The organism is Acinetobacter sp. UBA6720 (genome assembly GCF_002454215.1).
Taxonomy (GTDB): Bacteria; Pseudomonadota; Gammaproteobacteria; order Pseudomonadales; family Moraxellaceae; genus Acinetobacter.
In genome coordinates this window covers 1-43,931 of the sequence record NZ_DKIK01000131.1, presented here as the reverse complement: position 1 = coordinate 43,931, position 43,931 = coordinate 1, and the positions used below count along the sequence as shown (strand labels likewise).

At 40.5% G+C, this 43,931-nt stretch carries 39 protein-coding genes, 4 tRNA genes and 1 pseudogene; 20 read left to right on the top strand and 24 right to left on the bottom strand.

Annotated elements, in window-relative coordinates; genetic code table 11:
* The first annotated feature begins 134 nt into the window (after nucleotides 1-134).
* The 5 genes from B4F08_RS11290 (at nucleotide 135) to B4F08_RS11270 (ending at nucleotide 3,758) form a co-directional block, all read left to right on the top strand.
* A complete protein-coding gene (locus B4F08_RS11290; RefSeq protein ID WP_291374412.1) occupies nucleotides 135-410 on the top strand; it encodes a hypothetical protein in 276 nt (91 codons plus the stop codon).
* A gap of 86 nt (nucleotides 411-496) precedes the next feature.
* Nucleotides 497-982 carry a chorismate--pyruvate lyase family protein gene (locus tag B4F08_RS11285; protein WP_291374411.1) on the top strand — a complete coding sequence of 162 codons (486 nt, stop codon included), beginning with the start codon at nucleotides 497-499 and terminating at the stop codon, nucleotides 980-982.
* Nucleotides 979-1,860, top strand: a complete 882-nt coding sequence (gene ubiA, locus B4F08_RS11280) for a 4-hydroxybenzoate octaprenyltransferase (RefSeq protein WP_086208004.1) — start codon at nucleotides 979-981, stop codon at nucleotides 1,858-1,860. Before B4F08_RS11285 ends, ubiA begins: the two co-directional genes overlap by 4 nt.
* 109 nt (nucleotides 1,861-1,969) lie before the next feature.
* Nucleotides 1,970-3,424 carry an alpha/beta hydrolase family protein gene (locus B4F08_RS11275; RefSeq protein ID WP_291374410.1) on the top strand — a complete coding sequence of 485 codons (1,455 nt, stop codon included), beginning with the start codon at nucleotides 1,970-1,972 and terminating at the stop codon, nucleotides 3,422-3,424.
* Between the two features lie 103 nt (nucleotides 3,425-3,527).
* Nucleotides 3,528-3,758 carry a hypothetical protein gene (locus B4F08_RS11270; RefSeq protein WP_291374409.1) on the top strand — a complete coding sequence of 77 codons (231 nt, stop codon included), beginning with the start codon at nucleotides 3,528-3,530 and terminating at the stop codon, nucleotides 3,756-3,758.
* Between the two features lies 1 nt (nucleotide 3,759).
* On the opposite strand, the gene B4F08_RS11265 is transcribed toward B4F08_RS11270, so the two are convergent.
* The 8 genes from B4F08_RS11265 to B4F08_RS11230 form a co-directional block, all read right to left on the bottom strand.
* Nucleotides 3,760-4,227, bottom strand: coding sequence for a DUF2726 domain-containing protein (locus B4F08_RS11265; protein WP_291374408.1), 468 nt, complete (start codon nucleotides 4,225-4,227; stop codon nucleotides 3,760-3,762).
* A 56-nt stretch (nucleotides 4,228-4,283) separates the two neighbouring features.
* Nucleotides 4,284-4,359, bottom strand: a tRNA-Asn gene (locus B4F08_RS11260).
* A 281-nt stretch (nucleotides 4,360-4,640) separates the two neighbouring features.
* A tRNA-Asn gene (locus B4F08_RS11255) sits at nucleotides 4,641-4,716 on the bottom strand.
* A gap of 200 nt (nucleotides 4,717-4,916) precedes the next feature.
* Nucleotides 4,917-4,992 (bottom strand) — tRNA-Asn (locus tag B4F08_RS11250).
* 4 nt (nucleotides 4,993-4,996) lie between these two features.
* A tRNA-Asn gene (locus B4F08_RS11245) sits at nucleotides 4,997-5,072 on the bottom strand.
* Between the two features lie 145 nt (nucleotides 5,073-5,217).
* Complete coding sequence (locus tag B4F08_RS11240) at nucleotides 5,218-5,844, bottom strand: superoxide dismutase (RefSeq protein ID WP_010327236.1); 627 nt, start codon at nucleotides 5,842-5,844, stop codon at nucleotides 5,218-5,220.
* 229 nt (nucleotides 5,845-6,073) lie between these two features.
* Complete coding sequence (locus B4F08_RS11235; protein ID WP_086207999.1) at nucleotides 6,074-6,694, bottom strand: superoxide dismutase; 621 nt, start codon at nucleotides 6,692-6,694, stop codon at nucleotides 6,074-6,076.
* Between the two features lie 330 nt (nucleotides 6,695-7,024).
* Complete coding sequence (locus tag B4F08_RS11230; RefSeq protein WP_291374407.1) at nucleotides 7,025-7,783, bottom strand: Nif3-like dinuclear metal center hexameric protein; 759 nt, start codon at nucleotides 7,781-7,783, stop codon at nucleotides 7,025-7,027.
* Nucleotides 7,784-7,951: 168 nt separating this feature from the next.
* On the opposite strand from B4F08_RS11230, the gene B4F08_RS11225 reads away from it, so the two are divergent.
* Entirely contained in the window at nucleotides 7,952-9,130 is a 1,179-nt protein-coding gene (locus B4F08_RS11225; protein ID WP_086207997.1) for a S1C family serine protease, read from the top strand.
* Nucleotides 9,131-9,863: 733 nt separating this feature from the next.
* Here B4F08_RS11225 and B4F08_RS11220 read toward each other — a convergent pair.
* The 3 genes from B4F08_RS11220 to B4F08_RS11210 form a co-directional block, all read right to left on the bottom strand.
* Nucleotides 9,864-10,826: a Tim44 domain-containing protein gene (locus B4F08_RS11220; protein ID WP_086207996.1), complete on the bottom strand. Its 963-nt coding sequence runs from the start codon at nucleotides 10,824-10,826 to the stop codon at nucleotides 9,864-9,866.
* 87 nt (nucleotides 10,827-10,913) lie between these two features.
* Nucleotides 10,914-12,305, bottom strand: coding sequence for a DNA repair protein RadA (gene radA, locus B4F08_RS11215; protein WP_291374406.1), 1,392 nt, complete (start codon nucleotides 12,303-12,305; stop codon nucleotides 10,914-10,916).
* Between the two features lie 139 nt (nucleotides 12,306-12,444).
* Complete coding sequence (locus tag B4F08_RS11210; RefSeq protein WP_086207994.1) at nucleotides 12,445-13,806, bottom strand: alanine/glycine:cation symporter family protein; 1,362 nt, start codon at nucleotides 13,804-13,806, stop codon at nucleotides 12,445-12,447.
* A 332-nt stretch (nucleotides 13,807-14,138) separates the two neighbouring features.
* Here B4F08_RS11210 and B4F08_RS11205 point away from each other — a divergent pair, with 332 nt between their 5' ends.
* From B4F08_RS11205 to B4F08_RS11180, 6 genes are all read left to right on the top strand, one after another.
* Entirely contained in the window at nucleotides 14,139-15,542 is a 1,404-nt protein-coding gene (locus B4F08_RS11205; RefSeq protein WP_119063109.1) for an amino acid permease, read from the top strand.
* A gap of 133 nt (nucleotides 15,543-15,675) precedes the next feature.
* A complete protein-coding gene (gene lptM / locus B4F08_RS11200; protein WP_086207992.1) occupies nucleotides 15,676-15,900 on the top strand; it encodes an LPS translocon maturation chaperone LptM in 225 nt (74 codons plus the stop codon).
* 32 nt (nucleotides 15,901-15,932) lie between these two features.
* Complete coding sequence (gene lysA, locus B4F08_RS11195) at nucleotides 15,933-17,183, top strand: diaminopimelate decarboxylase (protein ID WP_119063107.1); 1,251 nt, start codon at nucleotides 15,933-15,935, stop codon at nucleotides 17,181-17,183.
* A 5-nt stretch (nucleotides 17,184-17,188) separates the two neighbouring features.
* Entirely contained in the window at nucleotides 17,189-18,034 is an 846-nt protein-coding gene (gene dapF, locus B4F08_RS11190) for a diaminopimelate epimerase (protein WP_291374405.1), read from the top strand.
* Between the two features lie 150 nt (nucleotides 18,035-18,184).
* Nucleotides 18,185-19,096, top strand: a complete 912-nt coding sequence (locus B4F08_RS11185) for a tyrosine recombinase XerC (protein ID WP_086207990.1) — start codon at nucleotides 18,185-18,187, stop codon at nucleotides 19,094-19,096.
* Nucleotides 19,097-19,438: 342 nt separating this feature from the next.
* Nucleotides 19,439-19,810 carry a hypothetical protein gene (locus B4F08_RS11180; protein WP_291374404.1) on the top strand — a complete coding sequence of 124 codons (372 nt, stop codon included), beginning with the start codon at nucleotides 19,439-19,441 and terminating at the stop codon, nucleotides 19,808-19,810.
* Here the strand turns inward: B4F08_RS11180 and B4F08_RS17280 are convergent.
* Nucleotides 19,737-20,316, bottom strand: a pseudogene (locus tag B4F08_RS17280) (GNAT family N-acetyltransferase). The gene B4F08_RS11180 and the pseudogene B4F08_RS17280 overlap by 74 nt on opposite strands.
* Nucleotides 20,316-20,810 carry an Lrp/AsnC family transcriptional regulator gene (locus tag B4F08_RS11170; protein ID WP_086207988.1) on the bottom strand — a complete coding sequence of 165 codons (495 nt, stop codon included), beginning with the start codon at nucleotides 20,808-20,810 and terminating at the stop codon, nucleotides 20,316-20,318. The pseudogene B4F08_RS17280 and the gene B4F08_RS11170 overlap by 1 nt, the downstream one beginning before the upstream one ends.
* Nucleotides 20,811-20,924: 114 nt before the next feature.
* Between B4F08_RS11170 and B4F08_RS11165 the strand changes: the two genes are divergently transcribed.
* The 6 genes from B4F08_RS11165 to B4F08_RS11140 all read left to right on the top strand — a co-directional run bounded on the left by B4F08_RS11165 (nucleotide 20,925) and on the right by B4F08_RS11140 (nucleotide 28,420).
* Nucleotides 20,925-21,530: a LysE family translocator gene (locus B4F08_RS11165; protein ID WP_086207987.1), complete on the top strand. Its 606-nt coding sequence runs from the start codon at nucleotides 20,925-20,927 to the stop codon at nucleotides 21,528-21,530.
* Nucleotides 21,531-22,014: 484 nt separating this feature from the next.
* Nucleotides 22,015-22,767: an electron transfer flavoprotein subunit beta/FixA family protein gene (locus B4F08_RS11160; RefSeq protein ID WP_291374403.1), complete on the top strand. Its 753-nt coding sequence runs from the start codon at nucleotides 22,015-22,017 to the stop codon at nucleotides 22,765-22,767.
* 17 nt (nucleotides 22,768-22,784) lie between these two features.
* Nucleotides 22,785-23,717 carry an FAD-binding protein gene (locus B4F08_RS11155; RefSeq protein WP_291374402.1) on the top strand — a complete coding sequence of 311 codons (933 nt, stop codon included), beginning with the start codon at nucleotides 22,785-22,787 and terminating at the stop codon, nucleotides 23,715-23,717.
* 304 nt (nucleotides 23,718-24,021) lie between these two features.
* Nucleotides 24,022-24,627 carry a hypothetical protein gene (locus B4F08_RS11150; protein ID WP_291374401.1) on the top strand — a complete coding sequence of 202 codons (606 nt, stop codon included), beginning with the start codon at nucleotides 24,022-24,024 and terminating at the stop codon, nucleotides 24,625-24,627.
* 304 nt (nucleotides 24,628-24,931) lie between these two features.
* Nucleotides 24,932-27,904 (top strand): DNA gyrase subunit A, encoded by a 2,973-nt coding sequence (gyrA, locus tag B4F08_RS11145; protein ID WP_291374400.1) that lies wholly within the window; start codon nucleotides 24,932-24,934, stop codon nucleotides 27,902-27,904.
* Between the two features lie 72 nt (nucleotides 27,905-27,976).
* A complete protein-coding gene (locus tag B4F08_RS11140) occupies nucleotides 27,977-28,420 on the top strand; it encodes a DUF3887 domain-containing protein (protein WP_086207983.1) in 444 nt (147 codons plus the stop codon).
* A gap of 33 nt (nucleotides 28,421-28,453) precedes the next feature.
* Here the strand turns inward: B4F08_RS11140 and B4F08_RS11135 are convergent, their stop codons facing one another.
* Genes B4F08_RS11135 through B4F08_RS11120 form a run of 4 tightly spaced genes read right to left on the bottom strand, consistent with a single transcriptional unit; the run spans nucleotide 28,454 to nucleotide 33,272 of the window.
* Nucleotides 28,454-29,542, bottom strand: a complete 1,089-nt coding sequence (locus B4F08_RS11135; RefSeq protein ID WP_291374399.1) for an ABC transporter permease — start codon at nucleotides 29,540-29,542, stop codon at nucleotides 28,454-28,456.
* Entirely contained in the window at nucleotides 29,539-30,669 is a 1,131-nt protein-coding gene (locus tag B4F08_RS11130) for an ABC transporter permease (protein WP_291374398.1), read from the bottom strand. The genes B4F08_RS11135 and B4F08_RS11130 overlap by 4 nt, the downstream gene beginning before the upstream one ends.
* Nucleotides 30,669-31,820, bottom strand: a complete 1,152-nt coding sequence (locus B4F08_RS11125) for an HlyD family secretion protein (RefSeq protein ID WP_291374397.1) — start codon at nucleotides 31,818-31,820, stop codon at nucleotides 30,669-30,671. The genes B4F08_RS11130 and B4F08_RS11125 overlap by 1 nt, the downstream gene beginning before the upstream one ends.
* Nucleotides 31,821-31,841: 21 nt before the next feature.
* On the bottom strand, nucleotides 31,842-33,272 hold the full coding sequence (locus B4F08_RS11120) for a TolC family protein (protein WP_228267825.1): 1,431 nt from the start codon (nucleotides 33,270-33,272) through the stop codon (nucleotides 31,842-31,844).
* A 428-nt stretch (nucleotides 33,273-33,700) separates the two neighbouring features.
* Between B4F08_RS11120 and serC the strand changes: the two genes are divergently transcribed.
* Complete coding sequence (gene serC, locus B4F08_RS11115) at nucleotides 33,701-34,780, top strand: 3-phosphoserine/phosphohydroxythreonine transaminase (RefSeq protein ID WP_086207978.1); 1,080 nt, start codon at nucleotides 33,701-33,703, stop codon at nucleotides 34,778-34,780.
* 424 nt (nucleotides 34,781-35,204) lie between these two features.
* Here serC and B4F08_RS11110 read toward each other — a convergent pair whose 3' ends face one another.
* The 7 genes from B4F08_RS11110 to map form a co-directional block, all read right to left on the bottom strand.
* Nucleotides 35,205-36,161 carry a TauD/TfdA dioxygenase family protein gene (locus tag B4F08_RS11110; RefSeq protein WP_291374396.1) on the bottom strand — a complete coding sequence of 319 codons (957 nt, stop codon included), beginning with the start codon at nucleotides 36,159-36,161 and terminating at the stop codon, nucleotides 35,205-35,207.
* 159 nt (nucleotides 36,162-36,320) lie between these two features.
* Nucleotides 36,321-36,455: a hypothetical protein gene (locus B4F08_RS11105; protein ID WP_291374395.1), complete on the bottom strand. Its 135-nt coding sequence runs from the start codon at nucleotides 36,453-36,455 to the stop codon at nucleotides 36,321-36,323.
* Nucleotides 36,448-37,656 carry an MFS transporter gene (locus tag B4F08_RS11100; protein ID WP_291374394.1) on the bottom strand — a complete coding sequence of 403 codons (1,209 nt, stop codon included), beginning with the start codon at nucleotides 37,654-37,656 and terminating at the stop codon, nucleotides 36,448-36,450. The genes B4F08_RS11105 and B4F08_RS11100 overlap by 8 nt, the downstream gene beginning before the upstream one ends.
* 330 nt (nucleotides 37,657-37,986) lie before the next feature.
* On the bottom strand, nucleotides 37,987-39,201 hold the full coding sequence (locus tag B4F08_RS11095) for an alginate export family protein (RefSeq protein ID WP_291374393.1): 1,215 nt from the start codon (nucleotides 39,199-39,201) through the stop codon (nucleotides 37,987-37,989).
* Nucleotides 39,202-39,290: 89 nt separating this feature from the next.
* On the bottom strand, nucleotides 39,291-40,640 hold the full coding sequence (locus B4F08_RS11090; RefSeq protein WP_291374392.1) for an MFS transporter: 1,350 nt from the start codon (nucleotides 40,638-40,640) through the stop codon (nucleotides 39,291-39,293).
* 414 nt (nucleotides 40,641-41,054) lie between these two features.
* Nucleotides 41,055-42,113 (bottom strand): OmpW/AlkL family protein, encoded by a 1,059-nt coding sequence (locus tag B4F08_RS11085; RefSeq protein ID WP_110974517.1) that lies wholly within the window; start codon nucleotides 42,111-42,113, stop codon nucleotides 41,055-41,057.
* Nucleotides 42,114-42,440: 327 nt separating this feature from the next.
* Nucleotides 42,441-43,268, bottom strand: a complete 828-nt coding sequence (gene map / locus B4F08_RS11080; RefSeq protein WP_086207972.1) for a type I methionyl aminopeptidase — start codon at nucleotides 43,266-43,268, stop codon at nucleotides 42,441-42,443.
* A gap of 207 nt (nucleotides 43,269-43,475) precedes the next feature.
* On the opposite strand from map, the gene rpsB reads away from it, so the two are divergent.
* Nucleotides 43,476-43,931: 30S ribosomal protein S2 (rpsB, locus tag B4F08_RS11075; RefSeq protein WP_291374391.1), on the top strand; the 456-nt coding region annotated here is incomplete at its 3' end.

Sequence of the window (43,931 nt, the reverse complement as noted above, 5' to 3'; positions counted from 1 at the left end):
ACGACAACTCACCCAGTTGAATTTGATATGTACTACAGCTTGTAATTCTGAACTGAATTTCACTGTAAAAAACCCGCGCTAGTCGCGGGTTTTTTTGTATCATCTGTTTAACTTGAAAAAAAGTGATGAGAGTGATGGCACAACGTAAGAAGCACACCAGTTTTTATCCTTGGGTTGACCCTAAGAATCATGACAAAGGGTTTAAGTTAAATTTTTCGATGGTGACGTATATCGAAGTTGGTCGTACCTTTGAAGGTTATAAGCAGGCAGAGTTTGTTGCATTGAAAAGCCCTGAGTTGGCATTGGATTATGATTATCCTCAAAGTTTTTATTTGAGTGCTGAAGGTTTTATTTTAGTGAAAACACCACAAGGTACATTTGAAACCATTGCAAAGACAGATAATTGTTAGTGGCTGATCTTGGAATAGAATCAAAGGCATTTTCATAACTCAATAAGCGTGAAGTGCGCAGTAAAATCAATGGTACAGGTAGGCTTATGCAGCAGATTCCAACGGAACTAAAAACATGGTTATATGCTTCAGGTTCACTTACGCAACAACTAACGGATTTGGCAGATGGGGCGTTTAGGGTTCAACCCACTAAAGAGCATTTTCAGCGTCTTCAATTTATTGATGCTAAATGGATGGATATGCCGTATCAGCATATTTCATGGGTGCGAGAAAGTTTTTTATATGGCAGTGATGCAGAGCCTTGGGTTAAAGCTAAAAGTATTTTTCCGATTTTAAGTTTACAAGGTCGTGCTCGACTATTTAAACATATTGGAAAAAAACCTATAGGTTGGTTTTTATTTCAGCGTACCAATCCAGCATGTGAACGCCGTGTTATTTGGTTGGATGATGGCTGGACAAGACAGAGCTGTTATACTTGGCATGGCTGTAAGTTTATTGTTCAAGAAACATTTTTAGCGAGCTTTGAACAGTTCTTGCAGAAGCAAAATTCAGCAAGTGAAGGACAGTCATGACCGCTGCACATCAGATTACTTGGCGTGAACGTTTAGAAGCCTATTATTATTTATGTCGTTTTGACAAGCCAATTGGTACGGAGTTGGTATTTTGGCCCACCATGTGGGCATTATGGATTGCTAACCGGGGTATGCCGACTCTAAACATCTTAATTCCGATGATTTTAGGCACAATTTTTATGCGTGCAGCAGGCTGTGCCATCAATGATTTTGCTGACCGTAAAGTTGATGCACATGTAGAACGCACCAAGACACGTCCATTAGCAACAGGGATTATTAGCGCTAAAGAAGCGATTTATGTGTTTTTAGCTTTGGTTTTCGCTAGTGCTTGTATGCTGTTGTTTTTACCAATTGAAACGTTCTATTGCTCCTTTGGCGCGTTGTTCCTTGCCTTTATTTATCCTTTTATGAAGCGCTATACCCATTTGCCACAGGTGTTTTTGGGTGCAGCATTTTCATGGTCAATTCCTATGGCCTATACCGCTGTTGGAGAGCCTTTAGGCCTTACATGTTGGTTGTTGTATTTTGGCAATCTTGCTTGGACAGTTGCTTACGATACTCAGTATGCAATCACTGACCGTGAATATGATTTAAAAATTGGGGTGAAATCAACAGCCATTCTATTTGGTCGTTTTGATATTCAAATTATTGCGCTATTACAAGTTGCGAGTGTTGTCTTAATTGGGACGGCACTTTACTTAGAAAGTTTATTGATACCGTTTGGTTTAATAGCATTATTTATGGTTATGCTGGATTTTCTTTACCAATGGACTAAAACCAGAGACAAAAATCCACAGCGTTGTTTTTGGGCATTTCGTCATAATCGTTGGGTAGGTTTGATTATTTTTGTTGGAATCTTTTTAGAATTAAATATTTAAAATAAACTTTTGTTCAAAAAGCATCCTATACAGGGTGCTTTTTTTATGCCTTAATAAAATGGCATGTAGTTTCATGCTTAAAAAAACAATGATTAAAAAAGGATATTTTATGAAACATTCGAAAATAGCTTTAGCCCTGACAGTTGCTGTTTCAACACTGTCTTTAACCGCTTGTAATGACGATGACAATTCGTCTAGTTCACATCAACAATCAAGCTATGTGTCTGAAGGGAACTATGCTTTAGATACCGTGGAAAATAGTTCATCTATTAAAGTCATGACTTATAACCTGACGAATGTGCAGGGGAAGACAGCGACCGCAACGGCAATGGTTTTATTTCCACAGGTAACTCAACCTAAAGATGGTTATCGTGTGGTGGTCTGGGAGCATGGAACGGTCGGAGGTGCAGATGATTGTGCCCCAAGTAAAAATGTCATTCATCCGCGCTTCAAAATTTTAGCAAATAGCTTATTGGCTGCAGGTTATGTCATTGTTGCCCCTGATTATGAGGGGTTGGGTGCACCAGGTGTACATCCTTATTTGAACTTATCTAGTCAGGCTAATTCCGCAATTGCAGCGGTAAAAGCAGTAAAAGAGCATTATGGTACCCAGTTAAATGGCGCTTGGATGTCGATTGGTCAATCACAAGGTGGGCATGCTTCTTTGGGTACAGCAGAATTTGCCAATACAGATACAACTTATAAGGGGGCAGTAGCAGGTGCACCTGCATCTAGTCTAGGGCGAATTATTCAAATTTATCTTGATCCACAGTTTAATCTGGATACGAATGGCGTGCCCAAAGCACATGGTCTTAATAGGTTAGATGAGCAATTACAACAGGTTCGCTATGCAGTTGCAAACAAGATCATTACAGCAGAAGAAGGACAAGCGACAATTGATCAAATTGCAGATGGTTATGCTGAACTTTTGGCTTATGCAGCACTGGCAAGCTCAGGTATTAAAGCGTATCAACCTGATTATGATTTAAAAAATATCTTTACCGCTGATGCTGCTGATATTGCAGAAAGTGCGTATGGTCGTAATGGTGATGATGGTGCCTGTTTGAGTTATCCAGAACCGAATAGTGCTAATGGATTACAAGAACAATTTAAAGCTGGCGTTGTAGAGTTTTTGGCAGATCCAACCCATTGGACTTCACAGTATGGTATTGATTTAAATAAAATGAAATCAGATCCAGTGGTTCAGAAATTCTTGGTTGATAATCAGCCTGCAACTAATGCGACTGCTGCGAAAGTGATTAAAACTCCTGTATTTATTATTCAAGGTGCAAATGATCAAGCCGTACTGCCTGTGGTAACACAAGCCTTATATGCAAACATGAAAGCGAACGCGACCAGCTACTTCCCGCAACAGGCTTATGCTGATGGTTATAAATTAACGATTGTACCGAATGCGAGTCACACCCAAGCTATTGTTTGTCAAAATGCAAATGCGGTTGATTTTATACAGACTTATATGTCTGCGGGGACAGGTATAGTGTTAACTGATGCAGAAAAAGATGCGAGTAGCAACCAACATTGCACAGGTATCGTGCCATCATAGTATAGATGGAATGATTTGATTGTAGAAAGAGCCTCATGATTAAGGCTCTTTTTGTTATAGTGTTGGTCCATTGAAATTTTAATATGTGAAAAATAGGCTTATTATGGTGAAATCAGCAAATAAATTAAGCCCAAAAGTCATACTGGTGGCAAGTCTAGGAATTGTGATCCCGCTTTTTATTTTGACGATGGCCTATTTAGCAGTAAAAAGTGATGCGAAAAACCAGGCTGAATATCAACGGATTAAAGAGAAGCAGCAGCAACTCATTCAAGAAAAAATGGCGGCTGAAAAGCGATTAGCAGAACAAAAGGCGAGTGGAGCAGTAGAGCGCTAGCTCATGCGCTTTTTGCAGAAGCAAAATAATCCAGTTGTTTGTGTAATTGTCGTATGCTGGGAATTTCAGTAAAACGTAGAACCATATAACCTGCTTCATTCAACATCGCATCACGCTCAGCATCTTCTTGTTCTTTGCCTAGGTGGGAAGGGTCATCCAACTCAATAATGACCACCACATCCAATTGCTCATTCAATAAAACAAAATCGGTAACTTTACGGTTAAATTTGGCCCGTATTTTATAGTGATCACTGGTAATCAACGAACTAAATGAAACTTGAGCAAGAATATGATAGCGCGGAAAGGCTTCTTTTAAGCGAATAAACATTTTACGTTCAAACGGCGTAATGACGTGTTTGGCATAAAATTTTTGTTTAGAGCGAAACAGGTCAGGGTAGACCATCATCACTAAGATAATAGTGGCGAAGCAGCCGATGATAAAAAAGGTGATTTGACTCAGATTGAACACAATATTTTCTAGCGCAAAGAAAAAACCCACTCAAATGGAGTGGGTTTTTAGAATTTTGGCTCTCCAACCTGGGCTCGAACCAGGGACCTGCGGATTAACAGTCCGTCGCTCTACCGACTGAGCTATTGGAGAATCTGCACGCATTCTATGTGCCAAAGCACGCAGGGTCAAGTCTTTGCGCTGATATTTTTATGAAATTTACGTTAAATGATTTAAAAATAAACGGTTTAGCTTTTGTTGAAGTTATGCTGAATGCTATATCTTTAGCGTCATCAACTTAGCTTAGTATTTAATGGTATTGGTCAGTTCTATGAAAACAAGGATTGAGAAGGAGTAGATGTGGGTTTCTTGATTGCACACTGATGATATAAAAGAAAAAAGCCCAAGGCATTGTGCTTGGGCTTTTTAAAATTTGGCTCTCCAACCTGGGCTCGAACCAGGGACCTGCGGATTAACAGTCCGTCGCTCTACCGACTGAGCTATTGGAGAATCTGAAATGCAGTATAGAGAAATTTATACATGGGTCAAGTTACAAAGCCAAAAAAAGCTAAATTTTAGATTAATTGTTTTTTTTCTAAGCAGATTGATAGGCTTATCTGCATTTTTAGGCAAAAGAGAAGGCGCTGATGTTTGAAAAAGTTGATCTATAAAAAAAGCCCAAGTCATTATGCTTGGGCTTTTTAGAATCTTGGCTCTTCCACCTGGGCTCGAACCAGGGACCTGCGGATTAACAGTCCGTCGCTCTACCGACTGAGCTATGGAAGAATAGTGGCTCTCCAACCTGGGCTCGAACCAGGGACCTGCGGATTAACAGTCCGTCGCTCTACCGACTGAGCTATTGGAGAATCTGATGCGCATTTTAGGGAGGAAAGGGAAATGGGTCAAGTAAATAATATAAAGAAATGAATTGTTTGCTTTATAAATATGCGTTTAGGCATCAAAAACAAAAAACCGCTCAAAAAGAGCGGTTTTTTTCAAATAAGACGAATCTTATTTTTCAACGCCAGCAGCTTGACCTGCATATTTCGCGTTTGCATAATCCCAGTTTACAAGGCTTTCAAGGAAAGTTTTGATGTAAACAGGACGTGCATTACGGAAGTCGATGTAGTAAGCATGTTCCCAAACGTCAATGGTTAACACTGCAACTTTACCGTGTGCAAGTGGAGTGTCTGCATTTGAAGTTTTAAGGATAGAAAGGTTGCCATTTACTTCGTCAGCAACTAACCAAGCCCAACCTGAACCAAATTGAGTTGTAGCAGCAGCAGCAAATTCTTCAGCGAATTTTTCGTAAGAACCGAATGCTTCATCAATTTTAGCAGCTAAAGCACCTGTTGCTTTACCACCACCGTTTTTAGCCATACAGTTCCAGTAGAATGTGTGGTTCCAAACTTGCGCTGCATTGTTGAAGATACCTGCTTTAGATGCATCGCCAGCAGAAGCTGTGATGATTTCTTCTAAAGTTTTACCTTCAAGGTCAGTACCCTTGATTAGGTTGTTTAGGTTAACAACGTAAGTATTGTGGTGTTTGTCGTGGTGGAATTCTAAAGTTTCTTTGCTGATGTGCGGAGCAAGATCTTCGTAGCCATATGGAAGTGCAGGTAAAGTAATGGTTGTCATGTTTCATTCCTTGCAAATTTGCTGGGTTTTACTTTAAGTGCATTTATTGTAAATGATTCTAGAGACAATAGGGCAGTCTTTTAATACACAAAATATGCAAAAATTTTCGCAAGGAGACATATCGGATACACAAGATGTAGTTAGAGCCTTTTGCACGAAATATGTGCATTTGAGCAGGCTCTAAGCTACTTTAATGGGTTTACTGATCTGAATAGACTGCGATCAATAACTAATCTTTAGATTGTAGAGCCATATCATAACGACGATTAACTTCATCCCAATCGACCACATTATAAAAGGCATTGATATATTCAGGACGACGGTTCTGATATTTCAGATAATAGGCATGTTCCCATACATCTAAACCGAGAATGGGGGTATGCCCCCACATAATCGGGGAGTCCTGATTTGCACTACTTTCAACAATGAGTTTGTTTGTAGGGGTCACGCTCAGCCATGCCCAGCCACTGCCAAAACGGCTAATCGCTGCTTTGGTAAATGCATCTTTAAACGCATCAAAACCATCGAGTTGCTCATCAATAGCCGTTGCCACAGCTCCTGTAGGTTGTCCACCGCCTTGTGGACTCATGACGGTCCAAAACAGGGAGTGGTTGGCATGACCACCTGCATTATTGATCACCATATTTTTAAGATCAGTAGGAACATCATTCACTTTTGCAACCAGTTCCTCTACTGAAAGTTTCTCCCATTCTGTGCCTGCAATCGCGCCATTAATGTTATTGATATAAGTTTGGTGGTGCTTACTGTGGTGAATTTCCATCGTTTTTGTATCAATATTAGGTTCGAGCGCATCGTATGCATAAGGAAGAGTGGGTAAAGAATATGCCATGTGTTTGATTCCTTTAATCATTCAAAATTGTTTATGGATGTTTTTCAAAGCAGTTTTATTATCCGCTTAAAAGTAAATGAGAATCAATATGTTTATTATTTACATTTTTATAGTGTGAATTGAAATAAATTTTATGATTCATATTCGTTTGAACCTTAAGCGTATATGAAACAATGATTTTTTGAGTTGATGCTATGCTTTGATACAAGAATAAAAATATTGAAAATAGTATTTTAAATTAATGGCTTGTTGAAATTATGGTTTGGGCTGATATGGTCAGTAAAAGCTTATGGGAGAGCGGGATGAAAAGAGCTTCATCCCAGTGATTGCTTAAATCGGGTTATTTAATTCGAAATAAACATACTCAACATCAAATTGTGCTGCAAGGGCTTGACCTAATCGTTGCACGCCATAGCGCTCAGTTGCATGGTGTCCGCAAGCAAAATAATGCACATCGAGTTCTTTGGCTTCATAGAAAGTACGTTCACTGACTTCACCTGAAATATAGGCATCACAGCCTTGTTCAGCGGCTTTGACAATAAAATCTTGCGCACCACCAGTACAAAAACCGACTTTTTTGATCATGGTCTTGTCTGCAGGAAGATGGGTCACATCAAACTTTAATTTTTCAGAAATGAATTGTTTAAAGTCTTCCACAGGCATCGGTTGTTTTAAATAACCGATATTGCCAATAGGATGACGTTCAGAGGGGTCAAGCGCTTCAATCTGTTCTAGATCGAGCAAATCAGCAATCGCTGCATTGTTTCCAAGACTTGGATGGCTATCGAGTGGAAGGTGATACGCAACTAAAGAAAGATCATGCTGAATGAGACTCTTAATACGTTTACCGCGCATCCCTGTGATAGGGTAAGCTTCACCTTTCCAAAAATAGCCATGGTGCACCAGTAACAGATCCACATTTTCTCGAACCGCAGCATCAATCGCATCTTGTGATGCTGTCACCGCAGCTAAAATTTTACGCACTTCAGCCTTACCCTCAATCTGCAGACCATTGGGTGCATAGTCCTTAAATTCGGGAGATTTTAGGGTTTGGTCACACCATTGGATAATGTCTTTTAATTTTGCCATATCGACTTAAAAACTCATTTAAATTGATTAGATCGGAACTTATTGTTTATTGTAACTAAAGCATGACAAAACTCTTGCTTATTTTTGTGCTAGAGGTTGAATTTCGCTTTACAATAGGCATAAATTACTTAGTCATCAATGAATTAAAACATTTTAGAGGGTGAAATCGTGCGCAGGACTTTTTCCTGGTTACCTTGGGTATTACTCATTTTAGTCATTGCTGGATTTTTTGCGTGGCAGCAGTATCAAAAACCAAAAGCGCCTGTAGCTTCGGACGGTATCAAAATGCCTGCTGAAAAGGTCGAACCTTTAATTAATACGACGCGTACGGGTGGGGTGGTTTCTTATAGTGCTGCGGTGAAAGTGGCTGCGCCAGCAGTGGTGAATATTTTTACTACACAGAAAGTTAAACAACTCGATCATCCTCTACTTAATGATCCTGCATTCCGTGAGTTTTTTGGTAATCAAATTCCAGATCAGTTTAGTCAAAATAAAAATGAAAACAGTTTGGGGTCTGGAGTAATTGTTCGCCCAGATGGTTATATTTTGACAAATAACCATGTGATTGCTCAAGCAGATCAAATTGTGGTCGCACTGAATGATGGCCGCCGTGCAGTGGCAAAGGTGATTGGTACAGATCCTGATACGGATTTGGCTGTGATTAAAATAGAACTATCCGATTTGCCTGTCTTACCGTTTAAGTTGAGTGGTAATGAAGTCGGTGATGTTGTATTGGCGATTGGTAATCCCTTTGGTGTGGGTCAAACAGTAACTCAGGGGATTGTGTCGGCAACTGGGCGCTCTGATTTAGGCATTAATACCTATGAAGATTTTATTCAAACCGATGCTGCGATTAACCCAGGTAACTCAGGTGGCGCGCTGATTGATGTTGCAGGGAATTTAATCGGGGTCAATACCGCAATTTTCTCGCAATCTGGTGGTTCTTTAGGCATTGGTTTTGCGATTCCTGCAAAAATTTGTCAACAGGTACTAAATTCTATTCTCAAAGATGGTCGTGTTGTTCGTGGCTGGTTAGGTATTAGCTTACTTCCTGTCGAGCAAGTGAATATTTTAGAGCCGAAAGGACCTGGTGTGGTTGTAGCGGACGTATTGAAAAATGGCCCAGCTGCAAATGCCGGTTTAAAGAAAGGCGATAAAATTATTAAAGTAAATGAAGAGGTGATTACTTCAACTTCACATTTAATTAACTTTGTTGCGTTACAAGCTCCCAATAGCACCATTCAAATCTCGATTGAGCGTGATGGAAAACCAATGAATGTTGCTGTGGTCGTGGGGGAGAGAAAAGAGCAAAGTCAAGATTCACAGTTTATACCCTTACCTGAATAATACTGTAAACCATAAAACTAGAATGCCTCTGTACTCAGAGGCATTTTTTATGGATGCTATGAATCAATGTAATTAAAGTTGCGGGTGGGTACAGGTTCTGGGCTTAAGAATCATTTGGTTATTTAGAGTTAAGGAATCGAAGACACTTACTGACTTTTTATCTCATTGTGTATGAGTTGTCCTTAACAAGATCGAGATGCTTTGGATACTTTCTGCAATTTATAGTGAAATCTATACGAGCCTGTGACAGACAGAGCAGTCTATTTACTTGCAGTTGACTGAAATATTGATTCAAGCTCTTTGAAAAATTGTCTGAATGGAAAATTATCGAATTTTCATGCAATTTATCATTAGCTCTATTGAATTTAGCTGAAATTTGAACAACTTATCATGATGATGAATCATCTTCGCCATACGGTAAGGCTAAAACTATATTTGAGTATAAACGAATCCCTTTGTGTGTCTTGAGCTACGTTACAGTTTGGAGATATTTAGGTTACAGATGCCTTTTCTAAATATATTCTTCATCGAATTCAGTTTGTTAGTACAGTGGATGGTTTCCGTTATAGGCAATTATGGCTCGATTTTTAGATAGAACAGTCTCTGGAGAATTGCTATTTATGAGGTGTTTTATATAAGTGAAGTTGGAGGGTGTTTTGAATCGACAAGCCTGTTTTAGAGATACGATGCGTAAAAAAATAGCGACCGAAGTCGCTATTTTTGTATTTAAAAATTAAGCTTCTTGTTGGATACCTGCAACTAACCAGTCTTGGCTAGAACCCGCAGGTTTTACAAAATGCCAAACTTCAGTAAACGGCTGAGGTAAGCTGTTAAGATCTTCACTTACTGTACCCGTAAAACGTACACTTACTACGTATTGACCATTTTCAGTTGCAGAATCTGCAACCATCGCATTCAGGTTTGAAAATTCAGCTACATCTTGATCTTGATTTGCCATGATATCTTGATACATAGACTGATAAAGATCTGGTGTTAAATAACGCTGAATCTCAGAAATGTTACTTGCTGTATTCATAGATTGAATATGGTTAAAACGTTGACGCGCAATACGTAAGAACGCAGCGGGCTCTGTACCATCAGGAAGCTGACTGCCACTGTTGGTATATGCTGCGCCAAAAGGTGCATTGTTCTGCGGAGCAGCAGTTGAGCCACCTACGGATTGACCAAAGATGTTGGTACTGTCGTTAGATGTACGTGGTGCAGCTTGTTGGCCAAACGGTGATTGATTAGAACCACTGTTTGGCGCATAAGGATTAGCCGCTACTTTTTTTTTTGCGCCCATTTTACGGAAAATGAAGAAAGCAACAGCAGCGGCAAGTAAAATCCAAATCCAACTTGGAATGCCGCCTTTTTCTTCCTGTGCTTGCGCTTGAGAAGCAGAATTGTCATCTGCCAATGCATTTGCAGCAACAGCACCAATTGCAGCACCCGCCACACCTGCTGCAACCATACCCCCTACGCCTGGGCCAGATTTAGCTGGAGCCGTTGCAGGCGCAGTAGGTTGTTGAGCTGGAGTTGCTTGACGAGGTTGTTGATAAGACTGAGTTGGTGCAGCTTGACGGCTCATGCCGTGGCTTTTACCACCACCTGCACGTTTAGCTTCTGCAGCTAAAGGTGCAACTAAAAGAGCCGCTGTTAATAAACCAGCAATCAAGCCACGCTGTCGAACTTCCATCAAATTTTCCTACTCTATAAAAAATAAATATTGACTCTACCTTTATGCAGTCTTTTATCCTAAATTTCAATAAAAAACGTGTATATTTTAGTTGAGTTCATCACTTAAGCTCATTGCTTCGGTTAAAGCTTCATGTAAGCGTGCAACTGAAATGACGGTAACACCTGCAATATCTTTTTGTGGTGCATTGCCACGAGGCAGAATAATGTACTTAAATCCATGTTTAATGGCTTCTTTTAAACGTTCTTGACCATTAGGAACAGGGCGAATTTCACCTGAGAGTCCGACTTCACCAAAAACAGCTAACTGTTGTGGCAAGGCTTTCGCTCGAAGACTAGAGGCACAGGCCAATAAGACGGCTAAATCAGAGCCTGTTTCGGTGATCTTTAACCCTCCAACCACGTTCACGTAAACATCTTGTCCAGATGTTTGCACGCCACCATGACGATGCATGACTGCCAAAAGCATATTTAAACGGTTTTGTTCTAAGCCTAAAGCGACCCGACGTGGTTGACCATGCGCATCATCCACCAAAGCTTGCACTTCGACCAAGAGTGGGCGAGTACCTTCACGGCTAATCATCACGATTGAACCGGGAATCGCCTCATCATAACGGCTTAAAAAAATTGCCGATGGATTCGCTACTTCTCTTAAGCCTTTATCTGTCATGCCAAAAACACCGAGTTCATTGACTGCGCCAAAACGGTTTTTAACAGCACGAATCATTCGGTAACGTGAGTCGGATTGACCTTCAAAATACAACACGCAGTCCACCATATGCTCAAGTACACGGGGCCCTGCCAGTGAACCTTCTTTGGTGACGTGTCCCACAATAAACAGTGCGGTTCCACTATTTTTAGCAAAACGTGTCAGTAAGGCTGCAGATTCACGAATTTGAGATACACCGCCTGGTGCAGATTGGAGTGTCTCGGTATACAGTGTTTGGATCGAATCCAAAATAGCCACAGCAGGGCGTTCATGTGCAAGCACTTCACAAATACGCTCAACACAGGTTTCTGCCATAACTTTGAGTTTATCTGTTGGTAGGTCGAGGCGGCTTGCACGTAAAGCAACTTGAGAGAGTGATTCTTCACCAGTGACATACAAGGCTGCGCTATTGGCTGCCGCCATATGGGTTGCTGTTTGCAGTAAAATGGTCGATTTACCAATACCAGGATCCCCCCCGATTAGGACGACAGAACCTGTAACTAAGCCCCCCCCTAACACCCGATCAAATTCGCCTATCCCTGTTGCTAGGCGTGTTTCATGCGAAACTGAAATTTGGTTTAATGTGGTAATTGTTGCGGCTTGACCTGCATACCCCCCGCCCATTTTAGGTTGTGCGCGATGGCTGATAGCAGGGGCAATACTGACTTCATTTAAGCTGTTCCATTCACCACACTCTGAACATTGGCCTGCCCATTTTGGGTGATCTGCGCCACATTGTTCGCAACGATATACACTTTTTACTTTTGCCATGCTCGATTGGGTGCACTATTTTAAGATTAGACTGCTTCACAGCATACAGAGGATTGGATTTGAAATGAATGCTCAAAATCAAAAAGCCACCCGAAGGTGGCTTTGATATACAGACTCGCAAAGGAATTTTCAAAGAGACTTAATACAACTCACCTGATTTTCGTTTTTCGATAAAATCACGTGACTCTTTCACAATGACTGTTGAGAGTAATAGCAAAGCAATTAAGTTTGGAACGGCCATTAAACCATTAAAGGTGTCTGCAAATAACCATACGAGATCAAGAGATGCAACGCAGCCAATGAAAACGGATGCGATGTAAATAATGCGGTACAAGAGGACATACTTTTCGCCCAGTAAATAAGTACAGCATTTTTCACCGTAGTAGCACCAACCTAAAATGGTCGAATAAGCAAAGAACACAATACCAAAAGTCACGATCCAACCACCGACTCCAGGAAGTAACTTATCGAAAACATGGGTTGTTAAAACTGCGCCTGTTTCGCCTCCAAAGCTATTGCCAGCCATGATAAAGCCCATGACCAATACAATCCCCGTAATACTACAAACAATAATAGTGTCAATGAAGGTGCCTGTCATAGAGACCAAACCTTGACGTGCAGGGTGATCTGTTTTTGCAGCAGCGGCGGCAATTGGTGCCGAGCCCATACCTGCTTCATTTGAGAAGACGCCACGTGCAACACCATAACGAATCACCGCACCAATCGCACCACCCGCTACTGCTTCACCAGTAAAGGCATCCCGGAAAATTAGCTCAAGTGCAGGCATAACCAATTCAAGATGGTTAAAGATAATGATCAGACCGCCGAGGACATAGCCGATAGCCATGATGGGAACAATGAAAGAAGCTGCTTTGGAAATAGACTTAATTCCACCCAAAATCACTAAGGCAGAAAATACAGTAATGACGATGCCTGTGATCCATGTTGCAACTCCTGTGCTGTTTTCTATAGCCAGTGCAACGGTGTTGGACTGTACGGAACTACCAATACCAAATGAAGCTAATGTGCCAAAAAGGGCGAAAATTAGTGCCAACCATTTCCATTTTAAGCCACGTTCAATGTAGTACATTGGGCCACCCGACATTTCGCCTTTTTCATTTTTGATGCGGTATTTTACGGCCAGTACACCTTCACCATATTTGGTGGCCATACCGAACAGCGCAGTCATCCACATCCAAAACACAGCCCCTGGACCACCTAAAACACAGGCTGTTGCCACACCTGCAATATTACCTGTACCAATAGTCGCTGATAGCGCGGTCATCAATGACGCAAAATGAGAAATGTCTCCTGCATGTGATTTGGCATCCTCGTGTTTTCCAAAAACTTGTTTAAAGGCCAAAGGCAACATGCGAATTTGCCAAAAAAATAAACGTAGGGTGAGAAATATACCTGTCCCAACAATGAGGACCAGCATGTAGGGCCCCCAGACCCAGCCACTGATCATTTCCATAAATGTTTGTAAATTTTCTGTATTCATTTTTCTTTTGATCCTCTATGTTTTAAAACTTGAAATTTCTATAAAAAATTTGAGTTTTATTAAGCAATTGATATGCCATAGTCATGCATCCTGCACGATTTCTTGTCTTTTTTAGTCTTGGTCTATTTGTTGCATGGAATTTATTTTTTGACAAGCATTTTGAGATTTTTTTCTGAACAGTCTTTGGAGCATGATTTATTCCAAGGGAAATATAAGAAAAATTAATTAACTTTTCAAAATATGTTGAAAAAATAGATTAATGCAATTTTGTTTTTATTTTTGTGTTTTTTTCGGGTAATTTTGGCGGTTGGATATATAAGATGACATCAAGAATGAGTTTAGAAAATACAGAATCGACCTCTGAACAAGGCGATTTAAAACGGAGTTTGTCCAATAGGCATTTACAATTAATTGCGATTGGCGGTGCAATTGGTACAGGTCTCTTTATGGGGTCGGGGAAGACCATTAGCCTTGCTGGGCCGTCTATTCTCATCATCTACATGATTATTGGTTTTATGGTGTTTTTGGTCATGCGTGCGCTTGGCGAATTACTACTATCGAACTTGAAATATAAGTCATTTATTGACTTTTCAACGGATTTGATTGGGCCGTGGGCAGGTTATTTTGTCGGTTGGACATACTGGTTATGTTGGATCACGATTGGTATTGCTGACTTATCAGCCATTATTTATTACCTGCAGTTCTTTAATGGAGGCTTGCCTTTCACTCCGGGTGAAGGGGTGATGATCAGTATTGCCGCCATAGTCTTTATCATGGGTTTAAACCTGGTGACGGTGAAGTTGTTTGGTGAGCTTGAGTTTTGGTTTGCACTGATCAAAATTATTGCAATTGTTGTGCTCATCGCTGTGGGTTTGTGGATGATCTTCACAGGGTTTACCTCAACAGCAGGTCAGGTCGCATCCTTTACGCATCTTTGGTCACATGGTGGAATTTTCCCTACAGGCGTGACAGGCTTCCTTGCTGGTTTCCAAATCGCTATTTTTGCCTTTGTTGGGGTAGAATTGGTAGGTACGACTGCTGCTGAAACCAAAGATCCTGAAAAGAATTTGCCTAAAGCAGTCAACTCGATTCCAATCCGTATCATCATTTTCTATGTGTTGGCTTTAGTGATTGTGATGTCTGTGACTCCATGGAACACAATTGACCCTACAGTTTCGCCCTTTGTGAACTTGTTTAGCCAAGCGGGGATTGCTGCTGCTGCCATCATCATGAATTTGGTGGTGCTGTCTTCTGTGATGTCATCCATGAACAGTGGCGTGTTTTCAACTTCGCGCATGTTGTTTGGTTTGTCACGTGAAGAGCAAGGTCCAAAAGCATTTGGTCATTTAAACAAACGTGCTGTTCCTGCCAATGCACTGTATTTTTCTGCAGTGTGTTTGTTGTTGGGCGCAGCGCTTCAATATTTTGTTCCAAATACAGTTGAAGCCTTTACTTTGGCAACCACACTTTCGACGATTTTGTTTATCTGTGTTTGGATTATGATTATCTGGAGCTACATTGTTTACTATAAAACTCGTCCAGAATTACATGCAAAATCAACCTTTAAACTACCAGGCGGTTTATTTACCTGTTGGTTTGTGATTATTTTCTTCATTGGTGTGATTTATGTGCTGTCTTTAGAAGCCGACACCATGAAAGCTTTAATGGTGAGCCCAATTTGGTTCATTATTTTAATTATTGGTTATTTTGGTTTTTACAAACCGAAAAATAAATAATCACTGTGATTGAGAAAAACACCAGTCTTTAACTGGTGTTTTTTTTTCACACACTATAATCTTTAGCGCTTAGTGGTTTGGTCATGTCTCTTGATCAGGTTATACTTCTTCAAAATATTAAATAGGTGGTCAGATGCGTTCTGTCATTTGCTGCATCAGTGTCTTGGTGATGAGTACTGCATTCATTGGTTGTGGTCAATCTGGTGCATTACATATGCCAAATGATCCAAACTACGACAAACGGGCAAAATATTTGCTTTATAAAGATGCCGCTGAAAAACCAGTTGCACAAAAGGAAGACTCAACATCCGTTAAGCAAGAGTTTGCTGCACCTTTAGTTGAAACCAATCAACCTTAATCCCTTAAACGCTTCATAGAAAGGATACATTCATGAGTTTTACCCGCAATCATGGGGTTTTGCAGGCCGAGCAATGCTCACTGCAACAGCTTGCGCAGCAATTTGGTACGCCACTGTATGTTTATTCAAAGGCCACTTTTGAAAAGCATTACACAGAAATGGATCGTGCTTTTGATTTTATTGATCATCAAATTTGCTTTGCGGTCAAGTCGAACTCAAACATTGCAGTATTGAATGTTCTTGCGAAGCTGGGTGCTGGTTTTGACATTGTGACGGGTGGGGAACTGGCTCGAGTGCTAAAAGCTGGTGGTGATGCTTCTAAAATCGTATTTTCGGGTTTAGGTAAAACTGAAGCAGACGTTCAAAAAGCCTTAGAAGTGGGTATTGCATGCTTCAATGTCGAGTCTTATGCAGAGTTGGATCGGATTCAAAAAGTTGCAGCCAAGCTCGGCAAAAAAGCACCGATTTCACTGCGCGTCAATCCAGATGTAGATGCGAAAACGCATCCTTATATTTCAACAGGCTTGAAAGAAAATAAATTTGGGATTCCGTCTGATGCGGTCTTTGAAACCTATGCCTATGCTGCAACCCTACCGAATTTAGAGATTATTGGGATTGACTGCCATATTGGTTCACAGTTGACTGAGACACAACCTTTTGTTGATGCCTTAGATCGTATGATTTTGATGATCAATCAACTGAAAGCGATGGACATTCAGTTGAAACATATCGACATTGGTGGTGGTTTAGGCGTGACTTATAAAGATGAAGTCCCACCAACTGTGTTTGAATATGCCAATGCAATGAAGCCTGCTTTAGAAAAATTAGGTTTGAAAGTGTATATGGAGCCAGGACGTAGTATTTCTGCAAATGCAGGTGTGTTACTGACCAAAGTTGATTTATTGAAGCCGACTGTGCATCGTAACTTTGCCATTATTGATGCAGCTATGAATGACTTGATTCGTCCTGCGTTGTATGAGGCGTGGATGGATATTCAGCCCGTTACACCTCGTTCGGATGTTGAGGAACAAGCGTGGGATGTGGTTGGGGCGATTTGTGAAACGGGTGACTTCTTAGGTAAAGAGCGAATGCTTGCACTGAAAGAAAATGACCTGCTTGCTGTATTGGGTGCAGGAGCCTATGGTTTTGCAATGAGCTCAAATTATAACAGTCGTGGCAGAGCTGCTGAGGTGATGGTGGATGGTGATCAAGCGCATTTGATTCGTGAGCGTGAAACCATTGAGTCACTTTGGGATAAAGAACGTTTATTGCCTGAAGGATAATGCAGATGTTTTTAGAATTTACCAAAATGCATGGTCTAGGCAATGACTTTATGGTGGTTGACCTCATTAGCCAAAGAGCTTTTTTGGATACGGTAACGATTCAACGTTTGGCTGACCGTCATTTTGGCATCGGGTTTGATCAGCTTTTGATTGTTGAACCACCTGACTTACCCAATGTTGACTTCAAATATCGCATTTTTAATGCCGATGGTTCTGAAGTTGAACAGTGTGGTAACGGGGTTCGCTGTTTTGCCCGCTTTGTGCATGAGCGTCAATTGACCACGAAAACCAAGATTAAAGTACAAACCAAAGCAGGAATTGTGGAACCTGAACTCGGCCAAAATGGCTGGGTGCGGGTGAACATGGGCTATCCAAAATTTTTGCCGCAGGAAATTCCATTTATTGCGGATGCGCCTGAAGCTTTGTATGACATTGCTTTGGCAAATGATGAACAGCTTACAATTGATGTGGTTAATATGGGTAATCCGCATGCAGTCACTATTGTTCCTGATGTGATTAGAGCTGATGTTGCAAGGATTGGTCCTCAGGTGGAGTCGCATGAGCGTTTTCCACAACGTGTCAATGCTGGTTTTATGCAGATTATTGATGAAAAACATGCGCGTTTGCGTGTGTTCGAGCGTGGTGTAGGCGAAACACTTGCATGTGGTACAGGGGCATGCGCCGCAGCAGTTTCTGGTATGCGCCGTGGCTTACTGGCCTCATCAGTTGAGATCGAGCTAGCTGGTGGTAAGTTACATATCGAATGGCGTGACGGTGATGTGGTTTGGATGACAGGTCCAACCGCAAATGTCTACGAAGGACGTATTGATCTGAGTTATTACCAAAACTAATTGAGACTCACATAAGAAGCACTGATTCGTCAGTGCTTTTTTTATGCAAAATGAAAGACACATCTAAAAAGCTTAGACAGTGTTACTATGCAAAATATAAGCATTCTTTATTTGACTGAACAATAGAGGCGATTTGTGACCTTTGAGCCCATGCAACTGCTCGCGATGTGGTTAAAACAACGAGAAATACAAAACCAGTCTGTGCATACTTTGCAGGCTTATGAGCGTGATGTGTCTGATTTTTTACTGTTCTGTGAGCAGAAAAAACTTCAACTTAATGATGTTGAAGCAACCGATTTGCGTGAATATGTGGCACAAAAAGTTGAACATCAACAACTTAGTTCTAGCAGTTTACAGCGGATGTTGTCTGCGATTCGTCAATTTATGAAATGGGCTGAGCAAGGGCAATATTTGGCTTTTAATCCTAGCGATGACTTTCAGCTTAAACGTAAACCACGTCCTTTACCGGGCTTGGTCGATATTGAAACCATCAATCAAATTTTGGATCAGGCTTTACCTGAAAAAGAAGTCGAACAGCAAATGTGGTACCGCGACAAAGCATTGCTTGAGTTGCTCTATGCCAGTGGATTACGCCTAGCAGAAGTACAAGGCTTAAGAATTAAAGATATTGATTTCAATCGACAGTTACTACGTATTACAGGTAAAGGGAATAAAACTAGAGTCGTGCCATTTGGTTCTAAAGCCAAAGAGGCAGTGATGAAATGGCTAAGCATTTATCCACTGTGGAATGGGGACTTTGTTCCTGATGCACAAGTTTTTATTACACAAAAGGGCAATCCTTTGGGGATGCGCCAGATTGAAAATCGGGTCAAGTTTCAAGCACAGCGTGCAGGGGTAAATATTGATCTGCATCCGCACTTACTCAGGCACTGTTTTGCCAGTCACATGCTGTCAAATAGTGGTGACTTACGCGCGGTGCAGGAAATGTTAGGGCATAGTAATTTAAGTACTACACAAATTTATACGCATGTTGATTTTGACCGCCTAGCGCAGGTGTATGACCAGACGCATCCCAGAGCACAGCAGAAATCTAAAAATTAGTGCATTGGTTTTTTAAAAATACAGTCACAAAAGTTTGGTAATATTTCGTTGAATCTTTTCAGCCAAAAGTTGATTTAAGTGAGCTAAGAATAAAGTGGATACAAAAAAAGCAGAATATTAATAAAAAATTCGGCATTATTTTTGCTTTGTAATCATTGAAATAAACCCATTTGGTGACTGCGCTTAACTCGAAAAAACACTATTATGAACTTTTGTAGAATAATCATTTAGCAAAAATTAGAGTATAAACTTAAAAATAGGATTGGCTTGTTGTTCCCTGTTCAGAAAAATGGTGACTTTAAGCTTATATTGAAAATGACAAGTGTGAATATAGGTCAGTAGATGATTTCAGATATACAAGCAAAGTATGATCAACTTAGTTCAGCGCAAAAAGATATTTTTGCGGGTTATGGACTACGTCAAGTTAAACACTTTGTTGAAATTAGTTTAGCCAATATTGAGCCAGTACTGCCTGAAAATGCATTTGTTCAAGGGATTAATGCTGCGGGTAAAGTTCAGGCGTTCAATCCAGAAACTGGACAATATTATCTTTGGATTTCTGACTTACAGTGGCAAGCAACAACTCAGCCATCAAATAGCATTGATTTGAAAGAGGACTTTCTTGAAGTCTGGAAAATTTTTAATCTTGAACAATATGATTTGATTGATTTAAGTCATATTCATCGTGATTTTTTAGAAAGTCAGTTGGCTTAATGCTATAGAGAGTATGCTCAAGTAGTGGGCTGTTTTGATCGAGTTTTAGATGATTAAAATAGCCACGATGTTGCATGGCCAGACGTTTCATCATGGCTTCAGAAGCTATGTTCTGAACTGCGGTAAAGGCAACGATTTCATTTAATTTTAAAATAGAAAAAGTAAAAAATAAGCAAGCCTGTGCCGCTTCAGTTGCATAACCTTGATGCCAAAACTTTGGATCAAATCGTCAACTGATTTCAATACAAGGTGAAAATCAAAGCGTTCAGGTTGAATATTTAAACCTGTAAATCCAATAAACTTTCGCTTGTACTTCAATTCAACCGCCCAAAAGCCCAACCATTTTGATTGATGAATTGTTGAAATGTTTGCGTGAGCGGACTTGGAAAATAACCTATCACTTGGGCATCGGCATTTAACTTTGCAAACGCATCAAAATCATTTGCATGCCATGATCTTCAGCGTAAACGCTGAGTTTCAATGCTAAAAGGTTTTGACCTAGTCATCAAATTTCATCAAGCGGGAGTTGAAAACTTTGCTTAATAATTTGGCTAGGCAGGTCTGTTTTGACACTGGTAATGCCATTCTTTTTAGTTAAATGTGTCGATTGGAACTTGCGATAGCTTTCTAAATCAGGTACCACGACTTTCAGCATTGCATCGCATTCTCCTAAAATAATGTAGCATTCCATAACTTGAGGGAGTTCTTTCATTGCCTCAATAAAAGTATCAATGGTTTCCGCATCCTGTCCCACCAACCAAATACGTGAAAACAGAATTAATTGCAGACCAATTTTTTGCGGATCGACCACAGTTGTATAGTTTTGAATGACACCTGCTTCTTCTAAAAGTTTGACACGTCTTAAACACGATGAGGGTGAAAGGCCAATTTCACGGGCTAGGTCATTATTTTGAATACGGCCATTGTCTTGCAAATAGCGAATGATATTTTTATCAATACGATCAAGTTTTATACGCACAGACTTTGGTGATTGTTTCATATCTTAGAATATAATTTGAAAAATACGTTTTATTATAGAATAAATTGAAAGCCAATTTTGTAATATTTCGCACATACTAATTTTCACTTTCTAAAACATGAAAGGGGAAAGGAAATGTCTGTATATGTACTCTTTGCACTCACAGTGCTACCGCTGATTTTTACACCTGGGCCAGATATGTTATTTATTTTGTCTCAAGTTATGGGCAAAGATGCAAAAGCAGGCATGATGGCAACAGTTGGTGTATGTACAGGCTACTTACTCCATTCCATTTTAGTGGCTTTGGGTATTGCAGCCATTATTGTATCGTTTCCTGTTTTGTTTGAAACTATTCGTTGGTTAGGAATTGGCTATTTATTGTATTTGGCTTTTGGTTTATTAAAGTCAGTGTTTAGTAGTAAAAAACTGCAACTGGAACGTCAAGTGGAACGTAATCCAATCAAAAAAGGCTTTTTTACCGCGCTATTAAACCCTAAGGGAATGTTGATTTACTTTGCAATTTTACCGCAATTTATAGATAAGTCAGGTCATACAGTTAGCCAAGGCCTGATCCTTTCTTTGCTGTTTATTGCGATGATTTTTGTGGTGTACTGTAGTTTGAGCTTTGTTTTTGCAAAAATCACACAGAAGTCTCAAATAGATGCGCGTAAACAAAAATGGATTGATGGCACTTCTGGAAGTTTGTTGGCTTTGGCTGCAACATGGCTCATTGTGAACTAAGCTGAGATCAAAAGCATGTCTGAATGACATGCTTTTTTTTAATTGCGCTTTCAATAAAGCGTCATAAATAGCTTATATGATGTGATGTGGAAATGCAGAGAGTGTGACTTTAATTTACTCGAAAGCATTTCTATCTTAAATGACAAATTTCAACACCAATATAAAGATGTGAACAGACAGTCAATAACTCGTAGTTGAAGCAAATTCGCAGAAAAGAAATCAGATCTGCCAATAATACAAATCAAATAAAAACATAATAAAAATCAATCCTTAATATATGTATGATTTTGTGCAAATAAACTGCGGATAAAAAAGTATGAACGCGACGTTCAGCTAAAATTACGCATTTTTACAGCTCTTTGATGAATTGTGACTTGACCGAAATGCCGTACACATTGCAAGATAGGGCACCTAAAAAAATTTAAGTGAAGAGTTAAACTAACTTTTCTCAACATTTACATTTGCTAAAACAGCCGAGGATTACATGAAGGCTCTTGTTGCTGTAAAACGTGTGGTTGATGCCAACGTTAAAGTTCGCGTTAAGCCGGACAACAGTGGTGTTGACTTAACAAACGTTAAAATGTCAATTAACCCATTCTGTGAAATCGCAGTGGAAGAAGCGGTTCGCTTAAAAGAAAAAGGAACTGTTTCAGAAATCGTTGTTGTTTCTATTGGTCCTAAAGAAGCGCAAGAACAGATTCGTTCTGCAATGGCGCTTGGTGCAGACCGCGGTATCTTGGTTGAAGCTGATGACAGCCAACTGGGTGCTTTAGAAATTGCGAAAGTGTTGAAAGGCGTTGTTGACGCTGAACAACCTCAGTTGATTCTTCTTGGTAAGCAAGCCATTGATGACGACTCTAACCAAGTTGGTCAAATGCTTGGCGCACTGTTAGGCGCGGGCCAAGGTACATTCGCTTCAGAAGTTAAAGTTGAAGGCGATAAAGTACAAGTAACGCGTGAAATCGACGGTGGTTTACAAACTGTTGAGCTTGCACTTCCAGCAATCATCACGACTGACTTACGTTTGAATGAGCCACGCTATGCTGCTCTTCCAAACATCATGAAAGCGCGTAAAAAACCGCTTGATACAAAGTCGCCTGCTGATTTTGGTGTTACGACAACAACTAAACTGAAAACAGTTAAAGTTGAAGCACCTGCTGAACGTAAAGCTGGTGTACAAGTGAAGTCTGTAGACGAGCTTGTAGAAAAACTAAAAAATGAAGCGAAAGTGATCTAATACAGAAGGATAAAATCATGAGTATTTTAGTTATCGCTGAGCACGACAACAAAGCACTAAATGGTGCAACTTTAAACGTTGTTGCTGCAGCTCAAAAAATCGGTGGTGATATCACTGTATTAGTTGCAGGTTCTGGCGCACAAGCAGTTGCTGATGCTGCTGCAAAAGTTGCGGGTGTAAGCAAAGTATTACTTGCTGACAATGCAGTTTANNACCAATTGGCTGAAAACGTTGCTGCTTTGGTTGCAGACATCGCGAAAGGCGGTTACAAACACGTATTGGCTGCATCAACTACAACAGGTAAGAATATTCTTCCACGTGTAGCTGCACTTCTTGACGTAAGCATGATCACAGACATCATCGCTGTTGAATCTGCAAACACGTTCAAACGTCCAATCTACGCAGGTAATGCGATTGCAACAGTTCAGTCTGATGAAGCAATCATTGTTGGTACTGTACGTGGTACAGCATTTGACCCTGTCGCTGCTGAAGGTGGTTCTGCTGTGGTTGAAGCTGTAAGTGATGCAAAAGATGCAGCTATCTCTAAGTTTGTTGCTGAAGAGATCGTGAAATCTGAACGCCCAGAATTAACTGCTGCGCGTATCGTGGTTTCAGGTGGTCGTGGTGTGGGTTCAGGTGAGAACTACCATACTGTTCTTGATCCATTGGCTGACAAATTGGGCGCTGCTCAAGGTGCATCACGCGCTGCGGTTGACGCTGGTTTCGTTCCAAACGACATGCAAGTGGGTCAAACAGGTAAAATTGTTGCACCTGATCTGTATATCGCTGTAGGTATCTCTGGTGCGATTCAGCACTTGGCAGGTATGAAAGATTCTAAAGTGATCGTTGCGATCAACAAAGATGAAGAAGCACCGATCAATGCAGTAGCAGATTACTGGTTGGTAGGTGATTTGAATACCGTTGTTCCTGAGTTAGTTTCTAAAATCTAATCACGAATAACCGTTTCAAAAAAGTGCCCCTGTGTAGGCAGTTAGACTAAAATTTAACTGTATTCACAGGGGCATTTTCTATTTGTCATTTTATGGATTGAGTTGTATTTTTCAGGTGAAAAGACCTGATGTCCCTCATTTAAGTTTGTCGTTTTAAACCATTGTATTCTGTAAAATGTGATCAAAATTAAGAATTCTTTAAGATTGGTGTGTTAGCTCATTTTTGTATTTGTGATATTATTTGCCATCTATTTTTAAGCTTAACTTATACAAAAACTCTTTTGTTAAGTTGGGAGTCGTGATTTTGCTGATTGATACCCGAGTATCGTGGTCTGTTCTGATCCTTGCTGTGTTGTGTTTAATATTTCCATTTTTGGCTGATCTACAGTTTCCACTTTTAGATGGTGCTGTTGTACGTGGCGTGGAAAATATACAAGCTCTACTTTTATTGATATTCGCTGTATTTAGTTATTTTTACATGCAACCAATGTGTCTTCCTGAGGGTAAAAAGTATTTTTGGATCTGGGCAGTACTGTGGTGGTTACTTCTATTTGGGCGTAGCACCAGTTGGGGTAGAGACTATTTTCCCGAAGTCCCCAAAGTATATTTTCGTAGCATCTCGGTGGTTTTGATTGGTTCAGTCGTATTTATGTTGTTGGTTAAACCATTGCGCCATGAGATTGGGATAAAAATGAAGAGCGTGGCTATTCCTGCTTGGGCAATGCTGCTTACAGTGTTGGGATTGATTATTTCTGACGGCATTGAGCATAGTCGTATTTATGGTGGGATCTTTTTACATTATGTTGCTTATAAAGACCTCATGGAAGAGCTGTATGAGTTTCCTTTGATTATTGGTCTATTTATGATGGCTTTCAATATTATGCAGCAAGATAAGCAAGTATTAAAATAATACCTTTATCAAAATGTATGATCTAAAGTCCTCAAAAATGAGGGCTTTTTTACTTTTTATATGATGCCAAAAGACAATAGTGGTAAGCGTGAAAATGAGATCCTATACATGTGTAAAAAATAACCCCTAAATTAAAGAAAATTAACGAGATTAACGACGACTAAGCGACACAAAAATCAGAGTATTTATGCTATAATTTACGGCTATATTTTAGTTTTTAGTTCAGTCTTTTGAATTAATAATTTTGCAAGTTTTACGACATATAAATGCAAGCGGCTTTACGTTTGTAGAATAAGGAGTATGCATGAGCGTATCGGAAATCAGACCGATTGCGATTGAGGATGAACTCAAGAACTCGTATCTTGACTATGCAATGAGCGTGATTGTTTCTCGTGCTTTGCCCGATGTTCGAGATGGTCTAAAGCCTGTTCATCGTCGTGTGCTTTATGCAATGCACGAATTGGGCAATGACTACAACAAAGCTTATAAAAAGTCTGCCCGTGTGGTTGGTGATGTAATCGGTAAATATCACCCGCATGGTGATTCTGCTGTGTATGAAACCATCGTTCGTATGGCTCAAGACTTTAGCTTGCGTTATCAATTAGTTGATGGTCAGGGGAACTTTGGTTCGGTCGATGGTGATAGCGCAGCTGCGATGCGTTATACCGAAGTGCGTATGCGGAAGTTGACTCATGAAATCTTGGCCGATCTTGAAAAAGATACGGTGGATTGGGAAGACAACTACGACGGTTCTGAGCGTATTCCTCAAGTCATGCCGACGCGTATTCCAAATTTATTAATTAATGGGACGACAGGTATTGCTGTGGGTATGGCGACCAATATGGCGCCACACAACATGACTGAAGTGGTGAACGCTTGTTTGGCTTATGCTGAAAACCCAAATATTTCAATCGAAGGGTTGATGGAATATATTTCGGGCCCAGATTTTCCTACAGGTGGCATTATTTACGGTAAAGCGGGTATTGTAGATGCTTACCGTACGGGTAAAGGTCGTTTGCACATTCGTGGTAAATACCATTTTGAGGAAGACCCAAAAACAGGTCGTACCACGATCGTGTTTACCGAGATTCCGTATCAAGTCAACAAAGCGAAAACCATTGAGCGTATTGCTGAACTGGTAAAAGAGAAAAAACTTGAAGGTATTTCAGAGCTACGTGACGAATCTGATAAAGAGGGTATGCGTATTGCCATTGACTTGAAGCGTGGTGAAAACGCTGAAGTTGTGGTGAATAATCTGTTCCAAAATACACAGCTTGAAAACTCATTCAGCATTAACATGGTCTGCCTAGATAATGGTCAGCCAAAGTTAATGAATTTGAAAGACATTGTTGCGGCATTTATTCGTCACCGCCAAGAAGTGGTGACACGTCGTACGATGTATGAGTTACGCAAAGCACGTGAACGTGGTCATATCTTAGAAGGTTTGACTGTTGCACTTGCAAATATTGATGCAATCATCGAAACCATCAAGACATCAGCAAATCCATCTGAAGCACGTGAGCGTTTGCAAGCAGGTGAATGGGCAGCAGGCAATGTAATTGCATTGCTTGAAAAAGCAGGTTCAGTTTCTGTACGTCCAGATGAAATTGAAGGTGAGGATCCAAGTCGTCCTTTTGGTTTGGACGGTCAGATTTATCGTTTGTCACCTGCACAAGTGGGTGCGATTCTTGAACTTCGTTTACACCGTTTAACTGGTTTAGAACAAGACAAGTTACAAGCTGAATATACTGAAATTTTAGGTCAGATTGCTGAACTTACAGCGATTCTCAATGACTTTAATTTATTGATGGGCGTGATTAAAGAAGAGTTAGCTTTAATTTTGCAACAATATGGCGATGCGCGTCGTACCGCAATTGTTGAGTCACGTATTGACTTCTCTCGTGAAGATTTAATCCCTGAGGAACAAGTCGTATTGACTGTTTCTAAAACAGGTTATGCAAAAACTCAACCGCTGTCAGATTATGCTGCGCAGCGTCGTGGTGGTCGTGGTAAGTCTGCGACATCAATGAAAGAAGATGATTACATTCAACACCTGATTGTGACATCGAACCACGCAACTGTGCTGTGTTTCACCGATGTAGGTAAAGTTTACCGTCTGAAAGTGTTTGAGGTGCCACAAGCGTCACGTGGTTCAAAAGGTCGCCCAATGGTGAACTTACTTCCATTGGATGCAGATGAAACGATTACAGCGATTCTTCCTGTGATTGATGCACCGAAGAAATTTAAAGAGCGCTTAGCTGACTTTAAAAACTTTGTTCGTAGCAATGTGGCGACATTACGTGAAAACAGTGTTTTTGAAGCGCACTATGAAGCACTGAAAGCGTCATTTGATGAATTGGCAGAAGATGCGGATGAACTATCTGATGCACTGCGTAAGCAATTGAAAGAGTTAGGTGTTGAGCTTTCAACATCGGATTTGGACAATGAAACGTTGGTGGAATTTGCTGATCTAGCAGAGAAAATGCGTAAGAATTTCTTTGTATTTATGGCAACGGCATCTGGTACAGTAAAACGTGTTGAACTTGAACAGTTTAGTAATGTTCGTTCAAATGGTTTACGTGCAATTGAGCTCAATGAAGAAGATACTTTAATTGGTGTAGCTATTACCGATGGCGAGCAACAAATCATGTTGTTCTCGAACGAAGGTAAAGCTATCCGTTTTGCTGAAACTGATGTTCGTGCAATGGGGCGTTCTGCTAAAGGTGTCCGTGGTATGCGAGTGACCATTGGTTCTGCTCAAGCGGATGAAGTGGAAGAGTCTGATTCGGAAGAAGATGATTCAGATGCAAACTTTATTAGTCGTATTGTTTCATTAGTGGTTGTGCCTGAAACTGGAGAAGTTTTATGTGCTTCTGCCAATGGCTATGGTAAACGTACACCAGTAGATGATTTCCCAACCAAGAAACGTGGTGGTAAGGGCGTAATCGCCATTAAGACCTCTGAGCGTAATGGCGAGCTTGTGGGTGCAGTAGCGATTGATGAAACCAAAGAATTGATGCTGATTTCTGATGGTGGTACTTTAGTACGTACCCGTGCTTCTGAAGTTGCGCAGACTGGTCGTAACGCTCAAGGTGTTCGTCTCATTCGTTTAGGTGAAAATGAAACCTTGGTGGGTGTTGAGGCGATTGAAGCAGTTGAAGATGAAGAGGAAATTTTAGATGAGTCCTTAGATACTGTTGAAGAAACGGTGGCTGATGACATAAATCTAGAAGTACCTGAGAATTCAAGTGATTTGAATACACCAAATGAAGAATAAGTGAATGAAAATGAAAAGGGCGCTTCGGCGTCCTTTTTTATACAAACAATACAGCGATTGTTGGGAAAGATTATGAAGCTAAAATTATTGATACTAGGCTGTGCATTGGCTTTAACAGCTTGTGATAAATTGGGACAAAAAGCATTAGACTCAATTCCAAATCCGAGTCCTGTACAGGAAAAAGTGGCTCAAGACGCCTATCAAGCTTTTACTCGAGGTGATTTTCCACAGCTCTATACTTATTTTGAGCCAGAGTTACAGCGTGAATTTAAAACTCATGAAAAAGACATGCGTAAGTTCGCAAAAACCATTCCTAAACAAGCTATTACGACTCAAAAAATTGTATCGAAACACATTGAGAAATCCACAGCAAAACCGAGCTTATATGCTGTAACGTATGAATATGCTTATAGCAATAAAAACCTAGTTCAGTATGATGTTGGTTTTGACAAAGCAGGCGGAAGTACAAAAATTCGTAGTTTTGACGTGAAACTTTATGGGGCTTCAACGGATTAACAACTGAGACTAGAGTATTTGAGGCATCGGTGTTTAGCGGTGTCTTAGACGCCAATAGGCAAGACCTGAACATACCAGACCAAACACAAATAGGTATAGGAGTTTGGGGAGAACAAGAGCAGTTGGTACACCCATTTGGTTGAGTTGGATAAACATTTGAATCCCTTTGGTGGAAGGTAAAATGTGACCTAAATATTGTATCCATGTTGGCATTGCAGCATGTGGCCATGCTGTACCTGAGAGTAGAAATAGCGGAATAGACGTAAATACAATGACATGTCCTGCACGCTCAGGCATATCGAAAAATGTTGAAATCAACATGCCTAAAGCCACGATACAGCCTATAAAAATCGGTACAGCCAGTAGCATGCCGCTAAAATTCCCTCCATGTGGGTAGTCATTGATCCAGTAAACAAAACCGAATAGATATAAACAACCGAGCATACCAATGGTCAAAATGGCTGAAAAAATAGCAAAAAACTCAGTTGTCGTTGGTCGCCATTTTTGTTCGCGATATCCAGCCAATAACATGCCTAAACCAAGCACGATGGTTTGATGAATAATCAACGGGGCTATCGCTGGAAAAATATAGCTGCCGTAGCCCGACATGGTGTTAAACAGCGGTGTTTGATGAATAGAAATAGCGGGTGAGAAGTGCGCGATATTACCAAATTTTTCCACATGCTCGCGTACAGCATTTTCAATTGAGGTCGCGAGCCCTAATCCAATTTGCTTGGTTTTTAAAAAATTTGCTGCACTGAGATATAGTCCAATTCCACCGACTTCTCCATGCCGAAGACTATTGGAAAGATTCTCAGGTAAAAGCAAAATGCCATCGGCTTGCTGCTGTTTAATCATGTTCTCAGCTTCAAGGAAATTGCCTGTGACAGCTTTAACTTCAACATTTGGACTGAGCGAAACCTGTTGAATAATGTTATTCGTCACAATACTTTGCTCTTCATCCACAATTATAATGGGCAAAGCTTCTGCTTGTTGTGCTTTGTAGGCAGTTGGATAGAAAACACTATAAAAAATCACCGAGAGGATGAGAGTGGTTAGAATCGACTGATTGGCAATGATGTCTTTAAATGTCTTGAGGTAATAGTGCAAAAACAACTTCATGACGCTACTCCTTTGATCCGTTTTTTAAGGAGTAGGACAGAAGTCGCAGTGTAAAAGACCACATAAAGGATCAGAATGAATAAAGGCAACAGTGATGAGCTGATTGGGCTACCAATGACCCATTGTTCGGTTTGTAGTTTGGCATAGGGTGTATAAGGGATAATATTGGCCCAGAATTTGGTAAACAGTGGCGCGTTATTTAAGGGGAGGGTCACTCCTGCAAAACTGAGTGATGAGCCTCCATAGACCGCAATTAAACCAAAGGTTTTAGATAAATTATTGGTGGCTAAAACAATGCTGCTACTGATTAAGGCATAGGCACTATAAAATAAAAGCTGTGCCAGCATGATCAACCAAAGTTGACCTGCAACAAACCAACCACGAATTTCGATTAACCAAAACATCCAAGCCCATGTCCAAAGACTAAAAATGAGTACATAGGTCAGGTTTTTAGAGAGAATAGCTGTAAAAGCCGATTGTTTGTTTAGCCAATTTTGTGCTGTCTGGAACTTAAATTCCTGACCAACTGAGAATGCGACACAGCAACAGAGCAGTAAATGCAAAATCGCAGGAATCATAAAAGGTTCTAAATAGAACTCATAACTCAAGTTTGGGTTATATAAGGTCGAGACTTTAACGTGGGGTGTCGGTATATCTAAGTAAGGAGTGATATTTTCTAAATAACTTTCACCAGCATAGTCTGCCATGGCTTCAACTGTGCTGACTAACATGGCTGATGAAATGGTGTTACCCACACTAAAGTAACTTTGGTTATAGGCAATGCTGATTTCAGCATCTTTAGCTTGCACAAAACGTTGTTCGGCACCATTGGGGATACTGACATAGCCCCAAATTTTGGTTTGGTTCAGTAACTTTTCGACTTCGGTATTTTGATCACTGACGATGGCGACATCTAAAGTATGGTTGAGTCTCAAGTAGCGCTGTATATTTTGGCTCAGTTCACTTTGGTCTTGGTCAATAATTGCAATAGGTAAATGTTCGGGTTTACCTTGGGCAAACATGCTGGAAAACAGCACGATAATAAACAGTGGGGCAAGCGTAACTAAACATAAATCCCACTTATGTTTAAGTAAATAATTCAGTTCCCGCAGTAGCCCAATTAGCATTATTTGCTCTCTTTGACTTTAAACAGCACACTCATGCCGACTTTTAAGTCAGGAATGTCTTGGGCAGGGGTTAAATGAAGTTTAAAACTGCGAATGTCGTAGCCCCCTGTTTGACGGGTGGTTTTAATGGTTGCAAATTCACCTTCGGCATCAATACTTTTAATATCAAAGTTGGCGTTTAGGTTTAAGGCTGGAATAAAGCCTTGAATTTGTTTTGCTTGGTAAATGTTGGCATATTGGTCTTCACGAACGTTGAGTGACACCCAAAGCTCGCGATCTTGAATAATACTCACAATCGGCACACCCATTGCTACTAGCTCGGAGGGCTTACCATAAGTTTTAGATACGGTGCCATTAATTGGCGAGAGTAGTTTGGTTTCGGCTTCAAGCGCATTCGCTTCTGCAACTGCTGCTTTTGCAATTTGAACTTGTGCATCGGCTGAGCTTTTCTGTTGTGGTGTACTGCCACGCTGTGCACGTTCATATTGTTGATATGCCGCTTCTGTCATTTTAGTCGCAGACTGAGCCGCAGCATGCATTTCATCACGACGTTGGCGTGAAATAACACCTTGTTGGTATAAGTTAGCCCCACGTTGATAGGTGGTTTGCGCTAAGTTTTGCTGTGCTTTGAGCGCTTGCCAGTTGGCATACAAACTGGCAATATTTTCTTCCTGAGAACCACGGTCAGCGGTGGATTGTAGTGCTAAAGCGGCTTGTAAACTGGCAAGAGCTTGTTGTTTTTTTGCATCAACTTCTGGGCTGTACAGTCGAACGAGTTCTTGGTTTTTAGTGACTTTTTGTCCATCATGCACATAAATTTCTTCGATTCGGCTTGGTACTTTGGTGCTTATATGAAGCGTTTCAGCTTCAACACGGCCTTGAATATCAACAGTTTTAGGTTGTTGATAGGCTTTCCAAAGACCAAAAGCAATTACGCCCAAAACTAGGATGAGTGCTACTGTGCCGAGGACTTTAATTCTTTTTGACTTTTGATTTGTGTCGGTCGTATCTGATGATGAATTATCCTGATTTATTTTAGTCTGGGCTTGGTCTTCTCGTTGCTCTGTTGTTAACTCATCTTGTGAGGGCGCTATTTGATCTTCTACTGTTTCAGATTTTTGTGGATCGGGCTGATTTTGATCTTGATTCATTAAATGGCTCTCATCAAAGAATTAACGAATAAATCGTGTATTGGGTTGTAGAAGATAGGTTTGAAATTGATCAATCGAACCGTGGCTCTGTAATAATGTTGCCAGTGACATGACATATTTATAGGCATTGAGTGCAGTTTCTGCTTTTAGAGCACTCAGCATGTTTTGTGCATCAATCACCTGAGTGGCGGTACCCATATCTTCTTTAAAGGACAGTTCTTGTATACGTAAATTTTCTTGCGCTGCTTTTATATTTTGCTGCAATAGCTGATCACTTTGCTGCGCTGTGGTGGCTTCGCTATACGATTTATAAATTACATTTTCAATTTCTTGCTTGGTTCGTGCTGTCATCAATTCAGAAGCATAGCGTTGTAACTCTGCTGCTTGGACATTTTTATTTTTATCAATGCCTGAGAACAGATTGTACTGTGCGGCTAAACCAATAATCCAGTTGTTTTTATCATCTAAACTATATTCACCGAAGGCAAAAATATGCGGTTTTTTTGCGGCATTTTGTACCTTAACATTGGCTTGAGCCAGTTGCGTATCCATTTGCATTTTCTGTACTAAAGCAGAGTGATCTGTATACGATTTGAGTAGTGCATTCAAATCTTGATTTTGTGTACTGTTAATGAACAATGGTGTGGTTAATTCTGTAATTTGGCTGCTTTGTAGGAGATTATTCAGTTGAAATAAACTGGCTTTTAAATTGGATTGGCTCGCTTGTTCACTCCGCTGGGCATTGTTTTTTGCCACTTCAAACTGCATGCGTTGCCCTTTACTGATAAAACCTTGTTGTTCAAGCTTGAGTGCATTGTTGTAATGTTTTTGCATGGACAGCAAATTATATTGACTAGAGCTCAATAGTTGCTGTTGCAGTTGAACATTGAAATAGGCTTGAATCAATTCAAAGCGTTGTAGGTCTTGCTGTTGTTTTGTATTGAGTTCGCTACGTTTTGCTTTAATGTTGGCGACTTGTTTTGCACTTGAGGTTAGTCCACCTGTATAAAGTGGCATCATTGCTGAAATGCTCGGGCGAATGACTTGATCTTCTAAAGTGACCTGTGAACTGTCTGGAATCAGTCCTACGCCTTGATGGATGGTCTGATCAATACCTTGTTGTAGACCGCTTAAATCGCCTAAATTAGGGTTTGAATTTTGCCATTGATCAATTTGTGTGGCTACACCATCAGACAGTGTTTGTTCTAAATTATTTTTGAGTGCTCCAAGCGGTATATCAAGCTCATTATGAAAGGCATAAGCACGTACGTTCAGATCGACACGAGGCAACCCCAAGCCTTTTACTGCTTCAGCTTCAAGTTTTGACGCTTGCTGCAAGGCTTGAGTGGCTTGTGTGCTATAAGAATCTTGTAACACATTTTGTTCAGCTTGCTGGTAGCTGATGGATGCTGCAAAAGCAGTAGAGTTAGTGCCAAAACTAAAAGCTAACATGCTGAATGATAAGATTGATGGCAGTGATATACGCAATGAGAATTTGTTGGTCGGTGTGTTAAGCATGTTGGATAGTCTTTGTGGCATGGACACGACTCTTTTCTATGTTTTGCACATTATACGCATAATCTAGTTATGCTGAATGTTGACTCAGTTATTGAATTGTTTAATTTGCAAATGTATATCAATAGATTAGCGATATTTTTACACAAAATAAATGCATTTGCCTTGGCGTAGATAAATGGCTGATACCTTTCTGTAGGGGATGTGGCTTATGGTTCGTTAAAATTGGAGTGTTGATCTTGATTGAATTTTTGACTGTAAAGGTGAGACAACATTGAAATTTTTCCGTTGAATTTACTGCAAGCCCCGTCTATCTGTGGTTAAATGCCATCATTTTATTGTGTTTCACTTTGAAAGGAAAAATCATGCGCGCGTACAACTTCTGTGCTGGTCCTGCTGCATTACCTACTGCCGTTTTAGAAAAAGCTCAAGCTGAAATTCTTGATTGGCAAGGCAAGGGTCTTTCCATCATGGAAATGAGTCACCGTAGTAAAGACTATGTTGCAGTTGCGGAAAAAGCAGAGGCAGACTTACGCAAACTCATGAACATTCCAGAAAATTACAAGGTATTGTTCCTTCAAGGGGGAGCATCACTTCAGTTTTCTGCGATTCCTTTAAACTTGTTGGGTAAAAACAGCAAAGCGGATTATATTCATACGGGAATTTGGTCTGAAAAAGCGTTAAAAGAAGCGCAGCGCTATGGTGATATCAATGTCGTTGAAGCGGGCACGCAGATTGATGGAAAACTAGCGATTGCAGACGCAAGCACTTGGAATTTGTCCCAAGATGCGGCTTATGTGCACTATGTAGACAATGAAACCATTGGCGGTCTTCAGTTTGCGAGTGTTCCAAAAGCTAATGCTCCACTGGTTTCAGATTTCTCTTCAAGTATTTTGTCTGCACCAGTTGATGTTACTCAATTTGGGATGATTTATGCAGGTGCGCAGAAGAACATTGGCCCTGCGGGTTTAACCTTAGTGATTGTTCGTGAAGATCTGCTAGATCAAGCTAAACCTGAAATTCCAAGTATTTTGAAATATTCTTCACAAGCGAAGAATGATTCAATGGTAAATACACCATCAACTTATGCATGGTATTTATCTGGTTTGGTTTTTGAGTGGTTGCTTGAACAAGGTGGTGTCGAAGCAATTCATAAAGTGAACCTTGCAAAAGCAAATCTGCTGTATGGTTATATTGACTCAAGCGATTTCTATGCAAATCCAATTGCTGTGCAAAACCGTTCGATTATGAACGTACCATTTACTTTGGCAAATCCTGATCTAGAGAAGTTATTCCTTAAAGAAGCTGAAGAAAACCATTTGTTGAATCTTGCAGGTCACCGCTCAGTTGGTGGGATGCGCGCAAGTATTTATAACGCGGTTCCATTAGAAGGCGTTCAAGCACTTGTGAACTTTATGGATGACTTTGCGAAACGCAATGCTTAAGCTATAGAGCCATAAAAGCCAACTTAAAAGTTGTAATGCCAGTCAGTTCAGAAACTGACTGGCATTTTCTTTTAGACTTTATCAGATACGCGGAAGCGTCATCCGCAACCTGTCTAACTTTTAGCTTGGGCTGTTTTTTTTAACAAAAGTTGTTCAAACGACGCAAGTGAACAGGTTTTGCGGATGACAAATGTTTTCCTTGCGAAGCTTCGCTTCTCATTTGGCTAAACAAAAGAACAGAACGAACTCCCAAAAATTGATTTAGAACAGTAAGACTCCGTTGAGAATAGCCCAACAGTAAATGCATTTACTGATCAGCCGTACATCGTTTGATGGGCTTTTTTTATTGGTTTTTTCACACATTATCTAAAAGAATCGTGACATTTTAGTGTCATGCCAATGAATGATTCATTTTAGGTATTGCCTAGTACGGACGTCCACCAGCAAGACTAATCCGTTTCAGTAAGCGACGTTGATCGACGGGAAAGGGGCGGCGTGAGTGCAAAGTCACTTGATTATCCCAAAAAACAATATCACCTGTTTCCCAATGATGCTCATAACGAAACTCTGGTTTCAATATGTGCGCACGAAGTTCAGCAATCAATTCACTGCCTGTCGTATCATCGACATTGACCAATTCAACTTCCGAACGCGTATTTAACCAAAGTGCTTTTCGCCCAGATTCTGGATGTGTGCGGACTAAAGGATGTGGATAGGCATGCCCTAAAATCGGTTGATCTTTAAAACGATAATAAGGTGAGTCTGCATAACCCGAATTGCCTGTATTGCTCTGCGCACGGACGAATGGGTTATAGGTAATCAACTGTAGTTGGTCGATCTGCTTTTTGACATCATTCGATAGTGCATCATAGGCTTTGATGGTATTGAACCACGATGTTTGTCCGCCATCTTGAGGAAGCTCAAGAGCATAGAGCAGAGAGCCAAAAGAGGGAAGAGGCGTCCATTGATGATCGGCATGTGGTGTGAGTTCGCCGTGACCTGTGTAGTCGCCTTGCCCAACTGCATTAGAGACAGGAACCACATCGGGTGGGACGCCTGTGTCGGACTGGCTGGCGAGTACCGGATTGTCTGCACTTGGGCGAAAAATAGAGCCAAAATAACTGGCAAAGGCTAAATATTGTAGATCATCCAGAGTTTGGTTTTTAAAAATTAAAATCAGGTGTTCAGCCAAAGCTTGTTTTAAGCGATAGATGGTTTCTCCAGCTTGGGCTTTACGGGCATCTAAACCCAAAACCACCGCGCCTAAGGCTTCTTTCGCAAGTGGGATAATGTGTATTTCTTCTGGGTTTTGAAATTGTTCAGGTTGATGCCAACGTGGGGCATCATGAATTGCTTGTGAAAGTTGGGTTAATATGGTCATGTTGATTATTTTCTCTAGATATGGGGTCTAGAGAAAATGTAGTCAATATATGTACAAGCTTAAAATTAAAAGAAATTCTAAGCTTATGAGAAAAATGCTAAAGCAATGATTATTTTACTTTTTATTTAAAACGAAATATGTAGTTCAAAATGTGCAGATTTAATGTGCGCAAAATGCCTGATTAAAATACTCAAACAGGTCTGGCGTATTTAGCCAAAGAGCAATGGATAAGCCGAATAGTGCAACCATTGAAAGACCAATACTACACTTCAGCCATAAAAATGAATTAGTCATGGACAACCGCCTTTTCATCGACAAAGAAATGTACCAGTACACCCAATACACTCAGGGCGATAGAGAACAACCAAATCAAGTCATAATTACCTGTAACGTCATGATTCACACCACCTAGCCAGCCACCGAAAAATGAACCGACTTGATGGGTAAAGAACACAATACCACTCAACATGCTCAGGTACTTAATGCCAAACATATTGGCCACAATACCGTTAGTTAAAGGTACGGTAGATAACCATAATAAACCCATCACGACGCCAAAGCTATAGATGGTGAGTGTGCTCAGCGGTAGCAACAAGAAGGCAATAATCGCAATGCCACGGAGCCCATATAAACCCATGAGTAACTTCGGTTTGGAATATTTACCGCCTAGCCAACCTGCGGTATATGTGCCGACAATATTGAATAAACCGACCAATGCCAAGAACACTGTTCCTGTGGTGGCATTAAAACCATGATCAATCAAATACCTAGGTAAATGGATACCAATAAACACAACTTGGAAACCACATACTAAAAAACCGAGTGCTAAAAACCAAAACGGTTTATGGTTTTTAGCAATGATGAGGATATCTTTAAAGCTGAGTTGAACTTGGTTGGTTGGTGCATTGGCTACAACAAAAGCAGGGGCTTTGAGCATCCAGGCTAAGGGCACAATAAATGCGATCAAAATGGCACTCACGACCAATGCCGCCGACCAGCCATAGTTTTGTAGTAGAAGCAGAGTGGAGGGCAGCATAATGAACTGACCAAACGAACCTGCTGCACTGGCAACCCCCATAGCAAGGCTACGTTTTTCAGGTGGTGCAGCACGCCCCACCGCAGACAAGAGTACCGAAAAAGAGGTGGCAGATAATGCTAAACCTAAAATAAGGCCGACACTTAGGTTGAGTAGCCAACCTGTGGAGCTGATCGCCATCAGGAGTAATCCGATGGTATACAGAACACCACCAATAGCTACGACAATTTTAGACCCGTACTTATCAGCTAAGGCCCCTGTAAAGGGTTGTGCAGCGCCCCAAATCAGGTTTTGCATGGCAATAGCCAAACTAAAAACATTATGTCCCCAACCAAATTCATTGCTCATAGGAACAAGGTAGAGTCCAAAACCATGCCGAACACCGAGTGAAAGTGCCAAAATCATGGCACTGCCAATGAGCATATAAATCAAAGGTTTGGAAAATTGACTCTGAGACATACGTTAGATGCGCAATGAAGATAAGAATAGTCGCTATTGTACGTAATATATCGAAGTAATTCGATATTTGAATGAATTATTTGAAAAGTGTTATAAAAAATTTGGGTCATTAGGCAGAAGTTGCCCAGACCTGAATGTATCAATTAGCCTGCTTCCAAAGGGAAAAGATGCTTACATATCTCATTTGTAAACTGAGCCAGACAGAACTGTGGTGCATCGAAAGGAAAATGAGATATGTAGTGCATGTTTAAACAGAGACTTTGCCTACTTTGGGCTAAACAAAAGTAGGCAAAGGATTAAATTGAATGAGAACTCGATATTCAGATGAAATTAGTATTTATAATCGAGTTGTAACCAGAATTTATCGGTATTTACGCCATAGTCTTCAGCTTGATAGCTTGAAAATTTGCCGAGTGCGGACAAACCTTTGAGTGGAAGAGGGTGGGTAAATGACACAGCAAACTCTTGTCCATAATCCATATTTTTTTCATCGCTACGATAATGGTGATATTCCGTACCTAGCTTGCCTTGCTTTAAAATATTAAGGTTTGAGCTGAGGTACAAATCAGTTAGACCATTTGCAGGTGTATTGAGAAAAACATCTGTCCAACCATTAAATTTATGTTTCGTTGCTAAAGGGGTTTGAAAGCCAATTTTTCCGTCATCACTTCCGAGGACTTCGTAGCCAATTGCAATTTCACCTAATGGTTTAGCTGCACCTACGTTATAGCCAAGTTCGAAGGTATAATAGTCTGCATCATAAGATGTTGGTTGGTCAGCATATTCAGATTGTTTGGCATATTCAGCCACATAACGTAAATTTTTATTTTTGCCTATTAAACGTAGACCATAGGTTTGATTTGACCACGCTGGTAGGTTTTCAAAATCCATGAAATAACCATAAGCTGTAGCATTCAATAGTGGATTGTAATTAAATTTAGCTTGAATTAAGTGAATTTCACTGTCTTGTTCGCCATCTTGAGCGACTACATATTTGGGCTTTGGCTCTTCACTTCCAAAAATGGTATTGACCTGATCTATGTATGCATAATACAAGCCCAACTGTTGTGTTGGCTTAATATTTAAACTGACTGCATCGAAAGTTTGGTCGTTTTGACGCCATGCAACAGAACCCACAAAACGTTGATTATCTAGATTAATTACTTGACGACCAACTGTTAAATCGGTCTTAGGACTATAAACGTACTTTAAATAAAGCTGATTTAATTGTAGGTTTTCAGGGTCAGGTACACTGCTATAACCTGTTTCAGCATTACGTGTACTGTTAAAATGATCATTAAGTTCAAGCGTTCCTTCACCTTGCACAAAGCCGCTTAATCCATGCCAACTGCCTGTTTGTAGTGCAGGACGAATGCGGAGAGTAAAAGCTTCTGCGTTATCAAGTTTATTATATTGATCTACCATTTCATAGCGTAAGCGCGTGTCTAGTGAAAACTTGGTTTGTGATAAAAAGTTATCGGCTGCATAGGATGTCGTTGCTGAAATGCAGGCAAGTGAAAGCGCAGAGAGAGTACGTAATTTCATAGAAATTCCCCTGATTTTTTTTAAAGATAAGTTTAGAAAGTTAGGGTAATGGTGTGTCTTCACCATCACCCTAGAAAAGGCATGAAAGTTTAAGAGGCGAGGCTATTGCGTTCTAAGATAGCTTGTTCAAATAATTGTTTTTCTTTTGCTTTATGTTCAACTGAGAAGCGAATTAGAATTACGCTAAATGCAGCGACAGTGACCAAACCACCTAAAATAAACAGGCAAGTCTGAACATCTAATACACCTTTAAGTAAGAAGCCTGCAGCAACAGCACCCACGTTACCACCAGCACCAATAATGCCTGCTACACCACCTAGAGCATCGCGATCAATGAAAGGAACCAAAGCGTAGGTTGCACCACATGCCATGTGGGTAAACAGGGCGAAAACAGTCATGCTAATAATGGCAAGCATTGCTGTATTCATCTGTGAGAATACGATTAAGAATAAGCCTTCAAGTAAAACCAATAAGAATAGTACTTTAGTGCGACCATCTAGACCTTTAGAGATAGCAACTTTGTCAGATACGATACCACCTAAAGCGCGTGCAAATAATGCAAGTAAACCAAAGATACCAGCAGCTAAGCCTGCTTCTTTTAAGCCCATGTTAAAGTGATCGGTATAGTACATTGCTGCAATATTGTGGATGAAAATTTCAATACCGAAACATGCTCCATACGATACAAATAGGATCCATACACGGTAGTTACGAGCAGCTTGAAGTAAAATTGCTGTTCCACCTTTTTTACCGCTACCCACTTCGATTCCTTGAGCGCGAAGTTCTTTAAAGTTCCCTTGTGGACAGTCTTGAGTAAATTTCCAATACAGCATCCCAACGATCACCATCATAATCCCTGGTACAAGGAGAGCAATACGCCAGCCCATTGCTTGTTCAACACCAAACATTAGGATTGCACCCAGAATAAGTGGCATTAATGCTTGAGTTGCGCCTCCACCCGCATTGCCCCAGCCAGCAGCTGCAGCATTTGCAGTACCTACTACGTTGGGTGCAAACATCACACTAGTATGGTACTGGGTAATAACAAAACTTGCTCCAATTGCACCAATCAGCAAGCGGAAGAATAAAAATGATTCATAGGTATTGGCAGAAGCAACACCAAACACAGGAATGCTGCCTAATATTAGAAGTGCTGTATACGTTTTTCTAGGGCCATATTTATCACATAATGGACCAACAATAAGACGGATTAGAATGGTAATGGCAACCGCAGCAATATTAATATTCGCGATTTGGTCTTTGGTTAAATTAAATTCGCCTTTAATCACAGGCATCAGCGGTGCACAGGCAAACCATGCGAAGAAACAAACAAAGAATGCGAGCCAAGTCATATGGAAAGCGCGCATTGCTGGCGTGGAGAAACTAAAGAGTTTTATTTGTGTTGCTTTTTTTGCTTCGCGATTAATTGTTGAAGACATAAGCCATCCCCTGAACTGAACGTAAAAGTGATTGCAAATAAAAGATAATTTGCAAACCGATCAGAACGGACATCTTTGGCCGTCTATATAGTTGAGGAATCTACGTTGATTTCTCATGTTGTCTAAAAAGCAAACAGTATGCCAACACATAAAATAAATGAAAAAAATCGGCTTTATTGGCGATAGAACGCGTTTTTAGTGGGATGTTTAAACATTTTCGTTGGGGGAAGGGAGTGTCTTAATCACAGTTTGTGGATGTGATTTAATGATCAAAAATAATTCGTATGAAAAAATGGTCAATAAAAATGCATCATAAAAATGCATATTCTAAAATGATTTGATGATGTGCATCTTCATAACACTCCATGATTCATCATAATCCTCATGGAGCATTTGAGGTTCAAATATGTAAGCTTAGAAGCGATAACCTAGTCCTGCATAGGCAAGAATCGGGTTAATTTCGATATCTGCTTTTGATTTAATCAACTCGCCATGCGTGGCATCTTTTACTGTAATAGTCGTTTCATTTTTAAGATGGGCATAAGATACAGAACCCACTGCAAACCATTTATCATTAAAGTCATAAGTGAAACCAACGGTTGCAATGGGAGCAAAAGCATCGGTTGCTTCCAACTCCACTTTAGGGTCCGCTGAACTGGTTTTACCCTCAAGTGATGCGCCTGCATTACCTTCTTTAATATTGGCAATCATATGACCTGCTGCAATGAGATCTTTCTCTGTTTGCGGGTTAATTTCCAACTCATTAAAGTAAGCGTACATCAACCCAACACCAACATAGGGGCGGAATTTATTTACCCCCGTTTTACCAAAGTGATATTGGAACTCGAAAGCAGGTGTCCATGCACGTGCTGATGCTGCTGGACCATTTGCTTCTAAGTCAGTAATGAAAATATCATTTTCAAGTTCTAGGTTTCCAAACACTCCGCCTAAGGGTTTCGCTATCGCAGAAAAAGGTGCATAAATTTTCCCTTTACCTTGTAAGTCAACTTTAGGTGGAATCCCAGCTTTCATTTCAAAAGAAATATTATCGGTAAAGAAGTAGTTGGTCATGATGCCAAGCGTTGTAACATCATCAGCTTCTAAACCAGTACCCGGATTATCCCAACTTTCTAGGCCGTGAATTTCGGCTGTGCCACTCAAGGCACTTGGAATGGTATCTAAAGTATTCAGAGCGACTTGTAAGACTGGTGAGGGGGTAAAGCCCTCTTTTAAATTGTCTTTTACCGTTTGGGATTGGACATCTCCGACTGTTGCTGTCTCACCTTCTTTAACGGCTGTATTGACACGGAAGGGTTGGGCTTTACCTTGTGGCATAACATGTAAAGCACCGACAGATACAGAGAAACGTTTAAATCCATCACCATCTTGTAGACTAAAATAAGGTGAATCTGCATGCGTGAGTATAGGTAAGGTAGCAATAGACGTTGCTACGCAAAGCAATGTTTTTTTCATTTTGGGACTCCATGTCCAATGAGCTATTCGTTTTTATAGAGCGTATTATTAAGCTTGCAATTAGAATAAAGCTGTTGTTTTTAAAGGATATGTGTTTTTGACATTTGTGAATGTCAAAATGAGATTTGTGTGATCGTGTTACTTAGTTGCACGCTTTGTTACAGAAAACTGATCCTGTTTGAACATGGATATTCAGGTGTTACAGCAACTAGTTAGCTGTAAATTAAGAAATAAATGTAAAGTAAAATGTTTAACCCGCCATAAAAAAGACCACCATGTGGTGGTCTTTTTGACAGTCGGCATTGTATTTCATGCCAATGACAGCATTTAAGCTTGAAAACGAGATAAATCTTCTTCAGGACGCGCTGTTAAGATTTCAGCGCCTGTTTTAGTCACTAAAATGGTATGCTCGTATTGTGCTGACAAACTATGATCTTTGGTGACGACTGTCCATTTATCGCCCAATAGTTTGGTTTTCCAGTCACCACCATTGACCATAGGTTCAATGGTAAAGGTCATGCCTTCTTCTAAAATCATGCCTGAGTTGGGTTGACCATAGTGTAAGACTTGAGGTTCGTCATGGAACACAGTCCCAATACCGTGACCACAGTATTCACGCACCACGCCAAAACGCTCTGATTCGACATATTGTTGAATGGCATGACCAATATCCCCAATGGTCGAACCTGGCTTCACTGTCGCTATTCCACGGTACATCGCTTCTTGTGCTACTTTACATAACCGATTCGCAAGAATAGAGGTTTCACCACCCACGATGTACATCATGTTGGTATCGCCGTGGAAACCATCTTTAATAACCGTCACATCAATATTTAAAATATCGCCTTTTTTCAACACTTTTGCATCTGACGGAATGCCGTGACAGACCACATGGTTTACTGAAGTACAAATCACATGTTGGAACGCAGGGCGACCCGGCGCTGCGCCGTAACCTAAACATGCTGGAATAGCGTCTTGTTTATTGACAATATAATCGTGACAAATCGTATCTAACTCAAGTGTAGTTACACCTGGTTTAATATGTGGCTTGATCATATCCAAGACTTCAGCCGCCAGTCGTCCAGCGACACGCATCTTTTCGATGTCTTCAGCGCTTTTGATGAGTCGACGGGGTGCTTCGTAAGTACTGTTCATGATCTCTAAAAACTTTTGGAAATTTGTGTGTGACTATGGTATAAATAGCCGCCCATTTTATCAAATGCTTTTTCGTGAATATATTTATGTCAAAGTGATGAATGGGCTTTAAAAATCCGCACATATATCGACACATTTCTCTGGGTGCCCTTTGGGGTGGAGGATGCGGATATATGGAGGCCTAACCCAAACTTTAAGGTAAAGAAAATGGCAGATTACAACGTAAGCATGCGCGACCTTCTTCAAGCAGGCGCACACTTCGGTCACCAAACACGTTTCTGGAATCCAAAGATGCGTCAATACATCTTTGGTGCGCGTAACAAAATTCACATCATCAACCTTGAGCACACTGTTCCTGCGTTAAATGATGCTTTGAACTTTGTTAACAACCTTGCTAGCAAAAAGAATAAAGTATTGTTTGTTGGTACTAAACGTGCTGCTTCTAACATCATCCGTGAACAAGCACAACGTGCTGGTCAACCTTATGTTGATCACCGTTGGTTAGGTGGTATGTTGACGAACTGGAAAACACTTCGCCAATCTATCAACCGTCTTAAAGACCTTCAAACTCAATCTCAAGATGGTACTTTCGCTAAGCTTACTAAACGTGAAGCTTTAGAAAGAGCTCGTGAGATGGAAAAACTTGAACGTGCTATAGGCGTC

Bases quoted from the DNA above. Each gene is read 5' to 3' on its own strand.
- B4F08_RS11170 (WP_086207988.1), bottom strand. From the start codon at position 20,810: ATGAAACAATCACCAAAGTCTGTGCGTATAAAACTTGATCGTATTGAT.
- B4F08_RS11130 (WP_291374398.1), bottom strand. From the start codon at position 30,669: ATGCTAATTGGGCTACTGCGGGAACTGAATTATTTACTTAAACATAAG.
- map (WP_086207972.1), bottom strand. From the start codon at position 43,268: ATGAACAGTACTTACGAAGCACCCCGTCGACTCATCAAAAGCGCTGAA.
- B4F08_RS11105 (WP_291374395.1), bottom strand. From the start codon at position 36,455: ATGACTAATTCATTTTTATGGCTGAAGTGTAGTATTGGTCTTTCAATG.
- lysA (WP_119063107.1), top strand. From the start codon at position 15,933: ATGAGTTTTACCCGCAATCATGGGGTTTTGCAGGCCGAGCAATGCTCA.
- B4F08_RS11220 (WP_086207996.1), bottom strand. From the start codon at position 10,826: ATGGAAGTTCGACAGCGTGGCTTGATTGCTGGTTTATTAACAGCGGCT.
- B4F08_RS11235 (WP_086207999.1), bottom strand. From the start codon at position 6,694: ATGGCATATTCTTTACCCACTCTTCCTTATGCATACGATGCGCTCGAA.
- B4F08_RS11185 (WP_086207990.1), top strand. From the start codon at position 18,185: ATGCAACTGCTCGCGATGTGGTTAAAACAACGAGAAATACAAAACCAG.
- B4F08_RS11085 (WP_110974517.1), bottom strand. From the start codon at position 42,113: ATGAAAAAAACATTGCTTTGCGTAGCAACGTCTATTGCTACCTTACCT.
- B4F08_RS11290 (WP_291374412.1), top strand. From the start codon at position 135: ATGGCACAACGTAAGAAGCACACCAGTTTTTATCCTTGGGTTGACCCT.
- B4F08_RS11095 (WP_291374393.1), bottom strand. From the start codon at position 39,201: ATGAAATTACGTACTCTCTCTGCGCTTTCACTTGCCTGCATTTCAGCA.
- B4F08_RS11125 (WP_291374397.1), bottom strand. From the start codon at position 31,820: ATGAATCAAGATCAAAATCAGCCCGATCCACAAAAATCTGAAACAGTA.
- B4F08_RS11140 (WP_086207983.1), top strand. From the start codon at position 27,977: ATGAAGCTAAAATTATTGATACTAGGCTGTGCATTGGCTTTAACAGCT.
- B4F08_RS11160 (WP_291374403.1), top strand. From the start codon at position 22,015: ATGAAGGCTCTTGTTGCTGTAAAACGTGTGGTTGATGCCAACGTTAAA.
- ubiA (WP_086208004.1), top strand. From the start codon at position 979: ATGACCGCTGCACATCAGATTACTTGGCGTGAACGTTTAGAAGCCTAT.
- B4F08_RS11205 (WP_119063109.1), top strand. From the start codon at position 14,139: ATGAGTTTAGAAAATACAGAATCGACCTCTGAACAAGGCGATTTAAAA.
- gyrA (WP_291374400.1), top strand. From the start codon at position 24,932: ATGAGCGTATCGGAAATCAGACCGATTGCGATTGAGGATGAACTCAAG.
- B4F08_RS11180 (WP_291374404.1), top strand. From the start codon at position 19,439: ATGATTTCAGATATACAAGCAAAGTATGATCAACTTAGTTCAGCGCAA.
- radA (WP_291374406.1), bottom strand. From the start codon at position 12,305: ATGGCAAAAGTAAAAAGTGTATATCGTTGCGAACAATGTGGCGCAGAT.
- B4F08_RS11110 (WP_291374396.1), bottom strand. From the start codon at position 36,161: ATGACCATATTAACCCAACTTTCACAAGCAATTCATGATGCCCCACGT.
- B4F08_RS11240 (WP_010327236.1), bottom strand. From the start codon at position 5,844: ATGACAACCATTACTTTACCTGCACTTCCATATGGCTACGAAGATCTT.
- B4F08_RS11100 (WP_291374394.1), bottom strand. From the start codon at position 37,656: ATGTCTCAGAGTCAATTTTCCAAACCTTTGATTTATATGCTCATTGGC.
- B4F08_RS11210 (WP_086207994.1), bottom strand. From the start codon at position 13,806: ATGAATACAGAAAATTTACAAACATTTATGGAAATGATCAGTGGCTGG.
- B4F08_RS11230 (WP_291374407.1), bottom strand. From the start codon at position 7,783: ATGGCAAAATTAAAAGACATTATCCAATGGTGTGACCAAACCCTAAAA.
- B4F08_RS11120 (WP_228267825.1), bottom strand. From the start codon at position 33,272: ATGTTAGCTTTTAGTTTTGGCACTAACTCTACTGCTTTTGCAGCATCC.
- B4F08_RS11090 (WP_291374392.1), bottom strand. From the start codon at position 40,640: ATGTCTTCAACAATTAATCGCGAAGCAAAAAAAGCAACACAAATAAAA.
- B4F08_RS11285 (WP_291374411.1), top strand. From the start codon at position 497: ATGCAGCAGATTCCAACGGAACTAAAAACATGGTTATATGCTTCAGGT.
- serC (WP_086207978.1), top strand. From the start codon at position 33,701: ATGCGCGCGTACAACTTCTGTGCTGGTCCTGCTGCATTACCTACTGCC.
- B4F08_RS11165 (WP_086207987.1), top strand. From the start codon at position 20,925: ATGTCTGTATATGTACTCTTTGCACTCACAGTGCTACCGCTGATTTTT.
- B4F08_RS11270 (WP_291374409.1), top strand. From the start codon at position 3,528: ATGGTGAAATCAGCAAATAAATTAAGCCCAAAAGTCATACTGGTGGCA.
- B4F08_RS11135 (WP_291374399.1), bottom strand. From the start codon at position 29,542: ATGAAGTTGTTTTTGCACTATTACCTCAAGACATTTAAAGACATCATT.
- B4F08_RS11275 (WP_291374410.1), top strand. From the start codon at position 1,970: ATGAAACATTCGAAAATAGCTTTAGCCCTGACAGTTGCTGTTTCAACA.
- dapF (WP_291374405.1), top strand. From the start codon at position 17,189: ATGTTTTTAGAATTTACCAAAATGCATGGTCTAGGCAATGACTTTATG.
- lptM (WP_086207992.1), top strand. From the start codon at position 15,676: ATGCGTTCTGTCATTTGCTGCATCAGTGTCTTGGTGATGAGTACTGCA.